The sequence below is a fragment of the Thermococcus sp. genome, assembly GCF_015521605.1.
Taxonomy (GTDB): Archaea; Methanobacteriota_B; Thermococci; order Thermococcales; family Thermococcaceae; genus Thermococcus.
Map to the genome: position 1 here is coordinate 1 of NZ_WANV01000001.1, position 52,373 is coordinate 52,373.

Here is a 52,373-nt window from a genome sequence, read left to right on the forward strand (position 1 = left end):
GCCATAATGAGCTCCTCCGGCAAGGGCTCCTACTTCGTTAAGGGGCCTGAAGACGTCCCGAAGGCCTGGGAAGAGGCCAAGAAGAAGGCGAGGGGAAGCGCCGACAGGATAATCGTGGAGGAGCACATCGACTTCGACGTCGAGATAACCGAGCTGGCAGTGAGGCACTACGACGAGAACGGCGAGATAGTTACGACCTTCCCGAAGCCGGTCGGCCACTACCAGATCGACGGTGACTATCATTCCAGCTGGCAGCCGGCGGAGATAAGCGAGAAAGCCGAGCGCGAGGTTTATCGCATAGCGAAGCGCATCACCGACGTCCTCGGCGGTTTGGGACTCTTTGGCGTCGAGATGTTCGTGAAGGGCGACAAGGTCTGGGCCAACGAGGTCTCGCCGAGGCCCCACGACACGGGGATGGTTACCCTGGCTTCCCACCCGACGGGCTTTTCAGAGTTCGGACTCCACCTCAGGGCCGTTTTGGGGCTTCCAATTCCGGGAGAATGGGTCAACGGTTACAGGCTCTTCCCGATGCTGACTCCAGCGGCAACTCACGTCATAAAGGCCAACGTCTCCGGCTATTCCCCCCGCTTCAGGGGGCTAACCAGAGCTCTGAGCGTCCCCAACGCAACGATTCGCCTCTTTGGAAAGCCGGAGGCGTACCCCGGGAGGAGGCTCGGGGTCGTGCTTGCCTGGGATTTCGATGTTGGAGAGGCGAAGAAACGCGCCGAGATGGTCGCCCACATGGTGGAGCTTAGAACCAGGAGTTCGGGGTGGCACTCCCAGGACTACGAGAGGAGAAAACACCTGATTTGATTAACACCTTGTTACAGTTCGACGGAAAAAGGAAAGACTTAAAAATGCTAAAATGTTCCAAAATGTGTGCTTGAATCAGGTGTTTCTAAAATAAAGTGAGGGTTGAATAAGAGATTGTCCTGATGCGGGCTTATGCCCGCATCCTTTCCCTGTACTCTTCGAGCTTCTCCCTCAGCTTCCCGTCCTTTACCGCGAGGATCTCCACTGCCAGCAATGCGGCGTTTTTACCGTTGTCTATGCCGACGGTGGCGACCGGGACACCCGGCGGAAGCTGTGCTATGCTCAGGAGTGCGTCGAGGCCGTTGAGCTTGGCCGAGACCGGAACCCCGATGACGGGCTTGACCGTGTGGGCCGCTATGACGCCTGGCAGAGCGGCGCTCAGCCCGGCTATCGCTATGAAAACGTCGTAGTCCTTCTTCGCCAGCTCCTCGACCTTTTTCGGGTTTCTGTGGGCCGAGGCGACCTCGACGTCGTAGTCAACGCCGAACTCGTCGAGAACCCCGGTAACCTTCTCGGCTATGTGGGAATCGCTCCTGCTTCCCATCACCACGAGCACCTTCATGGACTTCACCGGATGGAGTTCGCTTTGACCTTTATAAGTTTTGCCATTTTAATGTAAAAACAAAGCTTAAAAACTTAAATTTTTGACAAATACATGGTGAAGTTCATGAAGGTTCTGCTCGTTGGGGGTGGAGGTAGGGAGAACGCCATCGGCGAGGCGCTCGTGAGGAGCGGCGCCGAGCTGTACGTCGTCTCAAGGCACAAAAATCCGGGGCTGGCGAGGCTCGCCAGGGGATATGGCCTGGCCAGGGAGACGGATACCGAAAAAGTACTCGAACTCGCCCGGAAATGGGGGGTGGAGCTTGCCTTCATAGGGCCGGAGGCACCGCTTGAGAAGGGCATAGTTGATTTCCTTGAGCGCGAGGGCATTCCAGCGGTCGGACCGACCAAAGAGGCCGCTCGGCTTGAGACCAACAAGGCCTTTGCCCGCTCTCTCATGGAGAAGTATGAGATCCCCGGCAGGAAGCTCTTCCGCGTCTTTGATGACGTCTCCGAGATGCGCTCGTGGATAGACGATTTTGGAAAGCCTGTCGTTGTGAAGCCCCTCGGGCTCACCGGCGGAAAGGGGGTTAAGGTCGTCGGCTATCAGCTGAGGGACAACGAGGAAGCAAAAGCCTATGCCGAGGAGCTGATCAGGAAAGACGGCCGGGTTCTTGTCGAAGAAAGGACGGACGGGGTGGAGTTTACCTTTCAGGTTTTCAGCGACGGGAAGAGAGTACTCCCGATGCCCCTCGCCCAGGACTATCCCCACGCCTACGAGAATGATGAAGGCCCCATAACAGGTGGAATGGGGAGTTACTCGTGCTCAAACCACCTCCTTCCGTTTGTAACCACAGAGGACTATGAGAGGGCCTTTGAAACGCTCAAAGCAACGATCAGGGCCATGCGAAAGAACGGAACGCCCTACAGAGGAATCTTATACGGCCAGTTCATGCTCTCCAAGGAAGGCCCCGTCATAATCGAGTACAACGCCCGCTTCGGCGACCCGGAGGCCATGAACGTTCTTCCGCTCCTCAAGACCCCGCTGACAGAGATAGCCGAGGGAATCATTGACGGCAACCTTAGGAAGGTGGAGTTTGAGAAAAAAGCCACCGTTATCAAGTACCTCGCACCCAAGGGCTATCCAACGAACCCGGTTAAAGGTGTCCGGGTCGAGGTTGATGAAAAGGCTGTAGCCGAAACCGGGGCGAAGCTCTACTACGCCTCCGTTGACGAGAACCTCACGCTCCTCGGTTCCCGTGCCATAGCGGTCGTTGGAATCGCCGATACCCTCAAAGAGGCGGAGAGGATAGCGCAGAGCGCCATCGGCCACGTTAAGGGTGAGCTGTTCTACAGGAGGGATGTGGGCACTAGGGAGAGCGTCGGGAAGAGGATCCGCCTGATGGGAGAGTTTGGAAGGGAATTCGAGCCGAATTCATGCTGAGGTGGTGGAGATGATAAGCCGCGAGGAGATTTTGAGAATCCTTGAGAAGTACGACCCTGAAAAGATAACCGTTGGAGTCATCGGGAGCCACTCCGCCCTGGACATAGCCGACGGTGCGAAGGAGGAGGGCCTGCCCGTACTCGTTGTCGCCCAGAGGGGCAGGCACAGGACTTACGCGGAGTACTTCAAGCTCCGGAGGACGAAAGACGGTCTGACCAAGGGGTTCATTGACGAGGTTATGATCCTAGAGAAGTTCGCCCAAATCGTGGAAATCCAAGAGGAGCTGGTGAAGAGGAACGTTATCTTCGTCCCAAACCGCTCCTTCGTGGTCTACACGGGCATTGACAGGGTTGAGAACGAGTTTCACGTTCCGCTCTTCGGCAGCAGGAACCTGCTCAGGAGCGAGGAGAGGAGCGAAGAGAAGAGCTACTACTGGCTGCTTGAGAAAGCTAGGCTCCCCTATCCCGAACCGGTAAAGCCGGAGGACATCGACGACGTCGGTCTCGTCATCGTCAAGCTCCCGCACGCGAAGAAGAGGCTTGAGCGCGGCTTCTTCACTGCTGCAAGCTACAATGAGTTCCGCGAGAAGGCTGAGAAGCTCATCAAGCTCGGCGTAATCACCGAGGAAGACCTCGCCAGGGCCAGAATCGAGCGCTACATAATCGGACCGGTCTTCAACTTCGACTTCTTCTACTCCCCGATTGACGGGGAGATTGAGCTTCTGGGAATCGACTGGCGCTTCGAGACCAGTCTGGACGGTCATGTGAGGCTTCCGGCAAGCCAGCAGCTAACACTCCCAGAATGGCAGTTCGAGCCGGAGTATACGGTAACCGGCCACGCGTCTTCAACGCTGAGGGAGAGCCTGCTCGAAAAGGTCTTCGACATGGCCGAGAGGTACGTGAAGGCGACGCAGGAGTACTATCCGCCCGGAATGATCGGGCCGTTCACGCTCCAGACGGCCGTGGATAAGGATCTCAACTTCTACATCTACGATGTCGCCCCGAGAACCGGTGGGGGAACTAACATTCACATGGCGGTTGGTCACCCCTACGGGAATTCCCTCTGGAGGAAGCCGATGAGCACCGGGAGGAGAATCGCTCTTGAGATTAAGAGGGCAATTGAGCTCGACGAGCTTGAGAAGGTGGTCACGTGAGGTGGTCGGAATGAGGTGGAGGGTTACCGTCATCGTTCGCCTCAGGGAAGGCCTCAACGACCCCGAGGGGAGGGTCATAGGGAACGCCCTCAGGAACCTCGGGTACGCTGTTGAAAACCTCAGGGTTCCCAAGCACTTCGAGTTCGAGCTGGAGAGCGAAAACCCGGAGAAAGACGCCGAGGAGATGTGCAGAAAGCTTCTCGCCAATCCGCTGATCCACAGCTGGGAGTACAGGATAGAGCCGGTGAGCTGAGATGGTTCGCTTTGCGGTGGTGGTCTTTCCGGGGACGAACTGCGACTTTGAGACTGAGAGGGCCATAAGAAAGGCCGGCGCCGAGGCTGAACGCGTCTGGTACAAGCGCTCACTCAAGGACTTCGATGGCGTTGTCTTGCCCGGTGGCTTCAGCTACGCCGACTACCTGAGGGCTGGAGCGATAGCCGCTCGGCAGGAGATAATGGAGGAGGTTAAGGAGTTCGCCCGAGATGGAAGGCCAGTCCTCGGGATATGCAACGGCTTTCAGATTCTCACCGAGGCCGGCCTTTTACCTGGTGCATTAAGACCTAACAGGGTCCCGCGCTTCCTCTGCAGGTGGGTGCACCTCAGGGTTGCGGATACTGAAACGCCGTTTACATTTCTCTACGAGCCGGGGGAGGTCATAAGGATGCCGATAGCCCACGCCGAGGGCAACTACTACGTCGACGACCCGTCCAAGGTCAGAATAGTCTTCCAGTACAGCGATGAGGGTGGCGATGTAACGGGGAAGGTCAATCCCAACGGCTCGGTTCTCAACATAGCGGCGGTAGCGAACGAAGGGGGAAACGTCCTTGGAACCATGCCACACCCTGAGCGCGCGAGCGACAGGTTTCTGGGCGGTGAAGATGGGTTGAGAGTTTTCAAGAGCATGGTGGAGTGGGCGAAGAGGTGAGTAAAGTGTTCCCCCACGAGGAAAAGCTTATCCGTGAAAGGCTCGGCAGGGAGCCAAACGAACTTGAGTGGGCGATGCTCGAAGTCATGTGGAGCGAGCATGCCTCCTACAAGTCGAGCAGGCCCTGGCTGAGGCTTTTGCCGACCGAAAACGAGCACATTGTCCTCGGTCCCGGTGAGGACGCCGGAATAGTGAAGTTTGATGAGAACACCTGGATAGCCGTTGGAATCGAGAGCCACAACCACCCCTCCGCTGTCGAGCCCTATGGAGGAGCCGCAACCGGGGTTGGCGGGATCGTCAGGGACATACTCTGCATGGGCGCCCGTCCAATAGCGCTCCTCGACCCCATACGCTTCGGCCCGCTGGAGAGGGAGAGAAACCGCTACCTCTTTGAGGGGGTCGTTAAGGGGATAGCCGACTACGGCAACAGGATAGGCGTCCCGACTGTTGGGGGCGAGACGGAGTTCGATGAGAGTCTTGACAGCTACACGCTCGTAAATGTGGCCTGCGTCGGAATAATGAGGCCCGAGCACCTTGTCCACAGCTACGTTACCGAAGCTGGCCTTAAGCTCGTCCTCGTCGGCAACAGAACCGGCAGGGACGGCATTCACGGCGTCACCTTCGCGAGCGAGGAACTCGGAGAGAACGCGGAGGAGGAAGACCGCTCCGCGGTGCAGATCCCCGACCCCTTCACGGAGAAGCTCCTGATCGAGGCTACCCTTGAGGCGGTCTACACGGGGAAGGTGAAGGCTCTGAAGGATCTGGGCGGTGGAGGACTAACCTGCGCCGCTTCCGAGATGGCCGGGAAGAGGGGCTTCGGCGCGGTGGTCTATGCTGACAGGGTTCCGCTCCGTGAGCCAGGAATGACACCAGCCGAGATAATGATTTCAGAGAGCCAGGAGAGGATGCTCTTCGCCGTTAGCGAGGGCGACGTTGACCTCCTTGGAGCAATCTTCGAGAAGTACGGCCTCGAATGGACGGTTGTCGGGGAAGTTATCGAGGAGCCGAGGTTCATCGTCCGCTGGAAGGGCGAGAAGGTCGCCGACCTGCCGGTTGACCTTCTCACGGACGTTCCGACGATTGAGTGGGAGCTGAGGCCCTACAGCGCCGAAAGACCCGTTGAAACACCCAGGATTGGTTTTGGAGATGCTTTTGACCTCGTCTGGGGCAGTCCGAACGTCCTGAGCAAGCGCTGGATCTGGCAGCAGTACGACCACGAGGTTCAGGGTAGAACAGTCCTCAAGCCCGGCCGCGATGCCGCCGTGCTGAAAATCAACGACGAATACGGCCTTGCCTTCGTGGCGGACGGCAATCCGAACCACAGCCACCTCAACCCATACCACGGCGCAATGGGGGCCGTTGCCGAGGTCGTCAGAAACCTCGTCAGCGTAGGGGCCGAACCGTTAGCCTTGGTGGACAACCTCAACTTCGCCTCGCCGGAGAGGCCAGAGGTCTACTGGAGCTTCGCCGAGACAGTCAAAGGTTTGGCCGATGCAGCGAAGGCCTTTGGCCTGGCCTACGTCAGCGGCAACGTCAGCTTCTACAACGAGGTTGCCGGGAGGCCGATAAAGCCCACACCGGTGGTTGCGGGCCTTGGGAAGGTCAGGCTTGAGGAGATTCCGGGAATGGGGCTTGAGGAAGGACTTCTCATAGGCGTCGTCGGAACAACGAAGGCTGAACTCGGCGGCTCGGAGCTGTTCGAGAGGCTCGGCGTTGAGGGCGGCCTTGTCCCCCGCGTGAACCTCGACGGGGAGAGGGCCAACGCAGAGGGGATTCTGACGGCTATACGGGAAGGCCTCGTTAGGGCCGTCCACGACGTTGGCAGGGGAGGAATCGCCGTCGCTTTAACGGAAATGGCCGTGGCCGGAAAGGTGGGATTCACCGTTGACCTCTCGAAGGTTCCCTCCGGGACCGATAATCCGGTCGAGGTGGCCTTCAGCGAGAGCCATGGGCGCTACCTCGTAGCTTTCACCGAGGAGAAACTCGACGAACTAAAGGCCCTTTTCAGAAACTTCGAAGTCATCGGGAGGGCTGGAGGAGGTGACGCGGCCTTCCTCTGGAAGGGTGAGGAGCTTCTCAGAAAACCGGTTTCCGGGCTGAGAGCAGTTCACGAGTCCCTACCGGGGCTTTTAGGTGAGGAGGAATGAGGATCGCCACATACGCTTCCCACTCGGCCCTTCAGATTTTGAAGGGGGCAAAGGAGGAGGGCTTTGAAACGGTGGCCTTCGGAAGTGGCAGGGTCAGACCGCTCTACACGAAGTACTTCCCGGTCGCCGACCGTTTCATCGAGGGGGCCTATCCGGAGGAAGAACTGCTTGGGCTTGAGGCGGTGGTTATCCCTACCGGCTCCTTCGTGGCACACCTTGGGATCGAACTGGTCGAGAAGATGCGCGTGCCCTACTACGGCAACAAAGAGGTGCTGAGATGGGAGAGCGACCGCTCTTTGGAGAGAAAGTGGCTTGAGAGGGCAAAGCTGAGGCTTCCGCGGGTTTACGAAGACCCCGACGACATAGATGGGCCGGTCATAGTCAAACCGCACGGGGCCAAGGGCGGAAAGGGCTACTTTTTGGCGAAGAGCCCGGGGGACTTCTGGAAGAAAGCGGAGAGACTCGGAATTAGGGGCAAGGAGGAGCTGAGGGGAATTCAGATTCAGGAGTACGTCCTCGGAGTTCCGGTTTATCCCCACTACTTCTACTCGAAGCTCAACCGCGAGCTGGAGCTGATGAGCGTTGACCGCAGATATGAGTCCAATGTGGACGCGATAGGCAGGATTCCGGCCAGAGAGCAGCTCGCTCTTGAACCCAACACCAACTACACGGTGGTAGGCAACATCCCCCTCGTCCTGAGGGAGAGCCTCCTGATGGACGTCATTGAAGCCGGGGAGAGGACGATTAAAGCTGCCGAGGAGCTCATGGGCGGCCTGTGGGGCCCCTTCTGTCTTGAGGGGGTCTTCACAGAGGAGCTTGAGTTCGTCGTCTTCGAGATTTCGGCGAGAATAGTTGCCGGGACGAATCCCTTCGTCCACGGTTCCCCCTACAGCTGGCTCCGCTACGACAAACCGGTGAGTACCGGGAGGAGAATAGCCATGGAACTGAGGCAGGCCCTTGAGGAGGACAGGCTTGGGGAAGTTTTAACATGAACATGTCTAATTTCCCTCAAGATAAGTTTATAAATTGACGCCCGAATGGTGGCAAAAAGAGGGTGATGGTTATGTGGGAGAGGTTCATCGAGGAGAAGGTTGAGGAGATAAGAGATACGGTCGGCGATGGAAAGGCTATAATAGCGCTCTCCGGCGGCGTTGACAGCTCCGTCGCGGCGGTGCTCGCTCATAAGGCCATAGAGGAAAGGCTTCACGCGGTATTTGTCAACACGGGCTTTATGAGGAAGGGTGAGCCAGAGTTCGTGGTGAAGACCTTCAGGGACGAGTTCGGCCTCAACCTGCACTACGTCGATGCCGGTGAGAGGTTCTTCAGCGAGCTTAAAGGCGTAACGGACCCAGAGGAGAAGAGGAAGATAATCGGCAGGGTCTTCATCGAGGTGTTTGAGGAGGTCGCGAAGGAGATAGACGCCCAGTTCCTCATTCAGGGCACCATAGCCCCCGACTGGATCGAGAGCAAGGGGAAGATAAAGAGCCACCACAACGTCGGTGGTCTGCCGGAGAGGCTCAACCTCGGGCTGATAGAGCCGCTCCGTGACCTCTACAAGGACGAAGTGAGGGAACTGGCCAAAGAACTTGGCCTGCCCGAAAAGATATACAGCAGAATGCCCTTCCCTGGGCCGGGACTGGCGGTTAGGGTTCTCGGGGAGGTCACGCCGGAGAGGGTCGCCATCGTCAGAGAAGCGAACGCCATAGTCGAGGAGGAGATCGAGAGGGTCGGGCTGAAGCCCTGGCAGGCCTTCGCTGTCCTTCTGGGGGTAAAGACCGTCGGTGTCCAGGGGGACATAAGGGCCTACAAGGAGACGATAGCGGTTAGGGTCGTGGAGAGCCTCGACGGCATGACGACCAATGCAATGAACGTTCCCTTCGAGGTTCTCCAGAGGATAGCCTTCAGAATAACGAGCGAGATACCCGAGGTCGGGAGGGTGCTCTACGACATCACCAACAAGCCGCCGGCGACGATAGAGTTCGAGTGAGGTGGTTGCATGATAATCATAATGGACAACGGCGGGCAGTACGTCCACAGGATTTGGAGAACCCTCCGCTATCTTGGGGTTGAGGCAAGGATAATCCCCAACACCACTCCCCTGGAGGAAATCAAGGCAATGAAGCCAAGGGGCATAATATTCTCCGGCGGCCCCGACATAGAGAAGACCGGCAACTGCTCCGCCATCCTTGAGCACTACGGGGAGTTCAACGTGCCAATCCTTGGCATCTGCCTCGGCCACCAGCTGATAGTGAAGCACTTCGGCGGAAGGGTCGGAAGGGGCGAGAAGGCCGAGTACAGCCTCGTTGAGGTGGAGATACTGGAGGAGGACGACATCTTCCGGGGACTTCCGGAGAGGCTCAGGGTCTGGGAGAGCCACATGGACGAGGTGAAGGAGCTCCCGCCGGGCTTCAAGCTGCTCGCGAGGAGCGAGACCTGCCCGGTCGAGGCCATGAAGCACGAGAGCCTTCCTATATACGGCGTCCAGTTCCATCCGGAGGTTGCCCACACGGAGCGCGGGGAGGATATCTACCGCAACTTTGCTGAGCTTTGCGGGGAGCTCAGCTAGTCGGTCCTCTCCTCATCTTTTCTCGGCAACGGGTTCTTTCATCATCGCCCCTCCACACGTTGGAGCATCTCTGAAAAAGCCTTTCTGGTTACGATTGAAGATTGCAAATTAGAAAACTTTTTAAAGTTCGACTCTTACTATCTTTGGTGATAGATTGGGGCACACGCTCTACTACCGAACCAGGATTGATAGGTGGGATGGGTTCAAGGGGCTCCTGGAAACGGTTTGTGAGGGACTTGGCTTCCGTGTTGTTGGGGGAGAGGACTCCGTAACGGTCTTCCCCGAATGCCACGGTGTTGAGCCCCTGGAGATAATGAAGAACGGAGAGGGCTTCGTCAAGACGAACTTAATTGAACCCTGCCATTCCATCTATCTGCTGATTCTTCACTCGGTTGCATTTTTCGGCTCCGTCGAACTCTGGGAGGATTGATCCGTGAGGTAGACCTCTATTATCCTTACCGGGACGGCTCCCCTGAGTTTTTTGTCCTCCACGATGAGCTTCACGACCCTGCCGACTTCCAGATCCTCCACGGCGTCGACCCAGTAGTGGCCGGGCTTGACATTGGCCGCTATGTCGTCGTGGACGAAGACCCTGACAACGTTGCCCTTGATCTCCTCAACAACGCCGTAGGTGTAGTCCCTGCCGTATCTCTGCTTGAAGTACCACCGGAATGCCATGACGGCCGCAAAGGCCGCTAAGAGGTATGCGTAGTAATAGTAGATGCTCGTGGCTGTCCTCCGTACTGCGAGGTATCCCAGGAAAACGGCGAAAGAGATCAACGATATTGCGTAGTAGAAGAACCTGTACGGCTCGTGCTCGACGAAGAACTCCCGGTTCCTGACCAGGGTGTATCGTAGGTAGAGGAAGTAGACTACGGCCACTCCTCCAAGCCACAGTGGGCCTGCCCTGATGAAGAGCAGAATTAGATTGAGAACAAGGTAGCTGAGAAAAGCCAGCTGGAGCTTGAGGCTGAGGTATTCATGGGCTGTGAATCTCTTCTTCACAAGTCTGCCGAGATACCTAAAACTTGGCGGCTCTTCTGAGGGGGAGGGGTCTATAAAATCAATGAGTTTCCTGATTCCTGAATCCACGGACTCGCCGATTCCGTAGAGGACGTCTTCCACAGACATGATTTCACCTCTTCAGCAGGTCTTCTGCTCCGGTTGGCCCCAGGACGGCCGCTGCCGTTTGGTTGTCAAGGAAGAACGGCACAACACTTAAGTCGCCTGTGAGGGCGCTCGTACCGTAGGATATACCCCAAACGCGGTATGCGGGCATCTTTTCTATCCTGCCAAAATAGTAGTTGAGGAAGTAGTAGTCCACGCTGCTCTGTCCTTCCTCTATTGTTATTCCGAAGTTGTTAAACAGGTCGAAGAGCTTGCGGTCATAGTCGGCGTTGGGCACCATAAAGCTGACGAGCCCGATGGGGTAGTACTCGCCTCCGTATTTCATTCCCAGCTCGTCCTGCATCTCCTTTGCCAGCTGGAAGTATTTAGCGTGGTTGGTCACGCTGTTTTCAAGGCGTTCGAAGAACGATACTCCCTCGTATGTTCCGAAGTACTTCTGCTCGATTATGCATGATATCAGGGGCTGGAGGTCATAGGCGCGGGCGTTGTATGCACTGCTTGTTTGGGGTGCCGATTCAACGGTGGTGGAGCTTATGGAGTCGGTTGTGTAGTAGGGCATTCTGCCGATGACTATCCAGTCAAAGTACGCGGCGTTGACGAGGATGCCCTGGGACTGGCTGTCTATCACAATGCCCACCTTCGTTGCTGACACGGGCTCTTTGTTTATGCTGACGGTAGAGCTCCTCAGGGGGTTGTCGACGTCTGTGAACTCAAGATACACTCCGCCGGAAACGGGCGTAAATACAACCTGATACCTGTGGTAGTCGGACAGGGTTGTGGGGTTGCCTGAGGCAAGGCTGTTGCCCCAGTTCTCCAGTATTGCAAGGGTGTCCCCATTGTGGTCGCTGAACCCCGCGTTGTCGTCGATGAACTGCACACTCTCGCTCTCCGTTGTGGTCTGGGTTCCCCCTCCGCCCTGAGTTATGGTGTAGCTCAGGTACTCGTCCTCCAGGTACTTGCGGATGAATACCCAGTCGTACTCACTGGGGCCTCCGTTCCACTGTTCCAGGCCTACGGCACGGTTGCTGCTGGCTCCGGCGTTGTACGAGCTCCTCAGAACTTTGTTGGTCCAGTCTGAGAACTGGTATATGTCAGTCCAGAATGACGTTACCCTTAGTTCTATGTTCTGGAATGAGTTTAGGGTGTACTCCGTCGTACTGGAGTCATACCACCCGATCCAGTTGCTTGTAAGGACGTTGAACCACCACAGGTATCCCCTTCCATCGCCGTAGTAGTTGATGTCCTCAATCCGACCCCACCCGGTGCTCCTGCGGATGTTCCACATTATTCCAGGGTTGTCAACGAGCTTCCCTCTGATGTCCATTATGTATGTGCTCGGGAAGGTTGCCTTTGTCCATATCCAGCTCCTGCTCGGAAGCTGGAGGTAGCCGTTATTTATGGAGGGGTTTCCGTGGGTGTCCCATTTCCCTGTATCCAGGGTTGTACCCGTGAAGTCATCGAAGAACTCAAAGACCTGGTTTCCGTCTCCCCTGGTGAGTGTGCCCGTGTTGTATTTGATGTAAACTGTGGCGTTGTAGTGGTACACCCATCCGTTGCTCCAGGTTCTTCCGGTGTACGTGAGGTTTGTCTTTACCCACACCTGGGCGCTGGTCGTGTCCCAGTATTCTATCCAGAAGGGTATCTGGTTCTGGAGGAGCGGATCAGAGTATACGAGTATCTCCGCCCTGTTCGTTGCGGGATCTGAGTTTATGCCGCTGATGTTTGTGGCGCTGAGTCTTATTGGCACCTGGACGTTCGTGGTGTCCGTCAGTTCTGGCCCATCGTAGTTTATGACGATCTTGAGGTAGTCTCCCAGGGCCTGGGTTTCCGTGTAGTTGAACTCCGTCTCGATTCCTCCATCGAAGTCCAGAGCGGTGCTGTTCGGCCTCATCCTGAACCTCACGAAGAACTCGCCGTCTATTGAGTTGACTGTCTGGAGGGCGAGTTTCTCAGTCCCGCCAGGAACGACCAGATGGCCGTTCCCATCAAGGTACGCGTCTGCGAGGTTGTTCCACAGGACGGGATTTATCGACGTGCCGTCGAAGGTGTCAATGAGCCAGAACAGGTATTCCTTGTTATACCCGTCGGTGGCATAGGACGGGTTGTCCGTAAAGTAAATCGAGTAGTCGGTACCGCTGGCCTTTATCCATATCCAGACGTAGGAGGTTCCCCAGTATTCTATCCAGAAGGGCACAGGGGTGCACGTGATGGTGGACTTTTCATAGATCATCATTGAGGCAGTTCCGTCGGTGTGGTATATACCCGGGAATATCGAGGTCGGTATCTTTAGGAGCACAAGGCTTCCATCGGCGTAGCTGGGTATCGTGATGTTGACCCTCCACTTGTAGTTGGACCCGCACCAGTGACTGGTTGCACTCACATTGCCGAACACGAGCACTCCAACGTCATCGTCGTTGAATACCTCAAGCGGAGAGATCGGGACACCGTTTATCGTGGTATTGACTATTATCGGGGCGGTGACGCCGGCTATGTCCCCGCTGCGGAGTACGTATCCATCTGCCCCGTCGCCGGGATACGAGTTGCCGTAGAATATGTGTCCAGTGTCCCAGGCTGTGGAGGAATATTTGCCGAGTACATGGTCGCTCGTGCTGGTGCCGTTCCCGTAGAGCGTTTTAACGGGCCTGTCCATGAGTTCGGGGAAAGTGTACTCACAGGGTTCAATTGAGCGGTAGTATCTACCGTAGGTGAGTGCCGAGAATATGGGGTCTTCAAGGTTTTCGATTGATATTATTGAGTAAACATAGTTCTCCCTCGGTATGGGGCCGGTATAGACTACCTTACCAGAGACGTCTGAAATCGTCACGTCCTTTATTCTGGCGCGTATGACGATTCTGAATGCATCCAGAGGGGCAACGGTTAGCTCTATGTTGCTCCTGAGAAAACTGCTCTTCTGGGACACGCTCATGGCCTCGATTTCGGCAATGCTCCTGTTTGCTATCCTGAGATCATACCCCTGTTTCCTGAGTTCGGTGGACATGTTGCCTAGCCAGCCTAGAACCGTTTGATCTTTCATAAGCCGCTCGGAGTAGTTGCTCGCGACCTGTGGAGACCGGCCAAACAGAACTAGGTCACGTATCGTGGCGTTTGCCATACCGTTTGGGTCGTTTGGATCCAAAAAGTCCCGGGTGTTTGCGATGTAATCCACAACGGTGACTATCGCCCTCTTTCCGGATATCTCAAGGGTTCTCTGGAAGTCCATCTCAACGTACGATACCACCCTGTACGTTCTCTCAACCTGGGTCCTCTCGCTCTGACTCATTATTATCTGGGATGAAACGTCCTCATACGTGGCCAAAAGGAGCATGAGGGGTATCAGAAGGAGTATGACAGTTGAGTTCATTAGGAATGCCCGCCGTTTCCTCATCCATTCTCCCTCCAGACTCTGAGTGTTATTGTTATGGGCTGGAACAGGCCGGGTATGTTGCCCATGGATACGAAGACGATGTTTACCGTTGGCGGCAGCTGCACCAGTATTGGGTTCTCCTGGGTCCCATCGCCACCGAGGTTGCGGAATAGCCTTATTATTGCATCATCAACGGCGTATCTGTCCATTCCATCGAGGAGATCCTGGGCGGTAACGTCACAGTAGGGGGCGTCTCCCGCGGTCACGTAGTGGGGGAACGTGTCTCCACTCCAGTAGTACGTTATGTTGTAGCCGGAGCACCCTGGCCTCAGAAGTTCGGGGAACACGTCTCCATAACCTGCAAAGCCCTGAATAACGTACGTGAGCTCACCATCTCCGTTGCTCGGCTGGAGGTAGTACCCCTGACCAAGGTCGATGTTTATAGTATTGGTTCCGGGCGCTATCGCGTTGGGAAGCGGATTGTACTGGTAGTCAAAGGTGTTTCTGGTGTAACCAACCCTGGCGAGCGCATAGATGAAGGGGTTTGGCGGGTGCTGGTATATGTAGGTGGGGTCTATCAAGGGGTTGTCAACGCGGATTGACTGTGAGGGTTCCCCGTAGTTAACGTAGTACAGCCACGGGAACTGGAACTTGACCCACAGGGGAGTCACACCCTGGGGAACGTTGAAGTTTATAGTCACCGAGCGCGTCCAATCCTGGTTGGGGAGGGTTATTGGCTCAGTTACGTCTATTGTGTACGAGGTAAGAAGAACGCCGGGGGTGTAGTCGGCATAAACGAATGATTCGTTTCCTATAAGATGGATGTTTGGACTGTACCGGGTGTTCTCATTCCCGGCCCTCACGATTAGTGTCGTGTACCTGCTGGATATGTGGGTGTAGTTGTACCCCGCGCTGGCCAGGGCGTTTGCTATCGTCGCGTTGTCCCAGTAGCACACCTTCACCTGGGTGGTGGAGTTGTACTGACAGGGGGCGCTGAGCGGCACGGAAACCTCGTTGTTGAACATAAAGGAGAGGGTAACCGGAGTGGTGGGGGATACGTTCCCAACGGCCACCTGGACGCTGAGGGAGTTTATCTCGCCCGGAACGAAGAGGTACTTCCACGCGGTTATCCCATACTTGGCGGTGACGTCCTCGAAGTAAAATCTGTCGGTAAATCTAAGTGTGGATGGTATGGACGTGCGGTATCTAATCCTTATGTACTGGGCACCGTCCTCACCGCCGTCGTATCCGGGCTTGTAGACCCTAACTTCAAACACGTTAGTTTCTCCGGGATGGAAGTTCTCTATGAGGGCGTATCCACCGCTGGGGTCTGTATCCTGGATCAGCCGGTTGTTGTTAACGTATCCGGACCAGATGAGCTGGCCGTTTAGATATATCTCGTAGTTGGAGCCCACCCAGGCAGGTTCTAAGAACCACGTTATCTCCTCCACCTGTGCATCCGGCGGAATGGCGTCCGCGGGGACTATGTACCTGATTATGACCTCGTCGTTTTGATTGTCCGTCCGGGAGTATATGTATCCGCCCCTTATGGTGTACGTGTTCTCTTTGCTCCCGAGCTTATTGAGGAATGCCCTCGCCATGTAGCCCCTCGGTGTCTGGTTGTAGGCGTATCCGCTCAGTATCAGCGTTGCCGGCGTCACGTCCCTGGCTGCCGAGTAGTTGGAGCCAACCTTCCGGAGGTACGGGCTGGTGTAGTTGTTTATCATCAGCTCGTAGTTGTAGTCCTTTAGAGTGTTGTTGAGTACATACCCGAGGATTATCTCGGCTTTGTGCTTCAGGTTCGCAGAGGGGAAGAGCGGCGCCGTCGCCCAGTAAGTGGCGACTATATCTATGGGGGACATGTCGGGGGTCACGAGGGTTGTGTTGATAACTGGATCCGGGCCGGTCATCCATTCCTCCAGGGTCTCGGGGGGCACCAGTTCCCTTAGGGGAAGGGTTCTGAACATTGTCAGCGCGTCGTCGGCGACATATTTCGACTGGGAGCGCATGTACGTGGAATAAACCTGAGCACTGGGGTTGATCTGGGTTATGCTGACCACGAACATGGTGACTAGGAGGAGGGCGAGTATGGCATCCAGGGTGAATATGAAGCCTCGCCTCTTCATGAGTCATCCCACACCCACAGTTTTAGCACCGCTAGGCTCGCCTGGGGTCTCATGATGGTATCAATCCCGTTAAGATCCGTTATTTCGACCATTGTTATGTCCTTCATCTCGTAGACCCAAACGTAGATGTCGAGACTCTCTCCCGGCCTTATCTGGGTAAGGAACTCCTTCCATGGGATTATTATGTAGTAGGGGTTCTCTGAGGAGTAGGATTTGACGTAGGAGTTTCCGTTGATCGTCTGGTTTATGATGGCCTTGACGTTTGAATCTGCGGAGGTCTTGTACACGGCCATGACGGAGTACCCGGAGATGTTGGTTCCCCTCATCCACGCCACGGCAACGACGTGGCCGGTGCCGTTGAACGCAACTTTAAGCGCCATGTAGTCTGGGATTGGGGTGTATATCGTCCCGACGTAGAGCTCGGTGGGGAGTGAGTCGGCGGTGACCGTGTAGCTCCTGTTGTAGGTCATCTTTGTCATGGGGATTCTCCTCTCGGTGTAGGTCACCCACGGTGAGCGCTCCCGGGAGGCGATTATCGTTGCGGGATCGTTAACGAAGCTGCCGTTTATCATGGTTATGTTGTAGTCAGCGCTCACAACCTTGGTTGCGTAGACGTACTTAATCGTCATGTTGGTCGAGGAGACTGTTCCTCCCTGCCCCCACCACACGGTTCCCGTCCAAGTGGTCCATATCTGCTGTCCCAGACGGTGCAGGGGAATCCAGAGCTCGTAGGTGCCGTCGGCGAGTTTGTTCCATCCTATGAGGAGGTATCCGGTCTCAACGTCTATATGGACGATTGAGCCGGCGGGTATGTTGTAGTTCACCGGCCCTCCCTGGTTTCCGGGGCCGATGAGGTCGAGCCTGACGCTTCCGTCCTCCGCGAGCTTGAAGACGAAGCTTTCCCCTGCGGTTACATTTGTCACGTTTGCTATGTTCCCCACACCGGGGGCATCGCTTCTCTCGGGGCTTATCCACTCGGCGATGAGTCCCCTTCCGTATGCGTATCCAGTGGTAGGAGTGACGGAGAGATGGCCTCCGGAGGGGATGTCCACAGAGCCCTCTGTCTGGGGGGGTATGACCGTCACGTTTCCCTCAATCTCGACCCTTGTGAGGTAAAATCCCAGGGTGAAGTCCTTCCCCATGCTGATGTTTGCCAGCGCCGCCCTCACGGCTGGATCGTTAGCGGCAACGGCATCATTAAGGGCCTCTATCTTCGCATAGTCTATGGTGTTTGGATACTGGCTGTTCTCAAGACCCAGAAAGGCCAGATTGGCTGGATCTGTCTGCCAGTTGTCCGGAGTTCCGGGGTTCTTGACGAGTATGTCCAGCATGTTGTCTCCAACATTGGCCCTCTCGTACCATCCGAGCACGGTTGTTATCTCGCCCTTCAGGGCACTTGATGTTGTGGTGATAGTGCCGAGTAGCAGGATTATTATGACCATCGACAGCATCGCATCGAACGAGAGCAGCTGGCCCCTCCTCATACTCTCACCACATCCACGTTTATTTCAATCTCTCTCCCGCCTAGGTAGAGCTTTCCATTCTGCTTAACCACGTTGGTCTTGGATATCAGGTCGTCCTCAATGTACTGCTTTATATTTGCCTCAACGGTACTTTCGGAGAGTCCCGCCCCCGCGTAGGTTATCGTGATGTTGATCTGAATCGTGCCGTTGATTTCCGCGGTGCGCACCCCAGCGAGCTGAAACGCCCTATATGTGTAATTGCTGGCGTTTATTATCGCGTTTAGGGGGGTGTAGATGCTCTCGTTGATCATGACTCCGGTGTTCAGATAGGCGCAGGCATCTGAGGCGGAGCCTCTAACGTACGATATTATTGAAGCGGCCGTGTTCTCGTTCAGATATGGGGGGACTATCAGAACGATCCCTGCGAGAATAATGGCGGTTATGAAGAGAACCTCTATGGCCGTCTGTGCCTTACGGCGAGAGGGTGACATCCAGCCTCCCCTCCGTTTCATTGTACGTCGCCACTATGCTGAAATCCCTATCCGCCCCAGTAAGGGTCACCGAGGTGTTCTCGTATATCGGCACCGGGCTCCTCTGGGCCACGCGGTAGCCCTTTCCCCCTATCGTGGCGTTAACAACGACACTATCCGGGGCGAGTAGGCTGACTGTTACCTTGTCTCCCGCATCCAGGTTTATCGGGAGTTCCTTTCTCACGGTAAACCCGTCCCCGGCAGTGTAAACCTTGACAACGGAGTCCCGGACATCGATGGAGAACGCCTTCAGCTTCGCGATGGTGTCAAAGGTTTCGGAGTGGGCCCTCTCGCTGTCGGCAATGTAGACTAGGTTGAGCATCGTGATGGTTATGAGGGTCACTGCAAAGAGGAAGTCAAGGCTTATCTGTCCCCGCTTCATCTTCAGCCACCGGGGTTTATGTTTATGTGAAGCTCACCGGCAGTTGAATCGAAGGTCCATGAGTTGGGGTTGTCCGGGTTCCACTCCACGACTATCTCAAGGGTTCCGGGAAGATCGGTGGGGTCGATCTCAATGCCGTAAACTGTGGTCGCGTTGAACGTGGTACTCCCAGCTGGAGACCACACGGAGGAGTTGGTGTAGAGGACGGCCTGGTACATAGCACGGCTCCAGAACACGTTTTTATTCCCGCCACTGAGAACAGCGGTGACGTTGGTTCCGGTAACGGTGACGTACGTCCCGTTGCCTTCGGTGCTGTAGTTCCCGTAGGTTATGAAAACCTTGGGGCTGTTCACACCCAGACCTTTGAGAAGCATATCGGGGTCTCTCAGATACGTGATTCTTACATAGGTTGTTGACTTCGCTCCGGGGCCCTGGGCGTAGACCTGGGATATGGTGTTCGATATCGCGTTGGCTAGGTTCTTCTCTTCAAGGCTTATCTGGATGCGCAGGGTCTCGGTTGAGGTGGAGCCCTCCTTGAAGGTTATGTTGTTTACCGAGTACACCAGGAGGATGAGCATCATTCCGAAGATTAACATGAACTCAAGTGAAACCTGACCACGCTTTTTTACCACCATATTTCTCCCCTCAGTATGGTATATCTCTGAACATCTATTTAATCGTTACTCTCGGGCTTTTCGGCGTTTACGACGGCGAAAAGACCCGTTCCGACCTTTATAGTCCTGACACCAAAGTAATCGCCGCTGAATATTTTGAACTTATACCTCTCCGGCTGAAGGGAGTGCTTTTCAATGAGTCCTTTCAGTTCATCAATAAAGAACTGTGTTAGCTCGTAGTAAATTAAATCAAGCTTTTCCCGGGTGGAATCCCTGATCAGAAGAACCACGGGGAGTATCGCGAGCCCAAGTATGATATAAGGCTGACCCAGGATCGCCGTCGCGGCTGCGGTGGCGGCAATAAGCGCACCTATTGCGGCATAGCTCATCTTCTCCCTCTTCTTCGCTTCCTTGATTTCCTTGACCTTCTGTTCCCAGATGTCCAGCAGGGAGGGATTGTAAAAGTCAAATGCAGTATGGCGCTTTCCCTTCGCTATCCTCTCCCTGATGAGGTCATCCCAGTCGTCCTTGTAGTATATTACCTCACCGTGGAGCTTTGCCCTCTCCGCATCGAGGGAGGAGATTATCCTGATTATGTCCTCTGCGCTCTCGTGGGCGATGTGGGCGTAAACCTCCTTCTCGTCAAGTTCCAGGGCAACCTCTACCGAGTCCCGGATGGGTTCAGTCATCCTTCCCCCTCCTGAGCTTTTTGCTTATCCCATCTATGTCCGGATACTCGCCGTCGGGGAATATCTCCTTGAGCTCACTTCCTCCCCTGGCGTACACGTCATCGAAGTCGGGCAGACCGCTCAGGAGCTCCTTCTTTTTGGTCTCAGCTTCCTCCTTTGCCTCCATGAATGACTGGGCGTACCGCTTTGCGGTGATGATTATATCCTCTATGCTCCTGCTCTCATAGATGCCGCTGAGGAGCGTAACGACCTCGACCTCCCTCTCGCGCGGGTCGGGATAGAACCCCCTGAATATCTGCTTGCCCCGTATCTTGTTGGTGAGATAGTCGAGCGCCTCGAAAATCTCCGCAGCCTTCAGGGTCTCGGGCGGGCCGTGGATCGCGACCAGTCCGTAGAGGGCCGACTCAATGTTCGCCTCAAGGTAGAGCCCCTCGCTCTCAAAGGACTTGACGATGAGCCTGGAGAGGCTTTTGACTTTGTTTGCCTCGGCCTTCGCGTATCCGACCGTTGCAAAGCTCCCAAAGGCCTTTAAGACAAATTTCAAATCGCTCGCATCGAGGGTCTGTTCGCCGGGAACATCCACCAGCGCCAGAAGGGAGGCTATTCTCTCGACTATCGTATAATTTATCCTTTCGTAGGCACGCGTTATGTCGTCGCCGCCCTCTTTGAGCTTGTTGTTGTCTATGGCTATTATGGAATCGGCGATCTTGGAGAGCTTGTCGATGGTTATGGCGGCGTTTATGGTGGGCCGTATGCCCTCCTCTCTGAGTGGAAGTGCGCCGATGGCAACCACCAGGGAGTCTGGGTACTCCTCTTTGAGCGCTTCCGCCAAGACGGGCGTTCCTCCGGCACCGGTCCCTCCTCCGAAGCCGAAGGTCAGGAAGAATATATCGACGTCCTCGTAGCCTATTATGGAACCTATCTTGCGCATAACCAAAGGCAGGTCGCGTTTCATGGCTTCTCTGCCGAGTATCGGGTTCGCGTTGACGCCCTTGCCGCCGGTGAGGCTCTCCCCTATGAGTATCCTCCGCTCCGGGGGGACGTGCTTGAGGTAGTCCAAGTCTCCCTTTGATGTGTTTATGGCCAGAGCCTCAAAATCAACCAGAGCGAAGAGGTCGGCTATTTTCGTTCCGCACTGGCCGACCCCTATGATTAGAGCCCTCACCTCTTAATCACCCCACCACTATTACCCTCACCTTTCCGTTCTCGCTGAGGAGAATCATCGCATCGCCTCTCAGGTATCTTATGAATCCGGTGGTGAAGACTTCTTTGGCAATTTCTGCATTCTCTGGCTCGTAAAGTACGAAGAGAACGACTCCCTTAGGGGTCTTGCCCGGAACGAGGACTACGGCTTTGCCGGTGGGCACGGTGATGTTTCCGACGGTGACGGTTCCGTCATCCACGTAGAACTTCAGATACGGGTTGTATGGTCTGATGGGGTAGTCTCCGAAGTTCGCCATTACTATGTAGCTGTTTTCGCCAATCACGGTTGTGTTGAGCGGGATAAAGCCGCCGCTGAAGAGGTCGTTGAGGGTCGTTATCATCGCTCCGATGCTCTCGTTGTCCATGCCGGGCGCGATTATTCCGAACACATCGCTGTCAAGGGCGCTCCTTACGTCGTAAAGGCTTACGGGGGGAACATACTGGAAGCGTGAGAGGTAGTTTATCGCACTAGCGACTTCTATCGTCCTGTTGTCTATGGCGCCGGAGTCCCTGGCGTTCATGACGAAATCCAGGGTCTCGCTGGTGTAGTTGTAACCGTAACCGATGAGGAGGTCGGTCGCCCTGACTGTGAGTTCAACGGTCGGGGTTCCCGGGAACTCCCTGTTCTTTTCCCAGACGTAGTACGTCTTCCAGTAGGGCCAGCCGCCATCGAGTCTCTGGTCGATGAGCCACTCGATGTGGGGTTTGAGCTCTTCAGGGGTGGCTATTCCGTCCAAGGCCTCCAGGACGGTTATGGTCGTCAGCACGTCCGGTTTGAGCATGTAGGAGTAGTACTTGGTGGTTACGTACGTCCCCCATCCGCCGTTGCTTATGCTCAGGAGCCACTCCTTCGCCCTCTGGATGAGGGAATCGTTTGCGGAAACCCCGAGCTCACGGAGGGCTTTGATCGCCAGGGCGGTCTCGTAGGGCTGCGGTCCAAGCACCGTGTTGCCCCAGAGGCCGTAGTCGAGCTGGACACTCCGTATAAGTTCCTCCGCCTGGGCTCTCTCCTCCGCCGTTAGGTTGTTGTACATGAGAAGCGTTTTGAGGGCGTAGTAGTATCCGACGGACATCCTGCGGTTCTTTTCCATCCAGGCGGCATCGTTTTTGAAGGCCTCCCTCGTCCATGCGAGGGCTCTCTCTATACTCTCCCTCTCCGGGTAGCACGCCTGAATGGAGGCCAGGGCGTAATAGGTGGCCTTCTCATCGGAGGGCTCGTTGAGTCCGAGGCCCCATCCGCCGTCCGGGTTCTGCATGTTCTTGAGCTCCTGACACGGCATCTCGTAGGGGTTCTTGACCTCCTTTGCCGGTGGCAGCTCAAAGGTGGTCGAAAGGGCCATGAGGGCGTAGGAGGTTGTGGCTATTAGTTCCGTTGATGAGAACAGGTCGGGGGTATTCATCCAGTACACGAGGTCGTTTGAGCTCTTGCCGTATGATTCGAGTTTGATCAGTATCCTCGCGGTATCAAAATCCACAGGGGTGTATAAGACGAGAGCGTACGCGAGCATGGCACGCTCTTTCATCTTCAGGCCGTTGTCGTTGAGGAGGAGGTCTTTTACGGTCTCCAACGTCTCGTTGGATACAGGGTAGCCTATGCTGTGGTAGGCTATGAGCCTGAGGGCGAGCGCCTCGTACTCGGAAATCTCACAGGTGGCGTTCTCCACGTACTCAACCGCGTTTCTGACGGCCCTGCTGTTGTAGCTGTATCCGTTCTCGCCCAGGGCCCAGATGGCCAGCAGCGTCGGGTAGCACGAGCTCGGCGTTCCGGGCACGTACCCCCAGCCCATTTTGTTTTCGGCCGAGAGAAGGTATGAGAGGCCGCGGTCGATGGCGGGCCTCACGTCCAGCCTTTCCATGGTCTTGAGGTACGGGTAGGCCCTCTTGAGGGCTATAACGGCATAGGCCGTGTCGAGCACATTGCTGGTCTCTCCGGGATAAAGGCCCCATCCGCCGTCCGGGTTCTGATAGTTGAGCATGTTGTTAACGAGGGTGACTAGGTCGGGGGTTATGTCCCAGTTCAGGTCGTTGGCCCCCACCGAGAGGGCCATTATGGCCAGACTTATCTCCCTCGTCTGTTGGGTGGATTTGGCGGCATCTTTGAGAAACCTTGCGGAGCCGTCTATCGCTCCGGCACTAACGGCTGGAATCAGCATGAAAACAATCATTACTAGAGCCAGAACCTTCTTCATCACCTTACACCCCTAAGCTCATTCTAAGCGGCCAGAATAAATAAACTTTTTCCATAATGGAAAGAAGAGGGACTCAGTGTTCTATGAACCTTCCTTCCCTGCCGGAGGCATGAGAATCAACGTCGTCGCGCATTATGAGCACGACCCGGCTCGGTTCGTATTCATCTTCGATGTGATACCCGGGGAGATACCTGACGAGCTCCTCCGCAAAGGCCCTTATCTCCTCGTGCCTGGGCATATTGTTGATTGTGAGCCTGTTCCTTGAGAACCCGACGAACATGTAGGCCTTGGCCTCAATGAACATCGGGCTAGCGAGCTTGATCAGCTCGGCGTAGCCCCTGGGATTGTGCATGTTCTCCCCCTTGACGAGGGTGAGCCTGACCACCGTTCTCGTGTCCGCCCTGCTCATGAGCCCGAGGAACTCCTTTATCTTGTCCCACCCGTCGGGCACCATGGGGACGTTTACGGTGTTGTACGTCTCAATGTCCGGGGCGGTTAGCGAGACGTAGAGCTGGGTCGGGAGCTTGTCCTCCCTTATCATCTCCTCCAACCTTTCCGGAACGGTGCCGTTGGTGACTATGAATGTTGTGAAGCCCCTCTTGTGGAACTCCTCCACCAGATCCCCCATATAGGGGTAGAGCATCGGCTCGCCGGAGAGACTTATGGCGGCATGCTTGGGGTTCCACGCCTCCTCGAACTTCTTCATGTTTATGCCGGGCATGCCCTTGTAGCCGACGAGGAGCTTTCTCTGTGCCTTTATGCTCTCTTCGACGATGAACGCCGGGTCGTCCCACGGGCCTGGGAGTTCCGTTCCAAGGAATCCCTCCATCGGGCGCCAGCAGAATATGCAGTTGTGGCTGCACCACGCTGTGACTGGAGTCATCTGCAGGCAGCGGTGGCTGTGTATCCCGTAGAACTTCTGCTTGTAGCAGAACCTGTCCCTCTTTATACTCTCCTTCAGCCAGTGACAGAGCTTGACCGAACTGTGTCTGCCCACTAAAGCGTAGTGCTGCTTCCTGAACAGTCTCGCAGTCTCATCTGGCATGTTGGGGTCAGACTTGAACGTTATCGCCATTAGCCTCACCTAATACTCTCTCTGGGGTTGGCTTGGGCGGGCGCTTTAAAAAGGTGATGGGTCGGGTGTGTGGAATCGCCCCCACGGGATATTTTATCGTCGAAAAATACTTCGGCAATGTGCGAAAACTTTAAAAGCCGGGCATCGCTTTTTCCTTCATGTTCGAAAGGGTAAAGCCAGAATCCGCGCTGAACGCAAAGGAGATTAAAATTGACTTCTTTGAGGACGATGTCGAGCCAGTTGAGAGGCCCAGGGTTAAATTCCTCTTCGAGGTCAAACGCAATCGCTCAGCGTAGCGTTTATCAGGACGATATCCTCGAAAAATACGTGCCTCTTAGCGGCAACCTTCGCGGCCAGCCCCGCTTTTTCCAGCAGTTTCAGGGTTTTTTCCACCCCTGTTATCGAGCTCTGGACTATCTGAACGACCCCTCCGGGGTTTAGATACTCGGGCACTTCCTTGATGAACCTGTCGAGAACTTCCCTTCCTGTCTTTCCCCCGACGAGGGCCAGATCAATCGGTTCCTCCGGCTCACCCGGTAGATAGGGGGCGTTGAACGTTATGGCGTCGAACTTTCCAGAAACGTTCTCAAAGAGGTCGCTAAGGCGGAACTCGACGTTTTTAATGCCGTTCAGCCTTGCGTTCTCCCTCGCGAGCTCGACGGCCAGTGGGTTGATGTCCACTCCCAGAACAAAGCGGGCTTTTCTGGCCATCAGGAGCGCTATTAACCCCGTCCCTGTGCCAACGTCGAGCGCAACTTCTCCCCCCTTGACCGCGAGGTTCTCCGCGAGCAGGAAGGTGTCCTCCGCCGGCTCGTAGACCTGTGGGTGGAGCCTGAGTTTGATGCCGTAGTAGGTGGGCATGGTACACTTATAGTGCCAAACATTTTTTAGCTTAATGTTCCCGAAGTTTTTCGAAAAATTTTCGAAATTTCCCGCCGCTGTCTTCTGATTTGTCTATTTTTTAGCGTATGACTCCTTCTGAAAGTCATATGACAACATATTCTCTCGTTTGATGTCATTGTGCCATATGTAACTTGAGTAAGACTTAAGTATCCTATCATTCAGGCATGTATGCACAACTTGGTCTGGAGGTGTATTGAAATGGACTACAGGGCCGTTGCAGGGGCTGTGATGGCTCTTTTGGTGCTTAGTGCTCTGTCCGTGGTTCCCGTAGCGGCACAGGGTTCTGATACGGTAAGGGTAGTGGCACACATCGATAGGGGGCAGTTCAAGGGTGAGGCCGTCAAAGGTATAGGGGGCAAAATAGTCTATGAGTTCAAGCTGATTGATGCAGTCGTCATCGACATTCCGGCCAACGCGGTCGGCAAGCTCGCCAAGCTCGATGGTGTCACCGAGGTTGAGTACGACCACATGGCTCAGGTTTACAGGGGAGGGCCGCCATGGCTCATCAGTGAACCCACCCAGCCGGCTCAGACTGTTCCGTGGGGTATCGAACGCGTTAGGGCTCCCGACACATGGAGCATAACCGACGGCTCAAGCAACGGCGTCATTGAGGTTGCAGTCCTTGACACAGGCGCCGACTGGGATCACCCGGACATTGCTGCGAACATAGTCTGGGGTGTCAGTACCCTGGATGGCGTTGTCAGCACTGATCCTGCCGACTGGTACGATGGTAACGGCCACGGAACCCACGTTATAGGAACCATAGCCGCCCTTAACAACGACATTGGAGTCGTTGGTGTTGCTCCGAACGTTGAGATTTACGCAATAAAAGTTCTCGACGACAGGGGGAGCGGTACTTACACCGACATAGCCATCGGAATAGAGCAGGCACTACTCGGCCCCGATGGAATACTCGACAAGGACGGGGATGGGATAATCGTCGGTGACCCGGATGACGACGCCGCAGAGGTAATAAGCATGTCCCTCGGCGGACCGAGCGACGACCAGTACCTCCACGACATGATTATCCAGGCCTACAACTACGGTGTCGTCATCGTTGCCGCCAGCGGTAATGAGGCCGCCGACCAGCCGAGCTACCCGGCCATCTACCCGGAGGTCATAGCCGTTGGTGCCACCGACTCAACAGACGCCATAGCCTACTTCAGCAACCTCCAGCCCGAGGTCAGCGCCCCGGGTGTTGACATACTGAGCACCTACCCGGACGACACCTACGAGACCCTCAGCGGAACCTCAATGGCCACCCCGCACGTCAGCGGCGTCGTTGCCCTCATCCAGGCCGCGTACTACAACAAGTACGGCAAGGTTCTCCCAGTTGGAACCTTCGATGATATGGGCACAACCACCGTCAGGGGAATCCTCCACTCGACGGCGGACGACCTTGGCGACCCCGGATGGGACATATACTACGGCTACGGAATAGTCAGGGCCGACCTGGCCGTTCAGGCGGCCATAGGCTGATTTTCTCTTTTCTTCTGTTTTATCCAGAAGAGTCCTACAGAGTTCAGCGGTTTAGGAATTGCCAGGCCAAGAAATTGATTGTAATTTTAGTGAAGAGAAAAGAAAATCACTTCCTCTTCCACTCGGTGTAGCCGCACCTTCCGCAGCTCCAGCGGTCCTTGTGCTCGGCCATGAAGACGCCCGGACCACAGCGCGGGCAGAACTTGTTCTTCCTCCTGACCTTACCGCCCTGGACCTCGTACATCTTCCACTTCTGCCCCATTTCACTCCTCCTCCTTTGCGATTATTCCGTCCCTTATGAGGACGTATTCCGGCTCGATGTAGAGCATCCTTTCCTTGCTCTCGTAGGCCTTGGCGTAGCCCTTGGAAACCCTGCTACCGAAGTAGCTCCTTATGTACTGGATGACCACCGTCTCCGGGTTGAGGTCGAGCATGGCAACGAGCTTGCCCTTGACGTCGGCCCTGCTCGGCGTTGGTTCCCCCTCGTGGATGACATCGAAGTATATCTCCTTTCTCCCGAGGAGCTTGTTCTCCCTTATTTCGGTAACCTTAATCTCCATCGCGAACCACCTCCATCTTCGACATGAGCTTCCCGCACTTGAGCTTGCATTCGGGTGTTACCCTTATAAGCACTACTCCCTCGTCCGGCTGGCCGTAGAGCACGATGCTCCCGTAGGGGGCGTAGAGCACGGCCGGAATGGCCGCCAGGTCTTCCTCTCCACACACCTTTATGTAAACCCTCCGGCCCCTCTCGGCCAGTCCAAAGCCCTTTCTGATTGCGTTTAATAAAGCTTTCGTTATTGTTCCGGCGGGGTTCTGAACGGTCATCACCACCGCACCGGTCTCGATATCTGGGTTGTACTCCCGGCGTTTCGTTTTGTGGTCATATATTGCCACGCTCGGCTTTATCCCGAGCCTGAGGACGTTTTCGGTGACAACGTCACCGACTGTAACAACATGCCTCGCCTTTTCAAGCTCTCCCCTAATCATTCTGTAGGGCTCGGGGATCTCGCCCTCCACGAGCTCACCGAGGGGAGCCTTCAGCTCCCTCCTGAGTTCAGGAGTGAGTACGAACAGCATCATCTGACCCTTATGGCGTATTTGCCGGGGACTTTAACCCCCAGCTTCTGGGCTATCATCGACTTCTCTGGCTCGGTGATTATGACGAGGTCGAACCACTCATCGCTGAGGTCCCTGCTGCCGCAGACTGGGCAGCGGTCTTCGGTAGTTATGTAGTGGCAGTGCCGGCATGCCCTCTCCTTTGTCATGCCTCAGCCTCCTTGCGCTTCTCCTTCTCTATCCAGTCCCTCTTTCCGAGACCGGGCTGACGCATCGTGAGGCCTATCTTGTTCTCTCTGATCACCCTGCTCTTGATACTTATGGCGATGACCCTTGCCCTAACCTCGTCCCCGAGCTTGAGGATTCTCTTGGTCTCCTTACCGAGGAACTGCTTGTTCTTCTCGTCGAAGACGACGTAGTCATCCATGAGCTGGCTGATGTGGACGAGACCGTCCATCGGGCCTATCCTTATGAAGGCGCCGTAGGGAGCTACATCGATTACCTCGCCCTCGACAACCTCGTGCATCTCGGGCTTCCAGACGAGGACGTCAAAGACAACCTCGTGATAGGTCGCACCGTCTCCGGGCACGATGACCCCCTGTCCAATTTCCTCAACGTCCATCACAGCCAGAATAACGCCCTCGTCACGGTCGTATATTCCCTCGTAGGTCTCACGGAGGACCAGCTTTGCGGCCTCCTTGGGGTCCATCGTGAACATCCTGGGCGGAATCCTCACAACGTCCTTAATCTTCAGGAGCTTGTACATGCCTTTACCTCCCTCGCGGTAAGGAATAGAAAGAGAAAATCACTCCTTCTTGCCGAACTTCTCCTTGTACATCTCTATTGCCCTGAGTATCTCCCTCTTGGCCTCCTCGGCGTTGCCCCATCCCTCAACGGTGGTGGTCTTTCCTTGAAGCTCCTTGTACCTCTGGAAGAAGTGGGCTATCTCGTCGAGGAAGGCCTTAGGGACGTCGTCGATGTCCTTCCAGTCGTTGAAGTACGGGTCCTCAACCGGGACGGCGATGACCTTCCAGTCCTTGTCTCCGGAGTCCTCCATCTTCATAATGCCTATTGGCCTCGCCTCAATGATGGTGAGCGGGTAAACCGGCTCGCGCATGATGACCATGATGTCGAAGGGGTCGCCGTCGTCGTACCAGGTCTGGGGGATTATTCCGTAGTCGACCGGGTAGAAGAACGGGCTGTAAAGGACGCGGTCGAGCTTAAGTAAGCCGGTCTTCTTGTCGAGCTCGTACTTGTTCCTGCTCCCCTTCGGAATCTCTATGAGAGCGTAAACGACCTCTGGAACCTCCGGTCCGGGCTCAAGCTCGTGGAACGGGTTCATCTCTAACCACCTCTTACCTCTTGTAGAACTTCTAGGTTAGCCTTTCGGATAGGGCTTTTAAAGTTGTTGGTTATGAAAATCAGAAAAGCAGGAGGGGGAAGGGGAGGGCCCTCAGCTGGCCTCATCCCCTTCCGGGGGCAGTGGCTTCCGGTACTCGTATGATATCCCGTCGTCTATTATGGCGAAGACCTCGTCCTCACCGTCTATGTAGTGGAGTATTGGCTTGTCCACAAGCTCGAAGGTCGTCTCCAAATCCCTGGGGGTCTTCAGGACGACCCTCCTCTGGACAGGCCCGGGTGCGCCTTTGACTATATACGGCCTTATCTTGGCCAGCTCATCCTTCGGAGGCCTTGAGGTGTAAACGTAGCCCACGATGGGTATCAGCATCAGAAATGCCAGCAGTGTGGTAACTACCTTTGCCGTATCGAGGTCGCTGGTTACTCCCAGGACACTAGCGCTGACTTCTTCCCTGGTCGTCGTTGTCAGGGTTTTTCTTGAGATCTTCTTTGCCTCGGTGAAGTAGTAGAGCCCTGCCCCGCTGTCCCTGATGAGTTCAACTTCGTGGTCAAAGCTCTCGTTTATCTTCTTTCCATTTACTTCGCCTGTTCCAGAGACTTTTGTAGTTATGATTATCCTTCTGTTAAGCCTCTTAATCCCGAGTTCCTTGGATACTTCTGAGCTCATATCATCGAGTTTCTCCATGTCGAGTGTGTACTCCGCCGTGAATCCGCCTTCTTGGAGCTTGCCCTTTTTGTCAAAGAGTGTGTCCTCCCACATAATGACCTCTTCACTGCCTTTGTTAACGTAGTACACGATCTTTCCTGTTACCTCGTACGTGCCGGTGCTGAGCGGTGGGTTTGAATGGTATGTGTACGTCAGCAGGAACCTGTCAACGAGGGATATGGGGTATTCGTCCCTAAAGACCATGTACCCGTAAATCTCGTTGGACTTGAGATAAGCTGCATGCTTCAGCTGTCCCTCTTCCTTAAACGTTCCAAGGGTCTGGGTGTTCACTACGTATGGGCTTGCGCTCATGAGCTTCACGGAATAAAATCCGAACACTAGGAAGAGCACCAGGAATACTCCCAGGACTTCCTTTCTCCTCATAAACCTAATCAACTTTTCCTTCTTCATCCTTCACATTCTCCTGTGCCGTTTTCATGATTGGAACCGTGGTCGTGGTTACATTCGCATTCATCATTCTCTTGGCAGCATCCATCGTGGTTATCGCAGCAATCCACGCTCACCACGAGTGCGTTGCTGGTTATACCGTACTGGACTATGGTCGCCCCTTCGTTCAGGTTGTACTCGCCGCACGAGGTAAACTCCTGCTGCCCTCCGGGGTTCAGCCGGGTGAACACTGTAATGTTCATGTGGACGCTCCCCCCCGCTGGAACGGTCACGTTCCACTCCATCTTCGTGGCCGGCTGGGCGTCATTTCCGCCATGTCCCCCTCCACAGTGCCCTCCGCACTGGTTGCCGTCGTTCGCTGCCCAGAACCTGTACGTGCCGGCACTTGCGCTGGTTCCACCCAGGCTCACGTTGAACTCCGCAGGGATGGTGTCGGTTATAGTCATGGTGAGGTCATCGTCGGTTGGGTTTGTCACCAGTATCTGGAAGACCCATTCCTGGTACGTTTTCAGGGGTATTCCGCTGGTGTTGCCGTGGAGGAGTATCTTTTCTATGGTTGGATCGCCCGTCACGACGATTTTTATTGGGCAGGTCTCCACAACGGCGTCTCCGCCATTCCACCGGGCGTGCATTTCAATCGGGATTACGTACTCTCCCGGTGCGACATCGCTTACGTTCACGTGGCCGGTAAACGTGTACTCATCCCCCGAAGCTATCATCCGCTCGGCGCCGTCTTCGGTTTCTATGAACACCTCCGCGTTGCCCGGAAGGTCGGAGTAGTCCGGGTCGAGCGATATCCATACGTCCTTCATCTCGTTCAGGTAGTTTCTTACCGTCAGTGCATCAAAGTCAGTCTCGCTGTACGGGCTGACCTCAACAACTGCGGCATAGCCGTCTTCACAGTCAAAGCCGAGGTACTCCTTATCGTGGGGAACAACGGCAACTTTGACTTCCCTCGATGCTTCAAAGTTTACAAAGGTTCCACTGGAGCCTACGAGAATCAGCGATGCCAGTGCGAACGTTATAATAATTGAGAACAGAGCTTTCATATCCTAAACACCTCCGATATCCCTCTACGGAAGGAAGTTCTCCTTCTCTTGATTCTAAGAACATCCTCGTTTCCGATGCCTGAGATTACGTAGAACGCCCCAAGGAACAGGGAAAGTTCTACCAGAATGGCGAGGAGAGGCATAACCGGGTTGATACCGTACAGGTACGTGATCACGGACTTCGGGAGCAGGGGCATGTACGCGTTTATCCTGACCTTGGCCACGTATATTGAGGTTCTTTTTGGGGCGGTTACACCCACCACTATGCTCTTCTCCTCCCCTTTACTGAGTTCAAACTGGGTCTCGGTTATGTAATCAATATCGGGCGAACTCGCGGAGATGTAGTAGTACATCGGATAAAAGTTCTTGTTCTGGAGGGATATCTCCTGCTCAAAGCTCTCCCCGGGCAGATACCACCCTTCTCGTACACCTCCAGCGGATGTTACTGCGTATTCAATTGGGAACATCTGCCAGGATACAAAGGTCGCGGCCGAAACCATGACCAGAAGGAGAACGGCCGATAGTAGGTAGAGGGTCTTGAACTTGATACGAATGAACCGTTTTCCCCGTTTCCTTTTTTCCTTCTCCCCCCCGGTGAATGCAAAGACACCAAAAATCACCAGCAGGCCTGCTATGATCATTTTTCCTTGATCCGATAAGTTGGCATCGTTCAGGTACAGTCCCAATTTAGGCACGGTTATGGGGTTTCCGTTTATGGCTATAACCTTGCCACCTATCTGCCCCTCTGTTATTGGGGGTGTGTTTCTGCTCTGCTGGTCGGTTGCTATGTTGTTGTCTCCTCTCGTGAGATATCCCGCCTCCACTATTCCCACTACCCTGTGAACGGTCCATGTTCCACCGGCGTTAAACACGACTATGTCCCCAACCTGCGGATTGCGCGCAAACGGGTTTATGAAAAACACGTCTCCCTTGTCTATGGTGGGCGACATGCTGCTGGAGTACGCGTACGAGATGAAAACTGGCCTGTCCATAAGAACCCCAAGAAGTGAGCCGATGAGAATTATCCCAACGAACGCAAGAATTCCGTATTCGATTATTTTATTCATTCACAACCGCCCCCCTGAGCGGTTATTACAATGCTCGTCTCGTAGTCCCCGAGTTCTAGCCCGTGGGTATCGAAGCGCATCCCTACGTCAACGCTCTGGTTTGCCTGAATTTCTACCCTGAGTTCACTGCTCCAGTTGCCGCTGAAGTTACTTTCAAAAAATCCGATGTTCTCTGAGTTTGAGGATATCAGAACGCATATCACAGGGAAGCCGGTTTCGCTCTCGTTATTTTCCACGGTGAAAATCCTGTTGAAGGTGTAAACGCTGTCCTTGCTGAGTCCCTTCCCGTAGCCCGGGTAGAGGGGACTCTGGTCGCTTATTTCAACCCTCAAAAACCCGTCACTCAGGTAAGCGTAAGGCGGGAGGGGGGTCTCAATGGGAATGCCGGCTCCATCGGGAACACCGTATACAACCACCGGTATGGCATCACCGGGATATATCGTGCCAATCCCTATTATCAATAGAATCGCCAGTCCAACTCCAGTCATAATTTTGGTTCTTGTTCCCATTCTTTTCCCCCTCATAATAATTTATGGAAAGGAGCAAATGCTCCGAAATGAAACCATTCTATTCAGTCTACCTCAGGGCAGGCTCCCGCGTAGGCGGTTATTGAGAGCTTTCCGTCGAACATGTCGCCGTCAACCATGTCGGTGCTGTCAAGGATCATTCCAATCTCTACCATGTCACCGGGCATCACGGTGAAAGTCAACGCAGTTGCTCCCGGCTGTCCCGTGTAGTCACCAGTGAAGAACAGTATGTTGCCACCGGCGCCTTCATACTCGCTTGCCGAGTACTGAATGTGAACACAGATGGGCATGTCCTCCCAAAGGTCGTTGCTCACGCCGAAAACTCCCTTGAAAACGTATGTGCTGTTCGGGCTCACACCCATACCAAAGCCTTCCATCCAGTTGCTGTTGCCAGTGCTCAGGTCAACAACAAGGGTGCCGTCATCGTCTATGAAGGCATACTGCTGAAGGGGAACCAGATCAATGAACTCGACGTCGTCAGGGACAACGGCCACATGGACGTCTCTGCTGGCCTCAAAGTACGCGAAGTGCGCACTGCTGGCCGTAACGGCTATGAGTATTCCCGCTATCAGTATGAACATCCCTAGTATTTTTCTCATTGCGGTCCGCCCCCTGCGTTGCACTCAAACGGTGCTTCTCCAACTGGGTATGCCTCAATGGTTATGACTCCGTAGAGGTCGCCATCGTTGACGTCGTCGGGTCCGGCCAACTCCATGCCGATTCCCAGGGCCTCGCCAGGTGCTAGGTAGAAGCAGACATCCACTTTAGCGCTGTCCGAGCTGTATGCAGCGCCGTTACCATCGGTCTTGTACATCCTCCACATGCCGTCTCCGTCCTTGGTGGGGTTGTAGAACTTGATGTTGTTGTTGCTTGAAGTCACTCTAACAACAATGTACTCGTTCTCCCAGAGGTGGTTGCTGACGTTGAACACGTGGTCAAAGTTGTATCTTGACTTCGGGCTGATACCGAGTCCCTTTGCTGGGATCGACATGTTCTGCTCTTCGTCCCATACCCACCAGCTCTCATTTTCCCAGCCAGGCCAGTTCGGGTTGTCCGCTGAGAAGTCAATAACAAGTTGCCCCCCATCGTTAAGGTACGCGTAGGGCTGAACCGGCGTCAGGTCGATGAGCTCATTATCGTCTGAAACGACACTGATATGGACGCTTCTCTGAGCCTCGTAGTCCCTGAAGGTTGCGCTAGTGCCTAGTGCAAAGGCCGCCGCGATCATCAGCCCCAGCATACCGAGGGCCAAAATTTTCTTCATGGTACATTCCTCCATGTTTTCCAAACCGACACCCTAGGCAGAGGCCATCATAGGGATGCCTCATTGAGTGTAGTGAAGTCAACCTATATAGTAAATTCCGGCTTACTGGGTGGTAATCTCTCATTACCTGGGATGAAACAACTCAGTTTGATTAGAATAGGCGAATTATAGCAGTAATCTGCTAAAACAGCCTCTTAATCTTCTTGTGGTGAATTATGCTTATGCCCAGATACACCACGGCAGCCAGCAATAAAGGCATGCTGCCGAGATACCAACCCGCGATAATGAAAATTATCGATGTCCCCATATAGAAGGTGCTCCAGCTTATGTCGTGCTTGTTGACAACCTCCATGTAGACGGTTACATCTTCCGGAATCTTCAGGAGCGTAACAACGCCGTGGTTGAAGGTTATGACGCCCTCCCTTTCCAGTTTGGGGATGTGCGTCTGAACCAGGCTGACGTAGACGCTTTTCCTGTGCCTCCGGTTGGTGTCCCCTTCCCTTTCGGCTATGTATTCCACGAGTTCCCGGAGTTCTGCCCTGCCCTCCTTTTCTTTTAGGTACTCTATCATCAGCATTCTTCTGTCGTTCCCCAGTATTGCGGTCGTTGCACCCATGATATCACCGCAGCCTGTAATGCTTCCTCTTATTACCGTTTGTGTAGAATGCTTCTACTTTTTTCTGCTCCACGAGCTTCCTGAGAGTCCTCTCAACCTTCTGCCTTGTGCAGAAAATACCCCGTTCGTTGAGGAACCGAGTCAGAAACGCAACACTGAGCGATCCGTGGGTTCTGAGGAGGTTTATAATCTCAACCTCCAGGTTAACTACGTTGCTCACATCCTCACCCCCTCCATGTTAAGCAATACGTATGTAACATCACTTTAGAACTTGGGGGCATAGTATTTAAAAGTTCCTGAAAAGTCCGATTTCGGAATTTGCGTCAATTTTAGGCCGGTTCTGGTTTGGAGGTCAGATCTCCAAAACGGACCCATAGAATACGCCGTTTATCTTTGAGTTCATCACCCGCCCCCTTTAAGTTTGTTGTGGATTTTTCATAATATTGGAGAAAATACAACAAGGCTCGGACAAATCCCTGCAGGCATTGATAAATATCAATCCCCCCTCAAATTTACATGGGGGATATCCCCATCGATAGAATACTACTCGGGGTATAATGTGTGGTTCGAATGACGGACTTAGAACGGAAGGAATGGTGGGGTTCGAGTCTGGAGCCCAGTTGAATGGTAGCCCCGCGGGGATTCGAACCCCGGTCGCGGGATCCAGAGTCCCGCATGCTTGGCCGCTACACCACGGGGCTGTGCCCGTTGATAGGTTCAGGGTTGGATTTATAAATTTTATCCTCCCCATAAAGCTTAATAGCCCCCATTCTGCAAAAGCTTCAACGGGCGATAGCCATGGACTTTGCGGTGTTCATGGAGCGGTACGGATACAGGATTCTAATGCTGGTTTTCGGTGCCGCGATACTGGGGATACTTCTCGCACCCTTCGTGATGACGTTCTGGGCCTTTAGCAGTAGCGGCATCGCGGCGGCTGTTGTGGCCGTGATAGTACTTGCGGTGGGCATCGGGTTGATGTTGGTTCCTAGATTCTGGGATTTTGCCCACAAGATGAGGCAGACTCACATCATAGAGGACTGGAACGAGGACAGATAAACCTCGCTCAGGGATTGCATCTCCTCAATACGGAGAACAAAGATCAGCTGTTCACTGTTGACTTTGTCCCAGAAAAAGCCTGTGCTGGTGGGGCCGCCGAGATTCGAACTCGGGTCCCCGGCTCCCGAAGCCGGAAGGATAGGCCAAGCTACCCCACGGCCCCATGCCCGCTGATAAGGGCAGTCGCAGGACTTATAAAGTTTACGGAACAGTCTGATGAAGTGGAGGGAAGCCCCTTGAAAATCAGCGTTATAGTCCCCACATACAACGAACGCGAAAACCTCGAAGAACTCTTTGAGAGAATCAGCAGGGCCTTGAGTGACCACGACTATGAAATCATCGTTGTTGATGACGATTCTCCGGATGGGACATGGGAGTTCGCCCAGCAGCTTTCGGAAAAGTATCCCGTCAGGGTCATACGAAGGACTGAGGAGAAAGGTCTCTCTTCTGCCGTTATCAGGGGGTTTAAGGAGGCCGAGGGTGACGTTTTCGTCGTCATGGACGCAGACCTTCAGCATCCGCCGGAGGTGATACCCGAGCTCTTGGATGCCATTGAGAATGGGGCTGATGTGGCGGTGGCCAGCAGGTACGTTCCCGGAGGCGGAGTGAAAAACTGGTACTGGTACCGGAAGCTCATCTCCCGGGGCGCGATTATGATAGGCCGTCTCGCACTTCCCAAGATAAGGGACGTCAAAGATCCGGTGAGCGGCTTCTTTGCCCTCAGAAGGGAGGTCGTTGAAGGAGTGGAGCTAAATCCCGTCGGGTTTAAGATTCTGATGGAGATTCTGATTAAGGGCAAGTACAGGAAAGTTGCCGAGGTTCCCTTTACCTTTGGCCTGAGACGGGCTGGAGAGAGCAAGCTCGGAACGAAGACCATGCTGAACTATCTCAGGCACGTCTACCGGCTCATGCGCTGGGAGGGCGAACTGGACAGGCTGATTAAGTTCACCCTTGTTGGCCTCTCTGGAGTCGTGGTTAACCAGGGTTTTCTGTGGCTCTTTGTTTCGGGTTTCGGCTGGGACAAAATACTGGCCAACATCCCCGCGACCGAGCTGGCCATCTTGAACAACTTCACCTGGAACGACCTCTGGACCTTCAGGGACCTCAAGGGAAAGCCCCTGTGGAGGAGGCTCGTCAACTTCCACATCGCGGCTCTGACCGGCGCGGTTGTCCAGTGGATTATCTATGCCGGTCTGGTGCTCCTTGGGATGAACTACCTCGTGGCTAACATGGTTGGTATCGTGGTTTCATTCCTGGTGCGCTTCCTTGTTAACCGGCACGTGACGTGGGGCTAGCGCCCCTATAACAACCCCCGCCAGCGTCATGAAGTAGACGAAGAACATGACGAGGGCAAAGTCCTCTCCGGCTTCAGTGGGCAGCTTTTTCGAGATCACTACCGTGGTGAGGATGAAAAAGGTCAGCGTTCCGGGAACTCCCAAAACGACCGTGGAAGCAAAGAGTAAGAACCCATTGGCGTTTCTCCATCTCCTGTAAAGCCATGTGACCAGTGCTACAGCGATGATCGGGAGCACAAGGAAAAGCAGCTCAAAGAAATCGTGGCACCGCAGGTTCCATCCTATGTCCGTAATCCCGGGGCAGAGGCGCTTCCTGAAGAACCATGAGAGATTGAAGTAATCCTCCAGCAGAAAGAGGCCCGCGGTGATCCATGGTGCAGAAAACCCGAAAATTTTCTCGAAGTCTCCGGTTCTCATTGTTGATAGTAAGATATGCTGTGATATAAATCTTAGGGTACTATCCGTTTATTTGCTCTGGGGGTTACGCACCGCTCTCTGTCGTTTTCTGACCCCCGAAGGGGACGGTGGGTGCTCCGTGTGTCACTCGGTTACGTTACACTCCAGAGGGTTTCTCACATTGTGGGTTCATATGGGCATCAGTGGACACTTCAACCTTTAAATACTCTTGGAGCGTTTATGTAGTACGGAGGGTGTGGTTATGTACGTGGGAGAACTCCTCAAGAGCCTTGACAAGGTTTCAACTGGCGTTCCGGGACTTGACGATCTCATCGGTGGGGGATTCATCCCGGGCAGGGTTTACCTTATAATCGGCCCCCCCGGAAGCGGGAAGACGACCTTTGGAATTCAGTTTCTTGTTGAGGGTGCTAAAAACGGCGAGAAGGGACTGTTCGTGTCCCTTCTGGAGCATCCAAAGATAATAACCCAGGACATGCTGAGGTACAACTTTGGTCTCCTTACCCATCTCCAGTCGAAGAGGATACTCTTCTACGACATGGGAGAGAGCATCTTTGGCGCTGGAAGGAGGTTCACCTGGAGCGAGATACTTGAGAACATCCTCCACATCATCGAGGCGGAGGACGTCAAGAGGGTCGTCATAGACTCTTTCACCTCGCTGGAGTACTCGGTCCTTGACCCCGAGCACAAGAGGATGGCCCTGGGCAGGTTCATAAGAAAGCTCCACGAGAGGGGGGTCACGTGCCTCATAATAGCCGAGATGATGAACTCGGAAACCTACACTGAGGATTACTATCTCTCCGACGGCGTTATAGTCCTCCACCACTTCATGAGGAACTATCAAATGGTGCGGGCCCTGCAGGTTCTGAAGATGCACGGTGTTGCCCACGACAGCAACCTCAAGAAGCTCCGCTTCACTGAGGAGGGGCTCAAGGTCTATCCTGAGGCACCGTTCTGAGGTGGAAACATGGAGGATGTGAAGAAGCTCGTTCAGGAGGCCTACAAGTTCGGCTACTTCGTGGGCTACAAGGGACACAGTGAGTGGGCGGAGTGGGTTCGCGAGCGCAGGGAGAGACTTTATGCGAGGGCGCAGGAGCTCGGCGTTTATGAGCTCGTAAAGAATGCCTACAACCGTGGAAAAGCGGACGGGGCGAAGAAGAGGGAGGAGGAGATAAGAAAGGGGTTGGAAAAAGAGACTACAGGCGAGGAGCGCCCGAGACCGAAGACGGCCCTCCCCGAGAGTGAAGGGGAGGGGACGGGTGAGGTGGAGTTTGCACGCTTCCTTGAAACCACCCGGCTTTTCCTTCCCCCCGACCTTCTGGACACCCTGAAGCACCTGAAGCCGCCAAAGATGCTCCACATTGGTCGCTGATTTCTCCTTTTCATGCGAGCAGCTTAAATATCTCCTGGGAGACTATCCTTGGGGGATACTCATGAAGCGCTTTTTAAAAGAAGCCGAGGTTTTTGATTCCTCGAAGGTTCTCCACTACATAGCCGAGATAAGCCAGTTCCACAGGATACAGGGTTCGAAAGAACTTCCGGAGGCGGTTCGCTTCATCAGGGAGGAGCTGAGGATATGGGGGGTTAATACGGAGCTCTACGAGGAGTTCTACGACGGCAAAAGCTGGTTCCTGACCCTCAAGTCCCCCATCGCGTGGGACTTAGTTCATGGGAAGGTTGAGGTTCTGGATAAGACTCTAACCACCTCTCAAAGTCCCCTCGTCGTCATGGCGCACTCTCCGGGCGGAAAGGCTGTGGGTGAAGTGGTTCACATAGCCCGCGGGGAGGACTGGGAGAACGCAGGGGGAAAGATAGTCCTGGTTGGTAAGGACTGGCGCGACGCCTACAGGAGGGCCAATGAGGCCGGGGCGGCGGGATTCATAGCCTACCGTGAGGGGACTGGAGAGGCCATACCGTACATCGGCCTGTTCCTTACCAAGGACGACCTTGGGTGGGCAAGAATCCCGGCCGTTGCCATCCCCGAAAGCCTGGCAAGGGCCATAATAGGGAAACTTAACTCAGGGGAGAGTGTTGAGGCCAGGATCGAGGTCGAGGTCCAGGTAAACGAGCGTCAGGTTCTTCCGATTCTCTACGCCGAGATAGGCAAGGAGCCGTTCATCCTCTTCACCGCCCACATCTGCCATCCGAAGCCCGGCGCCAACGACAACGCCAGCGGGAGTGCGATGCTTATGGAGCTGGCGAGGGTTCTCGGCAGGCTCTACGACGACTCGTTCCGCTTCGGCTTTGCCTTCCTCTGGATTCCGGAGTACTACGGAACCCAGGCCTTCGTGAAGAGGTACGCCGAACTTGAGAAGTACTACGCGGTCATAAACCTCGACATGGTGGCTGGGAGTGAGGACAGGGCCGGCTCAACGGTGATGCTCGTAAGAACCCCACTGTCGAGATTCTCGGTGGTCTCGGGGCTTCTTGAGTACTTTCTTGGGCTTTCAAACGCCGCTGGAAAGAGCTTCTCGGGAAGCCCGATGCCGCGCTTGAAGCTCAAGAGCTATCCCTACGAGATGGGCAGCGACCACGACGTTTTCAACTTCTTCGGAGTCCCCTCCGTGATGCCCATCACCTGGCCGGACAGGTTCTACCACTCCAGCGAGGACACCGTTGAAAAGGTGAGCAAAGTCAGCATAGAGGTCATCGGCAGGGCGGTTCTGGCCACCGCTCTGGCACTTGCCAAGGCGCCTGAAGAGGAACTCCAGCGCTTTGCGCGCGGCTACGCCATGAAGTACCTCGGTGAACTCTCCATGGAGAGGGACACGGAAAACGCGGAAAAGCTTGTGATGATGGGCCTGGCCAGGGATTCGCGCTTCCTTGGTATCGAGAGCGGGCATCCATTTGAGAAAAGGCCGTGGATGAGGTGGGTGCGGAAGGGCAGGGTCTCGGGCGAGCTCATAAAGAGCATCGATGAGGGGGCCTATGAGGAATTCAGGAGGCTGACAAAGGACAGAAAGATACTCGTGCACCTCCACGAGCTCCTGATGCTCGGTGAACTCCTCCCAAAGGAGGAATCCATGCATGCACTAAAGGAAGAGTTCGGGGATGTTGAAGAAGAGAAGCTCGAAAGACTCCTGGCCCTGATGGAGAAGACGGGGATTATAGAAAAGCTCTAGTTCCTCTGCTTGGAGGTGTTCTTGAGCTCCTTTTCGATTTCGTTTATCCTCTTTATCAGGTTCTCCTTGATGCTTTCGAGAACCTCGCTCGGTGAGACAGCGGTGTAGACGTAGCCCAGCCATCCCTGCTCGATGAGTTTTCTCTTGAGTATCCCCTTGCGGTACAGGCTCAGGACGTGCTCCCTAACCGAGCGCTCGCTTATGCCGAGTTCCCTCTGTATCTCAGTTATCCTCATGGGCTCGCTCTTCTCAAGTAGGAGGCGATATATCCTCAGCTCCGTCTTCTTAACACCAAGCGAACGAAGCAGTGCCTCAAGCCTCTCGTAGACGTCGCTCATCTTCGGGTCACCTGATATACTTTTATCCCACCTATGAAGTATTCCCTTCATACCTTAATAAACTTTGCCCGTGAACGCGATAAAAACGCCCCTCCATTGTCTCTAGAGTGGAACGCGCCCCAAGTAAATGCCTTCAGGCAGGAAAGCTTCACCCTCCCTGGAATCCTTCAGAAAGGGTATCATCTTTATTCCCTGCCTCACATCAAAGCCCTCGATGAAGGGGTTGATCGTGGGGAGAATGAGAAACCTTCCCACCCGGAAGAAGATCTTGGTCTTCCTGGATGCCCCTCCGCTCTTGAACGTGTACGCGGGATGTATGTGCCCCAGGTAGCCCTCCGAAAACTCAACGTCGGGCAGGTTTGTATGCCCGTGGAGGAATATCAAGCCATCCATAAGCGCGTGCTCAACAACCTCGACATGGGGGAACTTCCCGGCAACCTCCTCAATCCTGCCGTCATGGTTCCCCTTGGTAATCATCGTGGGTATCCCCCGGAGATCCGAGAAGAAACCCATGAGAAGGCGCTTCATCGTGAAGCTCAGGCCTATCGGTTCCTTGAGGTCCCCGAGGATAACGAGCAGGTCCGGGTCTTTTTCGACTATGAACTCTGCGAGCCTCTCCTCAAAGTGAGTCCGTATCCTCAATCCCCGTGAGAGCTCAAAGCCGATGTGGGGATCTGCTATTAGAAGAGTCCTCCCCCGGGAAGTCTCAATCTCCATTGAGAGCCGCTCGAAGGCTTCAAAAGAGTACATGGAACCACCGGACAAAACGGTGGAGAAAAGGAGGAGCATCAGATGAGTCCGCGCTCCTTCCTGCGCTGCCTCTTGAGTCTCCTAATCCTCTTCTTGATCCACTTCCACCTCATCCTTCCCTTCTTCTTCCACTTCCTTGGGCGCCTCTTCATGATCATCACCCCTGACTTTTCTCTCCAGCCATAGCTCCAGCGGTTCCTTTTTAAGCTTTTCCATGGGGAAAGGTCAGCCACCTCCGAACCGTCGAAAAGCTGCCCCACTGCCCCAACCGCTCCCAAAAGCCGTGTGGAAGGAGGTTTTGACTTTCATGATTTTCCACGTTTTTTGACCCTTTTTGTGGCCGGAATTAGCCAACCTGACACGTTAAAAGTAGATGCGTTGTCCTGAATATCGCAATAATGTAAAAATGATTGTGACTTTGCAAACAATCGGATTAGGCCAATATGCACTTTGGAATGCTTGTCCGCTAACCTTATCTATTCCAAGGGCAACTTGGAGTGGTGATAGCATGAAGGTGGCATACGTCCAGATGGAGCCGGTTCTCCTTGAGCCCGAGGTGAACTACTCCAGGGCAGAGGAGATGATTCGCGAGGCCGTGGATAGGGGGGCCAAACTCGTGGTTTTGCCGGAGCTCTTTGATACCGGCTACAACTTCGAGAGCAGGAGTGAGGTCGAGGAAGTGGCCGGGGAGATACCGGACGGCCCCACTACGCGGTTTCTGGCCGAGCTTTCACGTGAACTTGACGTGTTCATAGTTGCCGGGACGGCCGAAAAGGACGAGAAGGGCAGGCTCTACAACTCCGCCGTGATGACGGGCCCGATAGGTAGCGGCTACATAGGTAAGTACCGCAAGGTTCACCTGTTCTACCGGGAGAAGCTCTTCTTTGAGCCGGGCAACCTCGGCTTTCACGTCTTCAATATCGGCATCGCCAAGGTTGGGGTGATGATATGTTTTGACTGGTTCTTCCCGGAATCTGCCAGAACCCTTGCCCTGAAGGGGGCTGACATCATAGCTCACCCGAGCAACCTCGTGATGCCCTACGCCCCGAGGGCGATGCCGATCAGAGCTCTGGAGAACCGTGTTTACACTATAACCGCCAACAGAATAGGCGAGGAAAGGGGTCTGCGCTTTATAGGCAAGAGCACGATAGCATCACCCAGGGCCGAGGTGCTGGCCGTGGGGAGCGAGGATAAAGAAGAGGTCGCCGTCGTCGAGGTTGACCTTGAGCTTGCGAGGGACAAGCGGCTCAACGACATCAACGACATCTTCAGGGACAGACGACCTGAGTTCTACTCACTGTGATAATATCTGTTTTATCCCCCTCTCTGTATTTTGGAATGTTTGCATCTTTTTTGCCCCAGTTATGGGACGTTACCAACCATGTTGTAATGTTGCCAACATCGGTGGGGCGGTATTCAATAACATCCAATGGAATTAACCACCCGTTGGAAAATCTACATAAAACTCGCTCCAGAGGGCTCTATTCCTCGTTTGGTGTGCCCTTCCGAAAGTATTTTAAGAACTAAGGCAATATGTGGTAGATGATGGCGAGAAAAAGGAGGTACATCCTTTTGATTGCACCCGTTGCGATTGCCCTCGTGATTGGGCTAGTGGTTAATGCCGAGATGTTCCCGGCTGACTATTCCTATCAGAAGGGACTCTTCGGGCCCCATAACGTCCAGGCCGAGCTTCTTCCGGCGAATTCCCATATACGAGGCCAGATAATAGCCAAGAATCCGTTTTCGGCCTATGTGGTCGTCTCAAAGTCCGGCTACTTTGAGGACGTTAACGGGGACAACGTCGTTCTCAGCTGGGAAAACGTCACGGAGGTTGACCTTGATTTCAACGTCCCCTCTGGGAACTACTATCTCGTAATCAAAAACGGCAACGTTAGCCAGGAAATAGAGATGAGGTTCAAAGCGGACGGCTGAAGTCCTCCAGCACAAGCCTGGCGATGTCCTTTCTTGGCTTTTTGAAGTACAGCACACCCCGGACATTTTCGACGCCTCTGCTCTCGCCGGGTACGAGTTTTGCCTCTCTGAAGAAGACCCTCCCGATTGCAAGCTGTGTTGAGATGTCCCAGTAATGAAAATCGACGTCGGTTATCTTTTTGAACCCCGGAAGGATGTAGTAGCCCCTTCTGAACGTCCCCCTGACGAAGTCGTAGCCCTCGTGCATGGAGGCGATGGTGTACCCTTCCCTCCTGCCCTCCACCAGGAACTTCCGGTAGCCAGCGCGGTACATTACCCAGTAAACCCTGTCCGTGTCCTCTACCAGGAAAACACCATCGTCGCTGAGCGCAAGGGCAACTCCAGCGAACAGCCTGACCGCGTCGAAGGGGTCGAAGTGGGGCATGGTAAAGCCCCACAGCACGGCAACGTCGTGCTCCTCCACCAACTTCCAAACTTCCCTGGCATCGCCCTGAACCAGTTTCAGTTCGGGCTTTACCCCGGCCAACTTAAGCCACTCCCTCGCCAGGTCGAGGTCCTCTTTTCTGGCATCGAGGAGGGTTAGGAGTTTGGCGCTGGTTACCTTTGCGAGGGCAACGCCCGCTATTCCTGTTCCCGCGCATATGTCCAGAACCCGAGCTTTTGACGGCAGCTCGCCTGCTATGCTCCTGAAGAACTCCTCTATCTTTTCGAATCTTTCCCTCGCTCTTTTGTCCCCCGGGTTCATCCGCCAGTTGATGTAGCGGTAGAGGTCCACCAGGGACATGCCATCACCACGATGATGAATGTGTGAAATTATTTAAATCCATCGAAAGGCTTAAATATTTTGTCAACTTACATAAGTTGACAAGGTGAAAATATGCGGAGTGGAAAGGAGAGGTGTTACAACATAGTGCTCTTTATAAGTCTGCTTCTCTTCACCGCTGGAGTCTTATTCAACGAGCTAGCTCTGATGCTGATTTCTTTCGTAACCTTAATTGGTGGAGGTGTCCTCTTTTATGGCCATGAGGCAAGAATTGAAAATGGCAAGCTTATCCTAGAATGGGGACTGATCCTTAAACGTCGCAGGGAGATAAGCGTGGGAGAGATAGTGGATTTGATAGATGCGAATTCCAACAGATATTTTGTTATGGCAAAGTACTACCCTGACATCCTGCTTCTCCCGATGGGAATCATTGCTGGGGGTCCGGTGCTTTTAGAGACAGAATTCCCCTGGGTTGGGCTAGCATGGATTCTGATTGGTGGCATTAAGGTAATAACATATCTTTTTCCACCGGCTGAAAAAAGAAGGGCTGCCCTATTAACGCTGGTCCTTACAGGTATCGTCGTGACGGTAGCATACCTCATTGGGACGTTCATTGTCCCCCTGATATCCTTTGGGATCGTAATGGCTGGTATTATATGGGAGGGGGGCACGGTATTAACGAATACACTTGTACTAGTTACTGAGAAGGGGATTTACTCTGTGAGGTATTCATCGAAATTGGAGTGGGAAAAGCTGATGGGACTACTGGGGGGTGAGTGAGGTGAGGATTGAGGGGGCATGGCCCGTTTCAGTCCCCAAATTTCTTTTGTTCATCAGATTAGTGGCTATTGCTCTGCTGGTATCTTTGGGATGGACTATGGTTGAGCTTGGAATAAAGGGATACTATGCCGGTCTCCTGCTCGGTGCTCTGCTCTTTGGGCTCTCGTCCGGATGGAAGGTTGAACTCTCCGGCAGGGAAGCGACTCTGGTCTACGGGTTTGGAATTCTTAAGGCTAGAACTGGGGAGATTATTGAGATCTCTGACCTAGGGAACCTGAGGTTTGGAAGGCTTCTGGAACATCTTTACGGGGAATTAATGGCCCCTCCATTCTTTCTCCTCCTTTCAGTTGCTCTGTTTGGTGTTAGGGGATTCTTGGTGCTCCCGTTTGTCATTTACTGGCTGGTTCTCTTCTTTGTTCTGCTGGCGTTTCCATTGGAGCTTTTGAAAGAACGTGCTGGAAGACTCATGGTTCTTGCCGTTTTTCTGCCATGGGCTCTTTCGATGCCCCTCTCCTTCATGGGGGTGGAGTTTCAGTGGTTTGGGCTCTCACTGTCAACGTCGCTCTTCGGCTTCTGGTTCCTGGTTGGATTTGTATCAAGGGATTACGTTCTTCTGCGGGGGGAACTTGGGGAGTTCTTAGTGGCCTGCAGTAACGCTGGGAGGATTATAACTGCACTGGCGGGTGAGGAGAATGGCCCTTAGGCCATCGTATCCCACAGAGGGGAGATATATGGTGTTCTTGGTGGCTTTAACAACTCCACTTTACATATTTACTGGCCGAAAAGAACTCGCGCTGGCCTCGAGGGCACTTTTCTGGTCATTTTTGCTGCTGTTTTTCTGGAGACCCGTGCGGATTGAGACTGGCAGGATAACCCTGGAGTGGGGCTGGCCAGTTGTCTTTATCCGGAGAGAGATTCCATTTTCGGAGATAAGGGACATCTTCGATTTGACATCATCTGAGCGGATCAGGCTTATCAATTATTTTAGGGAAATCAAGCTCTTGGCCATACTGTGGATTGCCGTTGGATTCATGGGGATGCTTAAAAACGCGCCACACACTTCCTTTGTATGGGTCATGTGGATATACTGGGGTTTCTTGACACTTTTTATGCTCTCCTTTACTTACAGAGAGAGATGGGTGCTGGGGATTGTTATCTTTGCATTGAGCCTGGTAATGGCCCGGTATCTTTACAGAGCCGGCCAGGAAGGAGTGGGGGAATACGTTGCCATAACTGGGGTGTCGCTGGCTCTATTCAGCTTTGCTGGACTTTTCACCCCGAAAGGCGTTATCCTGGTTACTGAAAATGACACGTACATCCTCTCTTCTTGGGATGATTACGAGGCCAGTAAATTTTTCAAAGAGCTGGGTTCCTTTCTGGTCGGCATGGCCGGGGATAAGCTTACACAGATAGAGGGGGGTGCTTCCAGTGCGGTTGATTAAAGCCAGCCCATTTCCGGTTAGAGGCATTCCTCTCTTCCTATTTTCTGCAGGACTCATCGGTATGTCTATGGCGTGGTACGTCTCCAAGCTTACTGGATTTTTTGTGGAGCCCTTGTTCATATTCTCCTGGATTTTATCCGTTGGTATGGGTGCCAAGATTGAAAGTGGAAAGCTCGTTCTCTTCTACGGCTTTTGGGTCATGAAGCAGGAAATAAAGCTGGACTCTATCGAAGAGTTGTCACTTCTGTCGGGACTTGAATACAGTACTGTACTGAAGCACTTTAAAGCATACACCTTCACGTGGCTGGGAGTGGTTTTATGGGCATCAGCTGACCTCTTGGTTTTGAACGGCGGCGAAAATTCTCTCAGGCAGTACATGGACGTCTTTGTCATACTGGCATTTACAGTATTTTTCCTTCTATTGGCCTTGCCAAAGAACAGAAAACCCCTCCTCCGGCTGGCGGCTTTTTGTTGCGTCGCCTTTCTAATGGTATTTCCCCTTTTTAGGTGGGGTTCTAAAACACTCGCCCCTGGGATGTTTTTGGCCCTGTTAGTGGCCTTTATGGTTAGGGCATTCCAAAAGGACGATCTCATCCTTATAGTCGCAGGCGGAAAGTCTTATTTGCTCTCCTCCGATAGGGGTTGGGAGGTTCTAAAACTAATCAGGGAGGCCATGAAAAATGCTTAGACTTCCGGAGGGCATGGAGAGGGTCTGGCTGATGAGGGCCAAGGGAATGCGCGAGGTCGAGATAGCTGAGGCCCTCGGCATCTCCCGCCAGGCAGTAAACAAGGCTCTAAAGGACGCACGGGTAAAACTGTTTGAGGCCTTCTTTGGTCTGGCTGAAGTTTTCTCTTGGGGAATAGTGAGAGTTAACGTCGAAAAGGGTTTCATGGTTGCCAGGGGGAAATGTTTTGATAAACGTGTCCGTGTCTATGCCTTTTATTTCCCGGGTAAGGGGATAAAGGCCTTCTTCGGTGAAGGACTTCCAGATTACGTGCTTGAGCATGCCGTTAAGATTGGGATAATCGAGAGGCCCGATAAAGAGGAGCTGATAACGGCTCTCGAAACCTAGCGGTAGCCCTCCTCGTAGGCTCCCCTCAGGGCGATGAATGCGGCGTAGAAAATAACACCCAGTGAGATTACGGGAAGGAGCACGGCGCCAAGCGGCCCTGGCTCGTATCCGAGTGCCGTTAGGGCAATCTCTGCCGTTATCAGGCCTGAGACGAGGGTCAGTGCTCCTGCGAACTTCCGGGCCATAATCCCTGAGAAGCGGGGCGCCAGCTGGAAAACGAGCGGGCGGGAGGCGAGAACCGTCAGTGCAAGGAGCAGAATGAGTGCCCCGCCGAGGATCAGCGTGCTTTCTCTTGAAACGTCTCCCGCTGTGGAGGAAAGCACAAAAATCCCAAGAAACATCGCCTGGAGGACGATGTACGCCTTCAAATTCGGTGGTTCTATCCTTCTCCCGGGTCTTTTAGGGGCTTCCTCCGAAAGCTCCCCAAGCTCGTACTCCCGCTTTGCGGCCAGGTATGCGAGGAGCGTCGTTGTTCCGAGACCGAGGAGCAGGACAGCAACTAGCCATGCGAACGTCAGAAACGGGGAGAGGATTATAAGAAAAACTCCGGTGAGGATCGTTCCGATTCCTGAAACGCGGTTCGCCCTCCTTCTCGCCCTCTCCGAAAGGTAGGTGTAGCCTATCCTGAACCCTATCCCCGGCTCGCCCTTTGAGGCGATGGTGAGAACTCCCGCGGCAATTATGCCGAGGCCGATGAATGCCGCCCAGAGGATTCTGAGGAGGGTATAGGGCTCCATGGTGACCCCCGGGCTACTCTCCCTCCATCCTCTCCAGAGTCTCCATTATCGCCCCTATCTCCATCTTCAGCTCGCTCAGGACTTCTCTGCCCAGCTTCGTCAGGGAATAGTACTTCCGCGGCCTTCCCCCGACTTCTGCCCAGGTGTCCCCCACCAGGCCGGTCTTCTTCAGGCTCTTGAGGATGTCGTACAGAGCGCCCTCACTGGGCACGATTCTGCCGTCGCTGAGCTCCTCAAGTCTTTTTCGTATTGCGTAGCCGTGGAGCTCCTTCTCCCTCTCCAGGAGCAGGAGCACTAGGTAGGAGTAGAGCCCGGAGCGAAGGTCTTTTCTCAGCTTTTTGAGGGCTTTCTCCTTCCTGTCCATTAGCACGTCGCTCACCACAGGGCTTCCTCTTCCTTCGGAAGTTCCACCTTTGCCTTTGGAATCATGTAGTACAGCAGTCCCAGTGCGGCGAGGGCGGTTATAAACTCTACCGTGTACATGACCGGCTCGCTCTTCGTGAGCTGATAGTACGCCGCCAGGGAATCGATGACCGTGTGGATTCCTATCATCGCCAGAAGGCCCGTCTTCCCATAGCCCTCCCTGTAGGCGTACGCGAGGTATATTCCGGTTCCGACGTGGAACAGAACGACGAAGTACCGCTCCACCATCGAAAGGAGTGCCGTGCTTAGCGGTACGTCGAGCGGTTTTCCCGTTGCCAGAGCCCCGGCGAGGGCTGCGCCGGCTATAACGAAGACCTCCGTTATTCCAAAACCCAGCCCCATAAACAGGCCTGTGTTCAGGCTCTTCCCCTTCACCAGAAGGTACTTTGCCCCCTCCTGGACTATACCCGCGATAAGCCCGACCCATACCGAAACACCTATGACAAAGACTGTTCCCCTGGCTATGACGTCGGCGTTGGACTTTATCCCCATTCCCAAGAGCGGGAGCTGCTGGACGGGGTTCTGGATTATCATTGCAATGAAAAACGCGGCCAAGCCGAGGACGAACTCCCCCCATCTCTGCTTTTCGAAGCCCATGAAGTAGAGCGTTGCCCACGCCAGCAGCCCGCCGAGTATGGGGAACGGAAGGAGGTACATGCTCACTCCTCCTCGATCCTCTCAACGACCACCGCCGTGCCGTAGGCGTATATCTCGGCCATCCCCGAGGCAACCGCGGACGTCATGAAGCGGACTCCTATGACGGCGTTCGCGCCCATGTCCTCCGCGTGGAGCTTCATTCTCCTCAGCGCCTCTTCTCTCGCTTCTGCCAGCATCTGCGTGTACTCCTGCACCTCTCCGCCCTTCAGGTTCTTGAAGAAGGCCATTATGTCCCTCCCGACGTGGGTTGCCCTGACGATGCCGCCCCTGGCGAGGCCTTTCACCTCAACCACGCGGTAGCCGGGGATATTCTCGGTGGTCGTTATGAGTACGTCGCCCATACCTATCACCCCGATGCATCGAACTTCGAGGTATTATTTGCCTCAGAATATTTAAGGCTTTCTGTCCCCGCAGAAAGAAAGGGGAGGATCAGACAGAGTGGTAGTATATCACGTAGGTGTCATCGTCGTCGTAGACCTCCTGCGGCGCGACGCCGTTCAGGTAGGTCCACGTCCAGCCGGGGTTTGCGTCTATGTCCGGCCCGCCCGCGGCTATGTATGCTGCCCAGACGAGCTCGGAGCAGTAGTAGCTGTCCCCGTACACCTGCTTCGTCCACCAGCCCCAGTCGTAGGGCTTGCCCAGCTGCTGGTATGCGAAGTAGACGGCGTTCTGCCTCACGTAATCGCTGGTGGCAACGCGTAGAACCGCAACGGCGTCGTACCTGCTGAGGAAGTCCGAGAGCAGAACCATCCTTATCCCTGATTCCCAGGCCTCAATAACGACCCAATCGCCGTAATAGGGGTCATAATACGCCACGATTCCGGTGTGCGTCCAGTACCCCGGTATGAAGAAGTCGCTCTTCTGTCCGTGTCCTATGACGATGTCCCCGGGTATCACGTTGGTAGGATAGGGGTGCCAGTAGTTTCCTCCGCTCCCTGTAAGGGCAGAGACGGGCGCTGCCATGGCCAGCACAACCAGCAGTCCAACGATTATGCCCAGCTTTCCCTTCATTTGATCACCTCCGAATGGCAGAAGTAATATGTGCATTGATGATTGATAAGGTTTACTGAAAACCATTAGTGGCTATCGATGTCCCCTTTAGTCCCGGGTTCTCCAAGTGCCAGGAAGAAAAGAAGTGTGGCTGTACTCAGTGTCAGCGAGATTGGGGCGGAGAGGAGCAGACCGGCCACCAGGCCCACCACCCCCATGTTGGCCACTATCAGCGTCAGCGGGACTGAGATGAATGCCCCCAGGGCAAGGTACTTGAGGGCGTAGTCGAGGTATTCGCCGCCTTTCATCGCGAGTCTGAGGCTCTCAGCTAGGGCATCCATGAATCCGAGACCACCGATTGAGATCAGAAACGGTGTCCCGTAGACCGCGTAGAGGAATATGAGGAGCCCGAGGAATGCCAGGAGGAACGTAAACGGTGAGGCCAAGAGTGTGAGGATTAGGAGCATCATGACCGTGTAGAGCATGGCGTTGAACTTGAGGAACTCTGGAAAGTCCCTCCCAGCGTTCTTAAAAAATGTGCTCTCACGCATCAGAACCTCATCCCTTATGCTTCCGAGGTAGCCCGCTTCGAGGTAACTACCAAGGAGTACCATGAGTACCATAAAGGTTATGCCTTCGGGGGAAAAGGCGACACCTGAGGCTTTCGCTGGAAGGGAGACGAGGCTCCATAGGGTGGGCGTTGGTTCGGGCAGGGGGAACTGGATTCCAAAATGGAAGCCCTCGACGTTTAGGACTTCGAGGACCTTCCCGTAGTCCATCAGGCTCATCACAACAGGCACTGGAAGGAGCCATTTGGTCTCCTCAAACTTTTTCCACGCCTCTCCAAGCAGCTCAAGGAACTCCACCACGTTGTTCACCGTTCTCTATTTCTGATTTTTGTCTTTTAACTTTTTCCGATGGTATGGATGCCGATGGGCATTTAAAGGCTTCTCTGCTATGGACTCCGGTGGGTTCAATGCATGAAGTTTCGAGTGGCGAGATACTGGAAACCCTTCGAGAGCTTAACGCTAAGCGGGTGCTCATCCAGACGCCCGAGGGCCTAAAAGGGGAGGCCCAGTCCCTGGCCGATTTCCTTGAGGAGAACGGAATCGAGGCGATAATAAGCGGGGACATAAACTACGGTGCCTGCGACCCCGCTGACAGGGAGGCAAAGCTTCTCGGCTGCGATGCGCTGGTGCACCTCGGCCACAGCTACATGACGCTCCACCTTGAAGTTCCGACGATATTCGTGCCTGCGTTCGCGAAGGTTGACGTCGTTCAGGCTCTTGAGCGGAACATCAACGAAATCAGAAAGCTCGGGAGGAGGATTGCCCTCGTTACAACCTCCCAGCACATTCACCAGCTCGTAAGGGCGAAGGAATTTCTGCAAAAGGAGGGCCTTGATGTTGTCGTTGGGGAGGGTGACTCCCGCGTGAGCTGGCCCGGCCAGGTTCTCGGCTGCAATTTTACCGCGGCCAAGGTCGATGCCGAGGGGGTTCTCTTCATAGGGGCCGGCTACTTCCACCCCCTTGGGGTGGCCATAGCAACCAGAAAACCCACACTGGCGGTGAACCCCTACTCCGGGGACGCCATCTGGATGGATCGGGAGGCTGAGAGGCTGGTAAGGAAGCGCTGGGCTCAGATAGCGAAGGCGATGGACGCTCAAAAATTCGGCGTCATAACCAGCACCAAGAAGGGCCAGCTCCGCTTGGCCGAGGCCAGGAGAATCGTTAAACTCCTCCGCGAACACGGGAAGTATGCCCGGCTGATAGCGATGAACCACATAAACTATCCTGCCTTGGAGGGCTTCGA

General features: G+C 54.4%; 62 protein-coding genes and 2 tRNA genes. 25 read left to right on the forward strand and 39 right to left on the reverse strand.

Going from position 1 to position 52,373, the window contains the following annotated elements; all coding sequences use genetic code 11:
- A partial coding sequence (locus tag F7C11_RS00005; RefSeq protein WP_297089704.1) for an ATP-grasp domain-containing protein occupies positions 1-813 on the forward strand: 813 nt, incomplete at its 5' end.
- Between the two features lie 130 nt (positions 814-943).
- Here F7C11_RS00005 and purE read toward each other — a convergent pair.
- A complete protein-coding gene (purE, locus tag F7C11_RS00010) occupies positions 944-1,375 on the reverse strand; it encodes a 5-(carboxyamino)imidazole ribonucleotide mutase (RefSeq protein ID WP_297089811.1) in 432 nt (143 codons plus the stop codon).
- 105 nt (positions 1,376-1,480) lie between these two features.
- On the opposite strand from purE, the gene purD reads away from it, so the two are divergent.
- From purD to F7C11_RS00055, 9 genes are all read left to right on the forward strand, one after another.
- Entirely contained in the window at positions 1,481-2,797 is a 1,317-nt protein-coding gene (gene purD / locus F7C11_RS00015) for a phosphoribosylamine--glycine ligase (protein ID WP_297089813.1), read from the forward strand.
- A gap of 10 nt (positions 2,798-2,807) precedes the next feature.
- Positions 2,808-3,950 carry a formate--phosphoribosylaminoimidazolecarboxamide ligase family protein gene (locus F7C11_RS00020; RefSeq protein ID WP_297089815.1) on the forward strand — a complete coding sequence of 381 codons (1,143 nt, stop codon included), beginning with the start codon at positions 2,808-2,810 and terminating at the stop codon, positions 3,948-3,950.
- A gap of 10 nt (positions 3,951-3,960) precedes the next feature.
- A complete protein-coding gene (purS, locus tag F7C11_RS00025) occupies positions 3,961-4,203 on the forward strand; it encodes a phosphoribosylformylglycinamidine synthase subunit PurS (RefSeq protein WP_297089706.1) in 243 nt (80 codons plus the stop codon).
- Between the two features lies 1 nt (position 4,204).
- Positions 4,205-4,876 carry a phosphoribosylformylglycinamidine synthase I gene (gene purQ / locus F7C11_RS00030; RefSeq protein ID WP_297089708.1) on the forward strand — a complete coding sequence of 224 codons (672 nt, stop codon included), beginning with the start codon at positions 4,205-4,207 and terminating at the stop codon, positions 4,874-4,876.
- A gap of 5 nt (positions 4,877-4,881) precedes the next feature.
- Positions 4,882-7,023 (forward strand): phosphoribosylformylglycinamidine synthase subunit PurL, encoded by a 2,142-nt coding sequence (gene purL, locus F7C11_RS00035; RefSeq protein ID WP_297089817.1) that lies wholly within the window; start codon positions 4,882-4,884, stop codon positions 7,021-7,023.
- Positions 7,020-8,015, forward strand: a complete 996-nt coding sequence (locus F7C11_RS00040; RefSeq protein ID WP_297089711.1) for a formate--phosphoribosylaminoimidazolecarboxamide ligase — start codon at positions 7,020-7,022, stop codon at positions 8,013-8,015. The genes purL and F7C11_RS00040 overlap by 4 nt, the downstream gene beginning before the upstream one ends.
- Before the next feature lie 71 nt (positions 8,016-8,086).
- Positions 8,087-9,010, forward strand: a complete 924-nt coding sequence (gene guaA / locus F7C11_RS00045; protein ID WP_394354833.1) for a glutamine-hydrolyzing GMP synthase — start codon at positions 8,087-8,089, stop codon at positions 9,008-9,010.
- A 9-nt stretch (positions 9,011-9,019) separates the two neighbouring features.
- The gene (locus tag F7C11_RS00050) at positions 9,020-9,589 is read left to right on the forward strand and encodes a GMP synthase subunit A (protein WP_297089712.1); all 570 of its coding nucleotides are present in this window, start codon (positions 9,020-9,022) and stop codon (positions 9,587-9,589) included.
- A gap of 154 nt (positions 9,590-9,743) precedes the next feature.
- Entirely contained in the window at positions 9,744-10,019 is a 276-nt protein-coding gene (locus tag F7C11_RS00055) for a TonB-dependent receptor (protein WP_297089714.1), read from the forward strand.
- On the opposite strand, the gene F7C11_RS00060 is transcribed toward F7C11_RS00055, so the two are convergent.
- The 11 genes from F7C11_RS00060 to twy1 all read right to left on the reverse strand — a co-directional run bounded on the left by F7C11_RS00060 (position 9,974) and on the right by twy1 (position 24,352).
- Positions 9,974-10,720, reverse strand: coding sequence for a DUF2101 family protein (locus F7C11_RS00060; protein WP_297089716.1), 747 nt, complete (start codon positions 10,718-10,720; stop codon positions 9,974-9,976). The two genes, F7C11_RS00055 and F7C11_RS00060, sit on opposite strands and share 46 nt — an antisense overlap.
- A gap of 4 nt (positions 10,721-10,724) precedes the next feature.
- On the reverse strand, positions 10,725-14,102 hold the full coding sequence (locus F7C11_RS00065) for a DUF2341 domain-containing protein (protein ID WP_297089718.1): 3,378 nt from the start codon (positions 14,100-14,102) through the stop codon (positions 10,725-10,727).
- Positions 14,099-16,207: a hydrolase gene (locus tag F7C11_RS00070; protein WP_297089720.1), complete on the reverse strand. Its 2,109-nt coding sequence runs from the start codon at positions 16,205-16,207 to the stop codon at positions 14,099-14,101. The genes F7C11_RS00065 and F7C11_RS00070 overlap by 4 nt, the downstream gene beginning before the upstream one ends.
- On the reverse strand, positions 16,204-17,691 hold the full coding sequence (locus F7C11_RS00075) for a hypothetical protein (RefSeq protein ID WP_297089722.1): 1,488 nt from the start codon (positions 17,689-17,691) through the stop codon (positions 16,204-16,206). The genes F7C11_RS00070 and F7C11_RS00075 overlap by 4 nt, the downstream gene beginning before the upstream one ends.
- A complete protein-coding gene (locus tag F7C11_RS00080) occupies positions 17,688-18,182 on the reverse strand; it encodes a hypothetical protein (RefSeq protein WP_297089724.1) in 495 nt (164 codons plus the stop codon). Before F7C11_RS00080 ends, F7C11_RS00075 begins: the two co-directional genes overlap by 4 nt.
- Complete coding sequence (locus F7C11_RS00085) at positions 18,142-18,582, reverse strand: hypothetical protein (protein WP_297089726.1); 441 nt, start codon at positions 18,580-18,582, stop codon at positions 18,142-18,144. Before F7C11_RS00085 ends, F7C11_RS00080 begins: the two co-directional genes overlap by 41 nt.
- 2 nt (positions 18,583-18,584) lie before the next feature.
- Positions 18,585-19,217, reverse strand: a complete 633-nt coding sequence (locus tag F7C11_RS00090; protein WP_297089728.1) for a class III signal peptide-containing protein — start codon at positions 19,215-19,217, stop codon at positions 18,585-18,587.
- 38 nt (positions 19,218-19,255) lie between these two features.
- A complete protein-coding gene (locus tag F7C11_RS00095) occupies positions 19,256-19,885 on the reverse strand; it encodes a hypothetical protein (protein WP_297089730.1) in 630 nt (209 codons plus the stop codon).
- Positions 19,878-21,050: a cell division protein FtsZ gene (locus F7C11_RS00100; protein ID WP_297089732.1), complete on the reverse strand. Its 1,173-nt coding sequence runs from the start codon at positions 21,048-21,050 to the stop codon at positions 19,878-19,880. Before F7C11_RS00100 ends, F7C11_RS00095 begins: the two co-directional genes overlap by 8 nt.
- Positions 21,051-21,057: 7 nt before the next feature.
- Positions 21,058-23,277 carry a prenyltransferase/squalene oxidase repeat-containing protein gene (locus tag F7C11_RS00105; RefSeq protein ID WP_297089734.1) on the reverse strand — a complete coding sequence of 740 codons (2,220 nt, stop codon included), beginning with the start codon at positions 23,275-23,277 and terminating at the stop codon, positions 21,058-21,060.
- Between the two features lie 73 nt (positions 23,278-23,350).
- Complete coding sequence (gene twy1 / locus F7C11_RS00110) at positions 23,351-24,352, reverse strand: 4-demethylwyosine synthase TYW1 (RefSeq protein WP_297089736.1); 1,002 nt, start codon at positions 24,350-24,352, stop codon at positions 23,351-23,353.
- 158 nt (positions 24,353-24,510) lie between these two features.
- Here twy1 and F7C11_RS00115 point away from each other — a divergent pair, with 158 nt between their 5' ends.
- Positions 24,511-24,648, forward strand: a complete 138-nt coding sequence (locus F7C11_RS00115; protein ID WP_297089738.1) for a hypothetical protein — start codon at positions 24,511-24,513, stop codon at positions 24,646-24,648.
- On the opposite strand, the gene F7C11_RS00120 is transcribed toward F7C11_RS00115, so the two are convergent.
- Positions 24,626-25,213, reverse strand: coding sequence for a HemK2/MTQ2 family protein methyltransferase (locus tag F7C11_RS00120; RefSeq protein ID WP_297089740.1), 588 nt, complete (start codon positions 25,211-25,213; stop codon positions 24,626-24,628). The genes F7C11_RS00115 and F7C11_RS00120 overlap by 23 nt on opposite strands.
- Before the next feature lie 240 nt (positions 25,214-25,453).
- Here F7C11_RS00120 and F7C11_RS00125 point away from each other — a divergent pair, with 240 nt between their 5' ends.
- Positions 25,454-26,734 carry a S8 family peptidase gene (locus tag F7C11_RS00125; protein WP_297089742.1) on the forward strand — a complete coding sequence of 427 codons (1,281 nt, stop codon included), beginning with the start codon at positions 25,454-25,456 and terminating at the stop codon, positions 26,732-26,734.
- A 106-nt stretch (positions 26,735-26,840) separates the two neighbouring features.
- Here F7C11_RS00125 and F7C11_RS00130 read toward each other — a convergent pair whose 3' ends face one another.
- From F7C11_RS00130 to F7C11_RS00200, 15 genes are all read right to left on the reverse strand, one after another.
- Entirely contained in the window at positions 26,841-26,996 is a 156-nt protein-coding gene (locus tag F7C11_RS00130; protein ID WP_055429196.1) for a 30S ribosomal protein S27ae, read from the reverse strand.
- Position 26,997: 1 nt separating this feature from the next.
- Positions 26,998-27,294, reverse strand: coding sequence for a 30S ribosomal protein S24e (locus F7C11_RS00135; RefSeq protein WP_297089747.1), 297 nt, complete (start codon positions 27,292-27,294; stop codon positions 26,998-27,000).
- Positions 27,284-27,817, reverse strand: a complete 534-nt coding sequence (locus tag F7C11_RS00140) for a GTP-dependent dephospho-CoA kinase (RefSeq protein WP_297089749.1) — start codon at positions 27,815-27,817, stop codon at positions 27,284-27,286. The genes F7C11_RS00135 and F7C11_RS00140 overlap by 11 nt, the downstream gene beginning before the upstream one ends.
- Entirely contained in the window at positions 27,814-28,002 is a 189-nt protein-coding gene (spt4, locus tag F7C11_RS00145) for a transcription elongation factor subunit Spt4 (protein ID WP_297089751.1), read from the reverse strand. Before spt4 ends, F7C11_RS00140 begins: the two co-directional genes overlap by 4 nt.
- On the reverse strand, positions 27,999-28,559 hold the full coding sequence (locus F7C11_RS00150) for a DNA-directed RNA polymerase (RefSeq protein ID WP_297089752.1): 561 nt from the start codon (positions 28,557-28,559) through the stop codon (positions 27,999-28,001). Before F7C11_RS00150 ends, spt4 begins: the two co-directional genes overlap by 4 nt.
- A 39-nt stretch (positions 28,560-28,598) precedes the next feature.
- Positions 28,599-29,135 (reverse strand): inorganic diphosphatase, encoded by a 537-nt coding sequence (locus F7C11_RS00155; RefSeq protein WP_297089754.1) that lies wholly within the window; start codon positions 29,133-29,135, stop codon positions 28,599-28,601.
- Between the two features lie 111 nt (positions 29,136-29,246).
- Complete coding sequence (locus F7C11_RS00160; protein ID WP_297089756.1) at positions 29,247-30,242, reverse strand: DUF5305 family protein; 996 nt, start codon at positions 30,240-30,242, stop codon at positions 29,247-29,249.
- A 23-nt stretch (positions 30,243-30,265) separates the two neighbouring features.
- Positions 30,266-31,315, reverse strand: a complete 1,050-nt coding sequence (locus tag F7C11_RS00165; protein ID WP_297089758.1) for a hypothetical protein — start codon at positions 31,313-31,315, stop codon at positions 30,266-30,268.
- A complete protein-coding gene (locus F7C11_RS00170) occupies positions 31,312-32,382 on the reverse strand; it encodes a signal peptidase I (protein WP_297089759.1) in 1,071 nt (356 codons plus the stop codon). The genes F7C11_RS00165 and F7C11_RS00170 overlap by 4 nt, the downstream gene beginning before the upstream one ends.
- Positions 32,379-32,891 carry a DUF1102 domain-containing protein gene (locus F7C11_RS00175; protein ID WP_297089761.1) on the reverse strand — a complete coding sequence of 171 codons (513 nt, stop codon included), beginning with the start codon at positions 32,889-32,891 and terminating at the stop codon, positions 32,379-32,381. Before F7C11_RS00175 ends, F7C11_RS00170 begins: the two co-directional genes overlap by 4 nt.
- 62 nt (positions 32,892-32,953) lie before the next feature.
- Positions 32,954-33,508, reverse strand: a complete 555-nt coding sequence (locus tag F7C11_RS00180) for a DUF1102 domain-containing protein (protein ID WP_297089764.1) — start codon at positions 33,506-33,508, stop codon at positions 32,954-32,956.
- Positions 33,505-34,173, reverse strand: a complete 669-nt coding sequence (locus tag F7C11_RS00185) for a DUF1102 domain-containing protein (RefSeq protein ID WP_297089766.1) — start codon at positions 34,171-34,173, stop codon at positions 33,505-33,507. The genes F7C11_RS00180 and F7C11_RS00185 overlap by 4 nt, the downstream gene beginning before the upstream one ends.
- A gap of 181 nt (positions 34,174-34,354) precedes the next feature.
- Positions 34,355-34,789, reverse strand: a complete 435-nt coding sequence (locus tag F7C11_RS00190; protein WP_297089768.1) for a hypothetical protein — start codon at positions 34,787-34,789, stop codon at positions 34,355-34,357.
- 4 nt (positions 34,790-34,793) lie between these two features.
- Entirely contained in the window at positions 34,794-35,009 is a 216-nt protein-coding gene (locus F7C11_RS00195) for a hypothetical protein (protein ID WP_297089770.1), read from the reverse strand.
- 405 nt (positions 35,010-35,414) lie between these two features.
- Positions 35,415-35,490 (reverse strand) — tRNA-Gln (locus F7C11_RS00200).
- Positions 35,491-35,587: 97 nt separating this feature from the next.
- Here F7C11_RS00200 and F7C11_RS00205 point away from each other — a divergent pair.
- A complete protein-coding gene (locus tag F7C11_RS00205) occupies positions 35,588-35,845 on the forward strand; it encodes a hypothetical protein (RefSeq protein ID WP_297089772.1) in 258 nt (85 codons plus the stop codon).
- Between the two features lie 85 nt (positions 35,846-35,930).
- Here F7C11_RS00205 and F7C11_RS00210 read toward each other — a convergent pair.
- Positions 35,931-36,008: transfer RNA gene (locus tag F7C11_RS00210), tRNA-Pro, on the reverse strand.
- A gap of 73 nt (positions 36,009-36,081) precedes the next feature.
- On the opposite strand from F7C11_RS00210, the gene F7C11_RS00215 reads away from it, so the two are divergent.
- Positions 36,082-37,140 carry a glycosyltransferase family 2 protein gene (locus F7C11_RS00215; protein WP_297089821.1) on the forward strand — a complete coding sequence of 353 codons (1,059 nt, stop codon included), beginning with the start codon at positions 36,082-36,084 and terminating at the stop codon, positions 37,138-37,140.
- On the opposite strand, the gene F7C11_RS00220 is transcribed toward F7C11_RS00215, so the two are convergent.
- A complete protein-coding gene (locus tag F7C11_RS00220) occupies positions 37,093-37,557 on the reverse strand; it encodes a hypothetical protein (RefSeq protein WP_297089774.1) in 465 nt (154 codons plus the stop codon). The two genes, F7C11_RS00215 and F7C11_RS00220, sit on opposite strands and share 48 nt — an antisense overlap.
- Before the next feature lie 241 nt (positions 37,558-37,798).
- Here F7C11_RS00220 and F7C11_RS00225 point away from each other — a divergent pair, with 241 nt between their 5' ends.
- The 3 genes from F7C11_RS00225 (at position 37,799) to F7C11_RS00235 (ending at position 40,676) form a co-directional block, all read left to right on the forward strand.
- Positions 37,799-38,512 (forward strand): ATPase domain-containing protein, encoded by a 714-nt coding sequence (locus tag F7C11_RS00225; RefSeq protein ID WP_297089777.1) that lies wholly within the window; start codon positions 37,799-37,801, stop codon positions 38,510-38,512.
- A 9-nt stretch (positions 38,513-38,521) separates the two neighbouring features.
- Complete coding sequence (locus F7C11_RS00230) at positions 38,522-38,926, forward strand: hypothetical protein (protein WP_297089779.1); 405 nt, start codon at positions 38,522-38,524, stop codon at positions 38,924-38,926.
- A gap of 61 nt (positions 38,927-38,987) precedes the next feature.
- On the forward strand, positions 38,988-40,676 hold the full coding sequence (locus F7C11_RS00235; protein WP_297089781.1) for a DUF4910 domain-containing protein: 1,689 nt from the start codon (positions 38,988-38,990) through the stop codon (positions 40,674-40,676).
- Here the strand turns inward: F7C11_RS00235 and F7C11_RS00240 are convergent.
- Positions 40,673-41,014 carry a transcriptional regulator gene (locus F7C11_RS00240; protein WP_297089783.1) on the reverse strand — a complete coding sequence of 114 codons (342 nt, stop codon included), beginning with the start codon at positions 41,012-41,014 and terminating at the stop codon, positions 40,673-40,675. The two genes, F7C11_RS00235 and F7C11_RS00240, sit on opposite strands and share 4 nt — an antisense overlap.
- Positions 41,015-41,116: 102 nt before the next feature.
- Positions 41,117-41,764 (reverse strand): metallophosphoesterase, encoded by a 648-nt coding sequence (locus F7C11_RS00245; RefSeq protein ID WP_297089785.1) that lies wholly within the window; start codon positions 41,762-41,764, stop codon positions 41,117-41,119.
- A 508-nt stretch (positions 41,765-42,272) separates the two neighbouring features.
- On the opposite strand from F7C11_RS00245, the gene F7C11_RS00250 reads away from it, so the two are divergent.
- On the forward strand, positions 42,273-43,067 hold the full coding sequence (locus F7C11_RS00250) for a nitrilase (protein WP_297089787.1): 795 nt from the start codon (positions 42,273-42,275) through the stop codon (positions 43,065-43,067).
- Positions 43,068-43,306: 239 nt separating this feature from the next.
- A complete protein-coding gene (locus F7C11_RS00255) occupies positions 43,307-43,696 on the forward strand; it encodes a multidrug transporter (RefSeq protein WP_297089789.1) in 390 nt (129 codons plus the stop codon).
- Here the strand turns inward: F7C11_RS00255 and F7C11_RS00260 are convergent.
- A complete protein-coding gene (locus F7C11_RS00260; protein WP_297089791.1) occupies positions 43,680-44,480 on the reverse strand; it encodes a class I SAM-dependent methyltransferase in 801 nt (266 codons plus the stop codon). The genes F7C11_RS00255 and F7C11_RS00260 overlap by 17 nt on opposite strands.
- Positions 44,481-44,573: 93 nt before the next feature.
- Between F7C11_RS00260 and F7C11_RS00265 the strand changes: the two genes are divergently transcribed.
- The 5 genes from F7C11_RS00265 to F7C11_RS00285 are packed head-to-tail and all read left to right on the forward strand — an operon-like array spanning position 44,574 to position 47,754.
- The gene (locus tag F7C11_RS00265) at positions 44,574-45,239 is read left to right on the forward strand and encodes a hypothetical protein (RefSeq protein ID WP_297089792.1); all 666 of its coding nucleotides are present in this window, start codon (positions 44,574-44,576) and stop codon (positions 45,237-45,239) included.
- Position 45,240: 1 nt separating this feature from the next.
- On the forward strand, positions 45,241-45,942 hold the full coding sequence (locus F7C11_RS00270; protein ID WP_297089794.1) for a hypothetical protein: 702 nt from the start codon (positions 45,241-45,243) through the stop codon (positions 45,940-45,942).
- 28 nt (positions 45,943-45,970) lie between these two features.
- Positions 45,971-46,681 (forward strand): hypothetical protein, encoded by a 711-nt coding sequence (locus F7C11_RS00275; protein ID WP_297089796.1) that lies wholly within the window; start codon positions 45,971-45,973, stop codon positions 46,679-46,681.
- Entirely contained in the window at positions 46,668-47,369 is a 702-nt protein-coding gene (locus tag F7C11_RS00280) for a hypothetical protein (protein ID WP_297089797.1), read from the forward strand. Before F7C11_RS00275 ends, F7C11_RS00280 begins: the two co-directional genes overlap by 14 nt.
- On the forward strand, positions 47,362-47,754 hold the full coding sequence (locus F7C11_RS00285) for a sigma-70 region 4 domain-containing protein (RefSeq protein ID WP_297089799.1): 393 nt from the start codon (positions 47,362-47,364) through the stop codon (positions 47,752-47,754). The genes F7C11_RS00280 and F7C11_RS00285 overlap by 8 nt, the downstream gene beginning before the upstream one ends.
- On the opposite strand, the gene F7C11_RS00290 is transcribed toward F7C11_RS00285, so the two are convergent.
- The 6 genes from F7C11_RS00290 to F7C11_RS00315 all read right to left on the reverse strand — a co-directional run bounded on the left by F7C11_RS00290 (position 47,751) and on the right by F7C11_RS00315 (position 51,439).
- Positions 47,751-48,491, reverse strand: coding sequence for a hypothetical protein (locus F7C11_RS00290; RefSeq protein WP_297089801.1), 741 nt, complete (start codon positions 48,489-48,491; stop codon positions 47,751-47,753). The two genes, F7C11_RS00285 and F7C11_RS00290, sit on opposite strands and share 4 nt — an antisense overlap.
- 13 nt (positions 48,492-48,504) lie before the next feature.
- Complete coding sequence (locus tag F7C11_RS00295; protein ID WP_297089823.1) at positions 48,505-48,861, reverse strand: PadR family transcriptional regulator; 357 nt, start codon at positions 48,859-48,861, stop codon at positions 48,505-48,507.
- A gap of 5 nt (positions 48,862-48,866) precedes the next feature.
- Complete coding sequence (locus F7C11_RS00300) at positions 48,867-49,571, reverse strand: YhfC family glutamic-type intramembrane protease (protein ID WP_297089803.1); 705 nt, start codon at positions 49,569-49,571, stop codon at positions 48,867-48,869.
- A gap of 2 nt (positions 49,572-49,573) precedes the next feature.
- A complete protein-coding gene (locus F7C11_RS00305) occupies positions 49,574-49,912 on the reverse strand; it encodes a heavy metal-binding domain-containing protein (protein ID WP_297089805.1) in 339 nt (112 codons plus the stop codon).
- 88 nt (positions 49,913-50,000) lie between these two features.
- The gene (locus F7C11_RS00310; RefSeq protein ID WP_297089807.1) at positions 50,001-50,582 is read right to left on the reverse strand and encodes a YiiX/YebB-like N1pC/P60 family cysteine hydrolase; all 582 of its coding nucleotides are present in this window, start codon (positions 50,580-50,582) and stop codon (positions 50,001-50,003) included.
- Positions 50,583-50,647: 65 nt separating this feature from the next.
- Entirely contained in the window at positions 50,648-51,439 is a 792-nt protein-coding gene (locus tag F7C11_RS00315) for a hypothetical protein (RefSeq protein WP_297089809.1), read from the reverse strand.
- A 98-nt stretch (positions 51,440-51,537) separates the two neighbouring features.
- Between F7C11_RS00315 and dph2 the strand changes: the two genes are divergently transcribed.
- A partial coding sequence (gene dph2 / locus F7C11_RS00320) for a diphthamide biosynthesis enzyme Dph2 (protein WP_297089825.1) occupies positions 51,538-52,373 on the forward strand: 836 nt, incomplete at its 3' end.

Coding starts and splice junctions, on each gene's coding strand:
- F7C11_RS00165 (WP_297089758.1), bottom strand. CDS start 31,315: ATGAAAGCTCTGTTCTCAATTATTATAACGTTCGCACTGGCATCGCTG.
- F7C11_RS00180 (WP_297089764.1), bottom strand. CDS start 33,508: ATGAGAAAAATACTAGGGATGTTCATACTGATAGCGGGAATACTCATA.
- F7C11_RS00260 (WP_297089791.1), bottom strand. CDS start 44,480: ATGTCCCTGGTGGACCTCTACCGCTACATCAACTGGCGGATGAACCCG.
- F7C11_RS00235 (WP_297089781.1), top strand. CDS start 38,988: ATGAAGCGCTTTTTAAAAGAAGCCGAGGTTTTTGATTCCTCGAAGGTT.
- purQ (WP_297089708.1), top strand. CDS start 4,205: ATGGTTCGCTTTGCGGTGGTGGTCTTTCCGGGGACGAACTGCGACTTT.
- spt4 (WP_297089751.1), bottom strand. CDS start 28,002: ATGACAAAGGAGAGGGCATGCCGGCACTGCCACTACATAACTACCGAA.
- F7C11_RS00265 (WP_297089792.1), top strand. CDS start 44,574: ATGCGGAGTGGAAAGGAGAGGTGTTACAACATAGTGCTCTTTATAAGT.
- F7C11_RS00225 (WP_297089777.1), top strand. CDS start 37,799: ATGTACGTGGGAGAACTCCTCAAGAGCCTTGACAAGGTTTCAACTGGC.
- F7C11_RS00310 (WP_297089807.1), bottom strand. CDS start 50,582: ATGAAGGGAAAGCTGGGCATAATCGTTGGACTGCTGGTTGTGCTGGCC.
- F7C11_RS00250 (WP_297089787.1), top strand. CDS start 42,273: ATGAAGGTGGCATACGTCCAGATGGAGCCGGTTCTCCTTGAGCCCGAG.
- F7C11_RS00175 (WP_297089761.1), bottom strand. CDS start 32,891: ATGGGAACAAGAACCAAAATTATGACTGGAGTTGGACTGGCGATTCTA.
- purD (WP_297089813.1), top strand. CDS start 1,481: ATGAAGGTTCTGCTCGTTGGGGGTGGAGGTAGGGAGAACGCCATCGGC.
- F7C11_RS00130 (WP_055429196.1), bottom strand. CDS start 26,996: ATGGGGCAGAAGTGGAAGATGTACGAGGTCCAGGGCGGTAAGGTCAGG.
- F7C11_RS00185 (WP_297089766.1), bottom strand. CDS start 34,173: ATGAAGAAAATTTTGGCCCTCGGTATGCTGGGGCTGATGATCGCGGCG.
- F7C11_RS00080 (WP_297089724.1), bottom strand. CDS start 18,182: ATGAAACGGAGGGGAGGCTGGATGTCACCCTCTCGCCGTAAGGCACAG.
- F7C11_RS00160 (WP_297089756.1), bottom strand. CDS start 30,242: ATGAGGAGAAAGGAAGTCCTGGGAGTATTCCTGGTGCTCTTCCTAGTG.
- F7C11_RS00300 (WP_297089803.1), bottom strand. CDS start 49,571: ATGTACCTCCTTCCGTTCCCCATACTCGGCGGGCTGCTGGCGTGGGCA.
- F7C11_RS00220 (WP_297089774.1), bottom strand. CDS start 37,557: ATGAGAACCGGAGACTTCGAGAAAATTTTCGGGTTTTCTGCACCATGG.
- F7C11_RS00115 (WP_297089738.1), top strand. CDS start 24,511: ATGTTCGAAAGGGTAAAGCCAGAATCCGCGCTGAACGCAAAGGAGATT.
- F7C11_RS00085 (WP_297089726.1), bottom strand. CDS start 18,582: ATGAAGCGGGGACAGATAAGCCTTGACTTCCTCTTTGCAGTGACCCTC.
- F7C11_RS00150 (WP_297089752.1), bottom strand. CDS start 28,559: ATGTACAAGCTCCTGAAGATTAAGGACGTTGTGAGGATTCCGCCCAGG.
- F7C11_RS00120 (WP_297089740.1), bottom strand. CDS start 25,213: ATGCCCACCTACTACGGCATCAAACTCAGGCTCCACCCACAGGTCTAC.
- F7C11_RS00050 (WP_297089712.1), top strand. CDS start 9,020: ATGATAATCATAATGGACAACGGCGGGCAGTACGTCCACAGGATTTGG.
- F7C11_RS00125 (WP_297089742.1), top strand. CDS start 25,454: ATGGACTACAGGGCCGTTGCAGGGGCTGTGATGGCTCTTTTGGTGCTT.
- F7C11_RS00255 (WP_297089789.1), top strand. CDS start 43,307: ATGATGGCGAGAAAAAGGAGGTACATCCTTTTGATTGCACCCGTTGCG.
- purS (WP_297089706.1), top strand. CDS start 3,961: ATGAGGTGGAGGGTTACCGTCATCGTTCGCCTCAGGGAAGGCCTCAAC.
- F7C11_RS00285 (WP_297089799.1), top strand. CDS start 47,362: ATGCTTAGACTTCCGGAGGGCATGGAGAGGGTCTGGCTGATGAGGGCC.
- F7C11_RS00070 (WP_297089720.1), bottom strand. CDS start 16,207: ATGAAGAGGCGAGGCTTCATATTCACCCTGGATGCCATACTCGCCCTC.
- F7C11_RS00075 (WP_297089722.1), bottom strand. CDS start 17,691: ATGAGGAGGGGCCAGCTGCTCTCGTTCGATGCGATGCTGTCGATGGTC.
- F7C11_RS00290 (WP_297089801.1), bottom strand. CDS start 48,491: ATGGAGCCCTATACCCTCCTCAGAATCCTCTGGGCGGCATTCATCGGC.
- F7C11_RS00305 (WP_297089805.1), bottom strand. CDS start 49,912: ATGGGCGACGTACTCATAACGACCACCGAGAATATCCCCGGCTACCGC.
- F7C11_RS00060 (WP_297089716.1), bottom strand. CDS start 10,720: ATGTCTGTGGAAGACGTCCTCTACGGAATCGGCGAGTCCGTGGATTCA.
- F7C11_RS00205 (WP_297089772.1), top strand. CDS start 35,588: ATGGACTTTGCGGTGTTCATGGAGCGGTACGGATACAGGATTCTAATG.
- purE (WP_297089811.1), bottom strand. CDS start 1,375: ATGAAGGTGCTCGTGGTGATGGGAAGCAGGAGCGATTCCCACATAGCC.
- guaA (WP_394354833.1), top strand. CDS start 8,087: ATGTGGGAGAGGTTCATCGAGGAGAAGGTTGAGGAGATAAGAGATACG.
- F7C11_RS00275 (WP_297089796.1), top strand. CDS start 45,971: ATGGTGTTCTTGGTGGCTTTAACAACTCCACTTTACATATTTACTGGC.
- F7C11_RS00140 (WP_297089749.1), bottom strand. CDS start 27,817: ATGATGCTGTTCGTACTCACTCCTGAACTCAGGAGGGAGCTGAAGGCT.
- F7C11_RS00170 (WP_297089759.1), bottom strand. CDS start 32,382: ATGAATAAAATAATCGAATACGGAATTCTTGCGTTCGTTGGGATAATT.
- twy1 (WP_297089736.1), bottom strand. CDS start 24,352: ATGGCGATAACGTTCAAGTCTGACCCCAACATGCCAGATGAGACTGCG.
- F7C11_RS00245 (WP_297089785.1), bottom strand. CDS start 41,764: ATGTACTCTTTTGAAGCCTTCGAGCGGCTCTCAATGGAGATTGAGACT.
- F7C11_RS00065 (WP_297089718.1), bottom strand. CDS start 14,102: ATGAGGAAACGGCGGGCATTCCTAATGAACTCAACTGTCATACTCCTT.
- F7C11_RS00155 (WP_297089754.1), bottom strand. CDS start 29,135: ATGAACCCGTTCCACGAGCTTGAGCCCGGACCGGAGGTTCCAGAGGTC.
- F7C11_RS00020 (WP_297089815.1), top strand. CDS start 2,808: ATGATAAGCCGCGAGGAGATTTTGAGAATCCTTGAGAAGTACGACCCT.
- F7C11_RS00095 (WP_297089730.1), bottom strand. CDS start 19,885: ATGACTGAACCCATCCGGGACTCGGTAGAGGTTGCCCTGGAACTTGAC.
- F7C11_RS00040 (WP_297089711.1), top strand. CDS start 7,020: ATGAGGATCGCCACATACGCTTCCCACTCGGCCCTTCAGATTTTGAAG.
- F7C11_RS00135 (WP_297089747.1), bottom strand. CDS start 27,294: ATGGAGATTAAGGTTACCGAAATAAGGGAGAACAAGCTCCTCGGGAGA.
- F7C11_RS00090 (WP_297089728.1), bottom strand. CDS start 19,217: ATGGTGGTAAAAAAGCGTGGTCAGGTTTCACTTGAGTTCATGTTAATC.
- F7C11_RS00230 (WP_297089779.1), top strand. CDS start 38,522: ATGGAGGATGTGAAGAAGCTCGTTCAGGAGGCCTACAAGTTCGGCTAC.
- F7C11_RS00240 (WP_297089783.1), bottom strand. CDS start 41,014: ATGAGCGACGTCTACGAGAGGCTTGAGGCACTGCTTCGTTCGCTTGGT.
- F7C11_RS00190 (WP_297089768.1), bottom strand. CDS start 34,789: ATGGGTGCAACGACCGCAATACTGGGGAACGACAGAAGAATGCTGATG.
- F7C11_RS00105 (WP_297089734.1), bottom strand. CDS start 23,277: ATGAAGAAGGTTCTGGCTCTAGTAATGATTGTTTTCATGCTGATTCCA.